The 55,979-nt window shown below is 52.5% G+C and carries 62 protein-coding genes and 1 riboswitch (2 of these 63 cut by a window edge); of the genes, 20 read left to right on the forward strand and 42 right to left on the reverse strand.

Annotation, left to right across the window (positions count from 1 at the left end):
• Both ACKGJP_RS20545 and ACKGJP_RS20550 read left to right on the forward strand, forming a co-directional pair.
• Positions 1–331: the final stretch of a Ger(x)C family spore germination protein gene (locus ACKGJP_RS20545; RefSeq protein ID WP_409340671.1), read on the forward strand. Its footprint begins 902 nt before the window's first position; 331 of the gene's 1,233 nt are visible here — the last part of the coding sequence; its start codon lies beyond the left edge, outside the window; it ends in the stop codon at positions 329–331.
• A gap of 5 nt (positions 332–336) precedes the next feature.
• The gene (locus tag ACKGJP_RS20550; RefSeq protein ID WP_409340672.1) at positions 337–480 is read left to right on the forward strand and encodes a hypothetical protein; all 144 of its coding nucleotides are present in this window, start codon (positions 337–339) and stop codon (positions 478–480) included.
• 88 nt (positions 481–568) lie between these two features.
• On the opposite strand, the gene ACKGJP_RS20555 is transcribed toward ACKGJP_RS20550, so the two are convergent.
• Entirely contained in the window at positions 569–1,309 is a 741-nt protein-coding gene (locus tag ACKGJP_RS20555; protein WP_409340673.1) for a WecB/TagA/CpsF family glycosyltransferase, read from the reverse strand.
• A 176-nt stretch (positions 1,310–1,485) separates the two neighbouring features.
• On the opposite strand from ACKGJP_RS20555, the gene ACKGJP_RS20560 reads away from it, so the two are divergent.
• Positions 1,486–2,109, forward strand: coding sequence for an NAD(P)-dependent oxidoreductase (locus tag ACKGJP_RS20560; protein WP_409340674.1), 624 nt, complete (start codon positions 1,486–1,488; stop codon positions 2,107–2,109).
• A gap of 145 nt (positions 2,110–2,254) precedes the next feature.
• On the opposite strand, the gene ACKGJP_RS20565 is transcribed toward ACKGJP_RS20560, so the two are convergent.
• The 4 genes from ACKGJP_RS20565 to ACKGJP_RS20580 all read right to left on the reverse strand — a co-directional run bounded on the left by ACKGJP_RS20565 (position 2,255) and on the right by ACKGJP_RS20580 (position 5,126).
• Positions 2,255–3,547 (reverse strand): DUF4179 domain-containing protein, encoded by a 1,293-nt coding sequence (locus tag ACKGJP_RS20565; protein ID WP_409340675.1) that lies wholly within the window; start codon positions 3,545–3,547, stop codon positions 2,255–2,257.
• Entirely contained in the window at positions 3,534–4,067 is a 534-nt protein-coding gene (locus ACKGJP_RS20570) for a sigma-70 family RNA polymerase sigma factor (protein ID WP_409340676.1), read from the reverse strand. Before ACKGJP_RS20570 ends, ACKGJP_RS20565 begins: the two co-directional genes overlap by 14 nt.
• Before the next feature lie 226 nt (positions 4,068–4,293).
• Positions 4,294–4,773, reverse strand: a complete 480-nt coding sequence (locus ACKGJP_RS20575) for an SRPBCC family protein (RefSeq protein ID WP_409340677.1) — start codon at positions 4,771–4,773, stop codon at positions 4,294–4,296.
• A 74-nt stretch (positions 4,774–4,847) separates the two neighbouring features.
• A complete protein-coding gene (locus ACKGJP_RS20580) occupies positions 4,848–5,126 on the reverse strand; it encodes a DUF2277 domain-containing protein (protein ID WP_409347214.1) in 279 nt (92 codons plus the stop codon).
• 221 nt (positions 5,127–5,347) lie between these two features.
• Here ACKGJP_RS20580 and ACKGJP_RS20585 point away from each other — a divergent pair, with 221 nt between their 5' ends.
• Complete coding sequence (locus ACKGJP_RS20585) at positions 5,348–6,568, forward strand: chromate transporter (RefSeq protein WP_409340678.1); 1,221 nt, start codon at positions 5,348–5,350, stop codon at positions 6,566–6,568.
• A gap of 68 nt (positions 6,569–6,636) precedes the next feature.
• On the opposite strand, the gene ACKGJP_RS20590 is transcribed toward ACKGJP_RS20585, so the two are convergent.
• The 5 genes from ACKGJP_RS20590 to ACKGJP_RS20610 form a co-directional block, all read right to left on the reverse strand.
• Positions 6,637–7,077, reverse strand: coding sequence for an acetyltransferase (locus ACKGJP_RS20590; protein WP_409340679.1), 441 nt, complete (start codon positions 7,075–7,077; stop codon positions 6,637–6,639).
• A 31-nt stretch (positions 7,078–7,108) separates the two neighbouring features.
• Complete coding sequence (locus ACKGJP_RS20595) at positions 7,109–8,329, reverse strand: anti-sigma factor (RefSeq protein WP_409340680.1); 1,221 nt, start codon at positions 8,327–8,329, stop codon at positions 7,109–7,111.
• A gap of 2 nt (positions 8,330–8,331) precedes the next feature.
• Entirely contained in the window at positions 8,332–8,823 is a 492-nt protein-coding gene (locus tag ACKGJP_RS20600; RefSeq protein ID WP_409340681.1) for a sigma-70 family RNA polymerase sigma factor, read from the reverse strand.
• Between the two features lie 215 nt (positions 8,824–9,038).
• Complete coding sequence (locus ACKGJP_RS20605) at positions 9,039–9,833, reverse strand: helix-turn-helix domain-containing protein (protein ID WP_409340682.1); 795 nt, start codon at positions 9,831–9,833, stop codon at positions 9,039–9,041.
• A 154-nt stretch (positions 9,834–9,987) separates the two neighbouring features.
• On the reverse strand, positions 9,988–10,632 hold the full coding sequence (locus ACKGJP_RS20610; protein ID WP_409340683.1) for an SGNH/GDSL hydrolase family protein: 645 nt from the start codon (positions 10,630–10,632) through the stop codon (positions 9,988–9,990).
• Between the two features lie 205 nt (positions 10,633–10,837).
• Between ACKGJP_RS20610 and ACKGJP_RS20615 the strand changes: the two genes are divergently transcribed.
• Positions 10,838–11,509, forward strand: coding sequence for a metallophosphoesterase family protein (locus ACKGJP_RS20615; protein WP_409340684.1), 672 nt, complete (start codon positions 10,838–10,840; stop codon positions 11,507–11,509).
• 84 nt (positions 11,510–11,593) lie between these two features.
• On the opposite strand, the gene ACKGJP_RS20620 is transcribed toward ACKGJP_RS20615, so the two are convergent.
• The 7 genes from ACKGJP_RS20620 to ACKGJP_RS20650 form a co-directional block, all read right to left on the reverse strand.
• On the reverse strand, positions 11,594–11,758 hold the full coding sequence (locus tag ACKGJP_RS20620; RefSeq protein WP_409340685.1) for a DUF1328 domain-containing protein: 165 nt from the start codon (positions 11,756–11,758) through the stop codon (positions 11,594–11,596).
• Between the two features lie 98 nt (positions 11,759–11,856).
• Positions 11,857–12,723 carry a CheR family methyltransferase gene (locus ACKGJP_RS20625; RefSeq protein WP_409347215.1) on the reverse strand — a complete coding sequence of 289 codons (867 nt, stop codon included), beginning with the start codon at positions 12,721–12,723 and terminating at the stop codon, positions 11,857–11,859.
• Positions 12,724–12,734: 11 nt separating this feature from the next.
• Positions 12,735–15,536, reverse strand: coding sequence for a CHASE3 domain-containing protein (locus ACKGJP_RS20630; protein ID WP_409340686.1), 2,802 nt, complete (start codon positions 15,534–15,536; stop codon positions 12,735–12,737).
• Between the two features lie 116 nt (positions 15,537–15,652).
• Positions 15,653–16,438 carry a sigma-70 family RNA polymerase sigma factor gene (locus ACKGJP_RS20635; protein ID WP_409340687.1) on the reverse strand — a complete coding sequence of 262 codons (786 nt, stop codon included), beginning with the start codon at positions 16,436–16,438 and terminating at the stop codon, positions 15,653–15,655.
• Entirely contained in the window at positions 16,435–16,887 is a 453-nt protein-coding gene (gene rsbW, locus ACKGJP_RS20640) for an anti-sigma B factor RsbW (RefSeq protein WP_409340688.1), read from the reverse strand. The genes ACKGJP_RS20635 and rsbW overlap by 4 nt, the downstream gene beginning before the upstream one ends.
• 23 nt (positions 16,888–16,910) lie before the next feature.
• Positions 16,911–17,237: an STAS domain-containing protein gene (locus ACKGJP_RS20645; RefSeq protein ID WP_409340689.1), complete on the reverse strand. Its 327-nt coding sequence runs from the start codon at positions 17,235–17,237 to the stop codon at positions 16,911–16,913.
• Between the two features lie 12 nt (positions 17,238–17,249).
• The gene (locus ACKGJP_RS20650) at positions 17,250–17,711 is read right to left on the reverse strand and encodes a DUF948 domain-containing protein (protein WP_409340690.1); all 462 of its coding nucleotides are present in this window, start codon (positions 17,709–17,711) and stop codon (positions 17,250–17,252) included.
• Between the two features lie 153 nt (positions 17,712–17,864).
• Here ACKGJP_RS20650 and ACKGJP_RS20655 point away from each other — a divergent pair, with 153 nt between their 5' ends.
• Positions 17,865–18,323: a Dps family protein gene (locus tag ACKGJP_RS20655; protein ID WP_409340691.1), complete on the forward strand. Its 459-nt coding sequence runs from the start codon at positions 17,865–17,867 to the stop codon at positions 18,321–18,323.
• 190 nt (positions 18,324–18,513) lie between these two features.
• Here the strand turns inward: ACKGJP_RS20655 and ACKGJP_RS20660 are convergent, their stop codons facing one another.
• Entirely contained in the window at positions 18,514–19,650 is a 1,137-nt protein-coding gene (locus ACKGJP_RS20660; RefSeq protein WP_409340692.1) for a PP2C family protein-serine/threonine phosphatase, read from the reverse strand.
• A 221-nt stretch (positions 19,651–19,871) separates the two neighbouring features.
• On the opposite strand from ACKGJP_RS20660, the gene ACKGJP_RS20665 reads away from it, so the two are divergent.
• Both ACKGJP_RS20665 and ACKGJP_RS20670 read left to right on the forward strand, forming a co-directional pair.
• Positions 19,872–20,198, forward strand: coding sequence for a YtxH domain-containing protein (locus ACKGJP_RS20665; RefSeq protein WP_409340693.1), 327 nt, complete (start codon positions 19,872–19,874; stop codon positions 20,196–20,198).
• A gap of 82 nt (positions 20,199–20,280) precedes the next feature.
• Entirely contained in the window at positions 20,281–20,694 is a 414-nt protein-coding gene (locus ACKGJP_RS20670; RefSeq protein WP_409340694.1) for a hypothetical protein, read from the forward strand.
• A gap of 432 nt (positions 20,695–21,126) precedes the next feature.
• Here ACKGJP_RS20670 and ACKGJP_RS20675 read toward each other — a convergent pair whose 3' ends face one another.
• The 8 genes from ACKGJP_RS20675 to ACKGJP_RS20710 form a co-directional block, all read right to left on the reverse strand.
• Positions 21,127–21,522: a general stress protein gene (locus tag ACKGJP_RS20675; protein ID WP_409340695.1), complete on the reverse strand. Its 396-nt coding sequence runs from the start codon at positions 21,520–21,522 to the stop codon at positions 21,127–21,129.
• Between the two features lie 215 nt (positions 21,523–21,737).
• Positions 21,738–22,058, reverse strand: coding sequence for a hypothetical protein (locus tag ACKGJP_RS20680; protein ID WP_409340696.1), 321 nt, complete (start codon positions 22,056–22,058; stop codon positions 21,738–21,740).
• Positions 22,059–22,352: 294 nt separating this feature from the next.
• Complete coding sequence (locus ACKGJP_RS20685) at positions 22,353–23,225, reverse strand: alpha/beta hydrolase (protein WP_409340697.1); 873 nt, start codon at positions 23,223–23,225, stop codon at positions 22,353–22,355.
• A gap of 63 nt (positions 23,226–23,288) precedes the next feature.
• On the reverse strand, positions 23,289–24,317 hold the full coding sequence (locus tag ACKGJP_RS20690) for a FecCD family ABC transporter permease (protein ID WP_409340698.1): 1,029 nt from the start codon (positions 24,315–24,317) through the stop codon (positions 23,289–23,291).
• Positions 24,310–25,317: a FecCD family ABC transporter permease gene (locus ACKGJP_RS20695; RefSeq protein ID WP_409340699.1), complete on the reverse strand. Its 1,008-nt coding sequence runs from the start codon at positions 25,315–25,317 to the stop codon at positions 24,310–24,312. The genes ACKGJP_RS20690 and ACKGJP_RS20695 overlap by 8 nt, the downstream gene beginning before the upstream one ends.
• A 10-nt stretch (positions 25,318–25,327) precedes the next feature.
• The gene (locus ACKGJP_RS20700; protein WP_409340700.1) at positions 25,328–26,356 is read right to left on the reverse strand and encodes an iron-hydroxamate ABC transporter substrate-binding protein; all 1,029 of its coding nucleotides are present in this window, start codon (positions 26,354–26,356) and stop codon (positions 25,328–25,330) included.
• Between the two features lie 98 nt (positions 26,357–26,454).
• Entirely contained in the window at positions 26,455–28,062 is a 1,608-nt protein-coding gene (locus ACKGJP_RS20705) for an AraC family transcriptional regulator (RefSeq protein WP_409340701.1), read from the reverse strand.
• Between the two features lie 161 nt (positions 28,063–28,223).
• Positions 28,224–29,336: a saccharopine dehydrogenase family protein gene (locus tag ACKGJP_RS20710; RefSeq protein ID WP_409340702.1), complete on the reverse strand. Its 1,113-nt coding sequence runs from the start codon at positions 29,334–29,336 to the stop codon at positions 28,224–28,226.
• A 119-nt stretch (positions 29,337–29,455) separates the two neighbouring features.
• Between ACKGJP_RS20710 and ACKGJP_RS20715 the strand changes: the two genes are divergently transcribed.
• Positions 29,456–30,544 (forward strand): helix-turn-helix transcriptional regulator, encoded by a 1,089-nt coding sequence (locus ACKGJP_RS20715; RefSeq protein ID WP_409340703.1) that lies wholly within the window; start codon positions 29,456–29,458, stop codon positions 30,542–30,544.
• 8 nt (positions 30,545–30,552) lie between these two features.
• Here ACKGJP_RS20715 and ACKGJP_RS20720 read toward each other — a convergent pair whose 3' ends face one another.
• From ACKGJP_RS20720 to ACKGJP_RS20730, 3 genes are all read right to left on the reverse strand, one after another.
• Complete coding sequence (locus tag ACKGJP_RS20720; protein WP_409340704.1) at positions 30,553–32,208, reverse strand: ankyrin repeat domain-containing protein; 1,656 nt, start codon at positions 32,206–32,208, stop codon at positions 30,553–30,555.
• Positions 32,209–32,472: 264 nt separating this feature from the next.
• Entirely contained in the window at positions 32,473–33,165 is a 693-nt protein-coding gene (locus ACKGJP_RS20725; RefSeq protein ID WP_409340705.1) for a DUF308 domain-containing protein, read from the reverse strand.
• A gap of 114 nt (positions 33,166–33,279) precedes the next feature.
• Complete coding sequence (locus tag ACKGJP_RS20730) at positions 33,280–33,657, reverse strand: VOC family protein (RefSeq protein WP_409340706.1); 378 nt, start codon at positions 33,655–33,657, stop codon at positions 33,280–33,282.
• 184 nt (positions 33,658–33,841) lie between these two features.
• Between ACKGJP_RS20730 and ACKGJP_RS20735 the strand changes: the two genes are divergently transcribed.
• On the forward strand, positions 33,842–34,249 hold the full coding sequence (locus ACKGJP_RS20735; protein WP_409340707.1) for a VOC family protein: 408 nt from the start codon (positions 33,842–33,844) through the stop codon (positions 34,247–34,249).
• Positions 34,250–34,358: 109 nt separating this feature from the next.
• Here the strand turns inward: ACKGJP_RS20735 and ACKGJP_RS20740 are convergent, their stop codons facing one another.
• A complete protein-coding gene (locus ACKGJP_RS20740) occupies positions 34,359–34,991 on the reverse strand; it encodes a class I SAM-dependent methyltransferase (protein WP_409340708.1) in 633 nt (210 codons plus the stop codon).
• A gap of 258 nt (positions 34,992–35,249) precedes the next feature.
• Here ACKGJP_RS20740 and ACKGJP_RS20745 point away from each other — a divergent pair, with 258 nt between their 5' ends.
• From ACKGJP_RS20745 to queF, 5 genes are all read left to right on the forward strand, one after another.
• A complete protein-coding gene (locus tag ACKGJP_RS20745) occupies positions 35,250–35,909 on the forward strand; it encodes a GntR family transcriptional regulator (protein ID WP_409340709.1) in 660 nt (219 codons plus the stop codon).
• A gap of 156 nt (positions 35,910–36,065) precedes the next feature.
• Positions 36,066–36,109: riboswitch (PreQ1 riboswitch) on the forward strand.
• Between the two features lie 136 nt (positions 36,110–36,245).
• Positions 36,246–36,914, forward strand: coding sequence for a 7-cyano-7-deazaguanine synthase QueC (gene queC, locus ACKGJP_RS20750; RefSeq protein WP_409340710.1), 669 nt, complete (start codon positions 36,246–36,248; stop codon positions 36,912–36,914).
• Complete coding sequence (queD, locus tag ACKGJP_RS20755) at positions 36,911–37,354, forward strand: 6-carboxytetrahydropterin synthase QueD (protein ID WP_409340711.1); 444 nt, start codon at positions 36,911–36,913, stop codon at positions 37,352–37,354. Before queC ends, queD begins: the two co-directional genes overlap by 4 nt.
• Positions 37,347–38,096 carry a 7-carboxy-7-deazaguanine synthase QueE gene (queE, locus tag ACKGJP_RS20760; RefSeq protein ID WP_409340712.1) on the forward strand — a complete coding sequence of 250 codons (750 nt, stop codon included), beginning with the start codon at positions 37,347–37,349 and terminating at the stop codon, positions 38,094–38,096. Before queD ends, queE begins: the two co-directional genes overlap by 8 nt.
• A gap of 71 nt (positions 38,097–38,167) precedes the next feature.
• Positions 38,168–38,665 carry a preQ(1) synthase gene (gene queF / locus ACKGJP_RS20765; RefSeq protein ID WP_409340713.1) on the forward strand — a complete coding sequence of 166 codons (498 nt, stop codon included), beginning with the start codon at positions 38,168–38,170 and terminating at the stop codon, positions 38,663–38,665.
• A gap of 78 nt (positions 38,666–38,743) precedes the next feature.
• Here queF and ACKGJP_RS20770 read toward each other — a convergent pair whose 3' ends face one another.
• From ACKGJP_RS20770 to ACKGJP_RS20795, 6 genes are all read right to left on the reverse strand, one after another.
• Complete coding sequence (locus tag ACKGJP_RS20770; RefSeq protein WP_409340714.1) at positions 38,744–39,556, reverse strand: response regulator; 813 nt, start codon at positions 39,554–39,556, stop codon at positions 38,744–38,746.
• A complete protein-coding gene (locus tag ACKGJP_RS20775) occupies positions 39,543–41,408 on the reverse strand; it encodes a sensor histidine kinase (protein ID WP_409340715.1) in 1,866 nt (621 codons plus the stop codon). The genes ACKGJP_RS20770 and ACKGJP_RS20775 overlap by 14 nt, the downstream gene beginning before the upstream one ends.
• Positions 41,409–41,699: 291 nt before the next feature.
• Entirely contained in the window at positions 41,700–43,145 is a 1,446-nt protein-coding gene (locus tag ACKGJP_RS20780; protein ID WP_409347216.1) for an extracellular solute-binding protein, read from the reverse strand.
• A gap of 15 nt (positions 43,146–43,160) precedes the next feature.
• Positions 43,161–43,337, reverse strand: coding sequence for a hypothetical protein (locus ACKGJP_RS20785; protein WP_409340716.1), 177 nt, complete (start codon positions 43,335–43,337; stop codon positions 43,161–43,163).
• Positions 43,338–43,408: 71 nt separating this feature from the next.
• Positions 43,409–44,284: a carbohydrate ABC transporter permease gene (locus ACKGJP_RS20790; protein ID WP_409340717.1), complete on the reverse strand. Its 876-nt coding sequence runs from the start codon at positions 44,282–44,284 to the stop codon at positions 43,409–43,411.
• Between the two features lie 19 nt (positions 44,285–44,303).
• Entirely contained in the window at positions 44,304–45,254 is a 951-nt protein-coding gene (locus ACKGJP_RS20795) for an ABC transporter permease (protein WP_409340718.1), read from the reverse strand.
• 317 nt (positions 45,255–45,571) lie between these two features.
• On the opposite strand from ACKGJP_RS20795, the gene ACKGJP_RS20800 reads away from it, so the two are divergent.
• Together ACKGJP_RS20800 and ACKGJP_RS20805 are read left to right on the forward strand one after the other, a co-directional pair.
• A complete protein-coding gene (locus ACKGJP_RS20800; protein WP_409340719.1) occupies positions 45,572–47,608 on the forward strand; it encodes a Na+/H+ antiporter in 2,037 nt (678 codons plus the stop codon).
• A 38-nt stretch (positions 47,609–47,646) separates the two neighbouring features.
• Positions 47,647–48,117: a MarR family winged helix-turn-helix transcriptional regulator gene (locus ACKGJP_RS20805; protein WP_409340720.1), complete on the forward strand. Its 471-nt coding sequence runs from the start codon at positions 47,647–47,649 to the stop codon at positions 48,115–48,117.
• A gap of 173 nt (positions 48,118–48,290) precedes the next feature.
• Here ACKGJP_RS20805 and ACKGJP_RS20810 read toward each other — a convergent pair whose 3' ends face one another.
• Positions 48,291–49,541, reverse strand: coding sequence for a mannosyltransferase family protein (locus ACKGJP_RS20810; RefSeq protein WP_409340721.1), 1,251 nt, complete (start codon positions 49,539–49,541; stop codon positions 48,291–48,293).
• Positions 49,542–49,770: 229 nt separating this feature from the next.
• On the opposite strand from ACKGJP_RS20810, the gene ACKGJP_RS20815 reads away from it, so the two are divergent.
• Positions 49,771–50,769, forward strand: coding sequence for a glycosyltransferase family 2 protein (locus ACKGJP_RS20815; RefSeq protein ID WP_409347217.1), 999 nt, complete (start codon positions 49,771–49,773; stop codon positions 50,767–50,769).
• 86 nt (positions 50,770–50,855) lie between these two features.
• On the opposite strand, the gene ACKGJP_RS20820 is transcribed toward ACKGJP_RS20815, so the two are convergent.
• Positions 50,856–51,266 (reverse strand): TerB family tellurite resistance protein, encoded by a 411-nt coding sequence (locus ACKGJP_RS20820; protein ID WP_409340722.1) that lies wholly within the window; start codon positions 51,264–51,266, stop codon positions 50,856–50,858.
• Between the two features lie 153 nt (positions 51,267–51,419).
• On the reverse strand, positions 51,420–51,953 hold the full coding sequence (locus tag ACKGJP_RS20825) for a DinB family protein (protein ID WP_409340723.1): 534 nt from the start codon (positions 51,951–51,953) through the stop codon (positions 51,420–51,422).
• 297 nt (positions 51,954–52,250) lie between these two features.
• Between ACKGJP_RS20825 and ACKGJP_RS20830 the strand changes: the two genes are divergently transcribed.
• Positions 52,251–52,757: a hypothetical protein gene (locus ACKGJP_RS20830; protein WP_409340724.1), complete on the forward strand. Its 507-nt coding sequence runs from the start codon at positions 52,251–52,253 to the stop codon at positions 52,755–52,757.
• A gap of 107 nt (positions 52,758–52,864) precedes the next feature.
• Here the strand turns inward: ACKGJP_RS20830 and ACKGJP_RS20835 are convergent, their stop codons facing one another.
• Positions 52,865–53,665 (reverse strand): squalene/phytoene synthase family protein, encoded by an 801-nt coding sequence (locus ACKGJP_RS20835; protein WP_409347218.1) that lies wholly within the window; start codon positions 53,663–53,665, stop codon positions 52,865–52,867.
• Positions 53,666–54,107: 442 nt separating this feature from the next.
• On the opposite strand from ACKGJP_RS20835, the gene ACKGJP_RS20840 reads away from it, so the two are divergent.
• The gene (locus tag ACKGJP_RS20840) at positions 54,108–54,419 is read left to right on the forward strand and encodes a hypothetical protein (protein WP_409340725.1); all 312 of its coding nucleotides are present in this window, start codon (positions 54,108–54,110) and stop codon (positions 54,417–54,419) included.
• Between the two features lie 21 nt (positions 54,420–54,440).
• Here the strand turns inward: ACKGJP_RS20840 and ACKGJP_RS20845 are convergent, their stop codons facing one another.
• Both ACKGJP_RS20845 and ACKGJP_RS20850 read right to left on the reverse strand, forming a co-directional pair.
• Positions 54,441–55,526 (reverse strand): glucosaminidase domain-containing protein, encoded by a 1,086-nt coding sequence (locus tag ACKGJP_RS20845; RefSeq protein WP_409340726.1) that lies wholly within the window; start codon positions 55,524–55,526, stop codon positions 54,441–54,443.
• A 310-nt stretch (positions 55,527–55,836) separates the two neighbouring features.
• Positions 55,837–55,979, reverse strand: the 3' portion of a protein-coding gene (locus ACKGJP_RS20850; protein WP_409340727.1) for an FTR1 family protein. Its footprint extends 1,660 nt past the window's final position; only the last 143 of its 1,803 coding nucleotides appear in the window; the start codon falls outside the window, past its right edge; its stop codon occupies positions 55,837–55,839.

The raw sequence follows: 55,979 nt of genomic DNA on the forward strand, positions 1-55,979 counted from the left end.
GATTCAATGCGAGGGAAACGTTGCCGAATCTTTCGAGAGGCTTGATTTCTCCGACAGCAAAATCGTCAAGGGGATTCAAGAGAAGCTTTCGAGGGAAATCGAACGGATGGCCTACGACTGTATCGAGAAGGTTCAGAAAGAAATGAATACGGATGTTCTCGAACTGGGCCGTTATTTGAACAAAAAGCACAAATCGTTCTGGGCGCAAGTGAAAAACGATTGGGAACACGGCCATCGGTACTTTGCCAAGAGCGAAATCCAAGTGCATGCCAACGTGTATATGAGAAACTTCGGCGAAGTCATCAAGTCCGAACAAATCGAGAGAAGGTAAGTCGCATGTGGGAACAATTTGTAGGTCTGCTCCCTCCTTGGCTGACGATTATGTGTGCGGCTCTTTCCGTTATTCTTCCGTATGCTTCCACGAAAATCAGCAGCAAGCTCCGACAATTCGGGGATCCCCCTTGGAAGAAGGAAGAGTAAAATTAGCCATAACAGGTGAGGAGCTCGGAACGATGCCAAAAAAGCGAGCTTTGCGTGTGGTCGCAAAGCCCGCCGGGGAATGGATTTCCTACCCTCGCTTATTTCGATAGAACAGCGCCCTTACGGCGAAGCGCGGTAAAATCAATTGTCTCCTCCATCTGGAGGGCTGATTGATTAGCCTGTAGAGCCATTCCAATTGCAGCCTTTGCCAGATCGCAGGCGCTCGCTTGACTTTACCTGCGACAATATCAAGACTGCCGCCGACGCCGATCGCTATTTTGGCATTCAGCTTCATTCTGTGCTTATGAATCCAGCGCTCCGCATAGGGTGCTCCGAGAGCGACAATCAAGAAATCGGGAGCTGCGGAATGGATCTCATCCACAATTCTCACTTCGTCATCCTCGTTGAAATAGCCGTGGTGCCTGCCGCGTATCGCAATGTTCGGGTATTTTTCATTGATCACTTCCGCCGCCCTGCGGCTTGTCGGTTCGTCTGCGCCTAGCAGATAGAAGGACCATTTCTCACGATTTCCCTTCTCCAGCAGCTTCATCAAAAGGTCGCATCCCGTGACCCGCTCCGGAAGGTTTCCTCCCCTAACACGAGATACCATTACGATTCCTATGCCATCGGCCGTTACGAGACCGGCCTCGTCAATAATAGTGCGCAGCTGCGCATCATGCTGACAAGACATCACGATTTCGGGGTTTCCCGTAACGACGTGGAAAAGCTCCGGTTTCTTCTGTTCCACGACATCGCCGAGCAATTGCAAGCTCTCGTCCATTGTGATCTTTGGAAACGGTATTCCCATTATGTTTGCTACTTTATCCATGGAAACCTCCCTTGCCTATTACCCCAATAGTAGCACGATTCGATTATCAGAGCTACTCCGCTAATCGGCTACAGGATACCTGCTTAAGTCTCCCTCTTCCTTACTATCAAAGATCGCTCGCTTAGGCATAGAGCCGTGAGGTACAATAGGTGTTAAAAAATAAGGGGGAATTTTCTATGAAACTGCTCATACTCGGCGCAACGGGCCGCGTTGGCAAAGCGATAACGGCGCAAGCCATGGCTGACGGACATCTCGTGACGGTTCTGGTACGTGACCCGGCTCGGTTGGAGGTGGTATCGTCTGCCAACTTAACGATCCGCCAAGGCAACTCCTGCGTAGAAAAGGATGTCTTTCAAGCCGTTCAGGGTACGGACGCCGTAATCAGCGCGTTAAGTACGGATGGGGGCAGCGTTTTGTCCGAAAGCACCCCGTTCTTAGTTGCAGCCTTGAAAGCCAATGCGGTAAGACGCATCGTCACGATCGGCACTTCGGGAATCCTTGAAAGTAAAGAGCATCCGGGCCTTCTTCGCTACGAAACGCCGGATTCCCGGAGGTCGTCCACCCGCGCCTCCGAAGAGCACAGGCAAGCTTGGGAACAGTTGTCCGGATCCGACTTAGATTGGACCGTCGTATGTCCTACTTATTTGCCGGCAGGCGAACGAACGGGTAGTTATCGCGTGGAGCGGAACTATCTGCCTTCCGGTGGGGCGTCCATATCGGTTGCGGATACGGCTGATTTTGCATACAACCAACTCTTCACCAAGGAGTATAGCCGTGTACGGGTTGGCATTGCTTATTGATCGGACTATCGATGAGCGAACGATTGACAAGCGGTTTGAATAACAAAAATCAAGCCGAAAGATTGCTTTCGACTTGCTTTCTAATTTTATTAGCGTCCGCCGCAGCCGAGGTGTTGCCCGCCTGCAGAGCTTTGACCCCCTTTTGTTATTGCAGCGGAACGGTCATCTCTAAATCCGGATAATACGTCGGGTGCGTGAACGCGAGCGTGACGAAATCCAGTTTTTCATCGGATTGGACAGCCGGCAGCTCAAGAACGAACCGGTTCGTATCCGAATCCTCCAGATTCGTGAACGATCTGTAATTCCTCACAGCGAGAATTTTACCGTTCTCCTTTGGTTGGTCGCCTTCCGCCGTATAGTGGACAAGCGTCTTATTGGGCAAATAATCGATCGCTGTGACGAACAGTCTTCCCGCTTCCCCTTGGCCTATGATAAAGGGCTTATCGGGAGTAGGCGCCTGTTCCATGACAGCGTTAATTTCTCCCTGATCCCACTGGGTATAGGGCCGGATGGTGAGGGAATGCGGTATGCTTAAAGGAGCTTCTGTCGTTATGGTCGAGACTCCTGTCAAGAAATTATCGTTATCGATACCGCCGGAACCGCATACGCAATCCGTTACCGCCAATCGGTTCCCCCTATCGTCCAAAACCTCATAGTTGATCGGCCCAAGCTCGTCCGGGTGCTTGACGTCCAATACGATTTGCGCAGAAGACGGCGTTATTTTGACACCGCTCGCGGTCATGGAAATACCGCGATACGCTTTGGTCACATTCGGAACAAAAGCCGCATACGGCTTAACCGTTTGATTAATGGGCACGTTGAATTCGAACGGTTCGTTATCCATGCCCGCTACTACCAGCTTTAAGCGGAGATCGAACGTTTCCGGCAGCTCCTTGCGGGTCAGATTGACTTGCATGATCCCAGGCACGATGGAGCCATCCCTCGTATCGATTGTTCGCGTTGCCGTCTCCGCCATTTCTCCGTTCATAAATGCGGCGGCGGACCAAATCGCCCGAACCGCCCCGTTTCCATCCAGCGTAAATCCGATCGCCAAACGCGCGCCGTCGTACAACACCTCCTTGAGCGTTATCGTAACTCCGCTTTTCGTTATCTTTTGACCGGCCAGCACATTCACATGCTTTTCATCTGCGGTTTTCAATCCCCAATCGCCCATTTTCTGAAAAACGGACTCGATAACAGGCAATTGTTTAAGCGCACTTGCCATGACAGGCGATAAATACCCGGATCCCAGCACGGTTATCGCGCATAAAGAAGCGGCCGCCGCACCGATCGTCCATCTTCGGGCCGCACGGCGATGAGTTCGTACGGGCAAATTTTCCAGCGTCCGGTCGATCCTGAATCGGACGGCAGCCGGAATTGTTTGCGGGCCGTTAGCCGAAAGCCGCTTTAACTCCTCATCTACATCAGTGGATACCATGTGCGTAGTCCCCTTTCACATCCGGATCTAGAAGTTCCAATAAGCAGTGGCGCGCGCGATGCAAGCGGGATTTGACCGTCCCCTCAGGCAGCTCCAATGCGGCGGCGACCTGTTTTACCGATAAATCTTCGAAATAATGAAGCGTAATGACGATCTTGAGCGAATCATCCAGTTTGTCGACCGCTTCCTTCAGTTCGATTCGTTCATACTCGTTCGAGGCTCCAGGCGGCTCCGGCACTTCTCCTGAAACGACGAAACCGTGTTGTTTGGCGATCACTTTCCGGCATTCGTTGATTAAAATTCGGATCATCCACGTTTTGACGAAACTTTCGTGCTTCAATTTTACAATCGCGTGATAAGCTTTCAAGATCGTTTCCTGAATGGCATCCGCACAATCCTCATCATTGTTCAGGATGGCACGCGCGACCCGGTATAAGCTTACTTCCAAGTTTTTGACCAAACGGATAAACGCTTCCTGGTCTCCTTTTTTCGCCTGCCGCGCATCTTGTTCCAAATTCAAATCATTCCCCCCTCTCCGACGTCCTGGAACGAAACGCAGCTTAGATATTCGGTTTTGGACTTTCTTATCTATTAGATACCGTAACCTGTCCAAAAGGTTCATCCCGAGTTGGAAAGTAATAGATATTCTTATGCCGCTTCCCCAATCGTTCAAAAAAAAAGAGCAGACTGCCGCGGCAGCTGCTCTTCATAAATGGCTATCGTTTTCCGGCAGTCGAACGAATCCGCTAACCGAGATTGGCTCCGACGGCTTCCACGTACCGCTCGTACCACTTTTTCCATTCCTCTTCTCGGGACTCTATGGTCCTGCCGTCCAGCAGCGCTTGGATGACATCCAAACAAACATGCCAGCCGGCGAGATCCTTCGGCGTATGATTGTTCATTTTGTTGATGTTCTCGATCATCGCCAGCCTGCAGCCTTCCGACTCGGGATGCAGTTCGAATCGTACGCGATCTTCGCCCCACGTGAATGCCAATACCGAATGGAGGTGGAGATCGGTAATCGTCATTTCCTCGAAAGTGCCGTCCTGCATGTCAAACATGATTTTCCCTCCTATCCGGAGGTCGTCGACACGGAGTTCCGAAAACCATTTTGCTAGTTGCTCGTTCTCCGTCAACATAGCCCATACTTGATCTACGGGATGTATAAGGATTCGTTCAAACCGAGCGGTATACCCGTGTTCTGCCTTTTGGATGACAGCTAGCATTCCTTATTCTCCTCCTTGCCGGAACCTCGATCGGAAATCGCGAATCGGACATAATGGAATGAGTGAACCGAACTTTAATCCTCTAGAACCCGAAACCTTTTCGCCGCTCTAGTGCGCGCGCGTTCTATCTCGACCTCGCGATTGCGGGGGTCGGCATTGGTTACCAGCGAGTTCAGCAATTGCCTTGAAACGGCGGCTACCTCTTCGATAGCGCGATGGAATGCCGCCTCATTCGCCTTGGATGGCGTATTGAAGCCCGAGAGCTTTCTCACGAATTGGAGCGATGCGGCGACAATCTCTTCCTCCGTAGCCGGAGGGTCGAAATTGAACAGGGTTTTAATGTTTCGGCACATGGCAATCTCCTTTAAAGGGAACGGTTTTGTATTCATCTTACTACACCCCTGTCCTCCATGCCAGCCAAGTGTAGGACGCCGACTCCCCAGTACTTCTGGCTTTTACAAACTCTTATCTTGAAAAAATAGCGCGGTCAGGGTAACATCATACTATTTCGATCGTTTAATAAACCGAAGTGTTTACAGAACCTTCCTATACACACGAAAGGAGTTCCTGCAAGATGGATTCCCTGCAAACTATCGGCCCCGGTAAACCGAGAAGCAAAATGACTGCATTACTCGAAGTTTTTGTCGTATCGGCCAAACTCGGTCTAACTTCATTTGGCGGTCCGATCGCTCATTTGGGCTACTTTCATGACGAATATATTCGGCGGCGCAAATGGCTGGATGAACGAAGCTACGCGGATCTCGTGGCCTTATGCCAGTTCCTGCCCGGTCCTGCGAGCAGTCAAGTAGGTATCGGCATCGGCGTTATTCGCGCTGGGCTGATCGGCGGATTCGTGGCTTGGCTGGGCTTCACGCTTCCCTCCGTCTTGGCTTTGATTCTATTCGCGCTTTTCGTACAGGGCTTGGGTAGCGGCGATACCGGGTGGATTCACGGCTTGAAACTTGTCGCGGTCGCAATCGTCGCTCACGCCATAACGGGGATGGGGCAGAAGCTGGCTCCCGATCGAAGCCGCGCTACGATCGCCGTACTTGCAGCAGCCGCGGCCGTACTATGGCAAACCGCGCTTACCCAAGTGGCCATCATCGCGATCGCAGGAGGGATCGGCGTTTGGTTGCACCGCAAAGCGTCCATTCCCGATCTACCCGACCTATCGGTCCCTATAAGCCGCAAATTTTCCATCGCCTGCTTAACCTTTTTTATCGGTTTATTGCTCCTTTTACCGATATTACGCGAAAGCGACGCAGCGGGCTGGTTGCCGTTATTCGACAGCTTCTACCGTGCAGGCTCTCTTGTATTCGGCGGAGGGCATGTCGTCCTGCCCCTGCTTGAACGGGAAGTGGTAACTGCCGGCTGGGTGAACCAAGAAGACTTTCTTTCCGGCTACGGTGCCGCTCAAGCCGTTCCGGGCCCCTTGTTTACTTTTGCCGCATACCTTGGCATGGTATCAAATGGCATTCCAGGCGCATTCCTAGCTACGGCAGCCATCTTTCTTCCGGCGTTTCTATTGATTATCGGCGCGCTGCCATTCTGGAGCTCGCTTCGCAAAAGCCGGCGTATTCAAGGCGCGCTTACTGGAATCAATGCCGCAGTAGTCGGGCTTTTGCTTGCCGCCTTATACAACCCGCTTTGGACTTCGGCGATCCTGAGTCCGGCCGACTTTGCGTTAGCGTCGATCCTGTTCCTCCTGCTGGTTTTCTGGAAGCTTCCGCCGTGGATCGTAGTTCTTGCAGGCGCCGCAGGGGGAATCGCGATTCGTTTCTTTGCCGAGTTATAACCAAAGAAGGGGATGGAGGCACTAACCCCGATCCCCTTCTGTGCCATCCGCTCCTTATTGCTAGGAACCTAAACATTCATTCGGAGATGAAGGATCGGATACGGCCTTCCTGCCGAATCATGTTCCGAGCGAGAAGCTTGCACAAATCCGTATTTTTGATAGAACGCTAGCGCGCCTTCGTTCTGCTCATTTACGTCGACGCTTAGCGCATTCCCCTTCAAGCCCTTGGCATGGTCAAGTAATTGGCGGCCGGCGCCCTTTCCGTGATGATCCGGATCGACGAATAACATTTCCACCTTCGTTCCGTCCAGCCCGATGAAGCCTATCGGTTTATGCCGATCGTCCAGGACCTCCCATACTTCTACGGCCGTCAAATACTCGTCGCGAACCATCCGATGATAGAACGCGATATCGTCCTCGCTTATAAAATGATGCGTCGCCCGGACCGCTCTCAGCCATATTTCCGCAAGCGTATCATGATCCTCTGCTCGATAAGAAGTTATTTTCATTTTTTCACCTCACTTGTGGAAATTGTACCATTTACGAATGCGGTCTGTCGCTCCACTTCCACAGCCTGACCTCGCCGACCCGCATATTTCGGATCCAGCTCTCCTGACGAAGCTTCAACAGCTCCTTGACCGGACCCGTAACGACGGCGCCATAAAGCTTGACGCCATGCTTCTCTATATAGTCTACCGACCCGTCGATATCGATGAAGGGAACCGTTCGATTCGCGATGGTTTTATACGATTGAAGTAAATGCAGCGACTGTACAAAATTTTCGTTACGCAGCTCCCCGTCGCCATAGGCGTTTACGGCCGGATAGGAACCGCCCTTCGACACGATTTTCCCGAACCACCCCGTTCTCCGCTCCTCGACACGATCGACTTTCAAATCTCCCACATGCCATACCGGCCAATACGGAAATCCGATCGGATAGGGTACGATACCGGTATCGTTACGCCAGGATGCCGGACCGGCGTCCGCCGCGAACCATAGCGGCTGCAAATTCAGATTTGCGAACCGGCCAAGCAAATCATCCGTCTCGAACAGCTTGTCGAACGACAGATAGGCTTCGGCTACGGTGCCCTCGGGAAGCTTCTCCAATGTCGCCCATTCTCCCCCGTCTATTCGCTCCGCTTCTTTCCTTTCTGCAGAAAGCTGCTTGACATCGGGATGGTAAAAGGTATAATTGCCGTCCGGGCTGTTATCCAGCCACGAAATTTGCGGCGACGATGCAAGCCCCAGCAGAAATCTCAGCGACAGATCTCCAACGATCACATCCTCGTCACCGACACGTTTACTCATTTTGCCCTTCAAATCCATGGTAAAAAAAGCGTTGCCCTGCCCGTGCAATTGAACGCTGATATTCGGACGCGATACCGCAATTCCGGAGGTTACGACATCATTGTAAACCGCCGTACGATTCGGCTCCCCCATCCCGAAATAAACGCCGGTAATGACCGAACTGATCACGGTTATGACCAGCAGCAACGCCAAAACGGTTACCGTATTGACAACCCGCGCTTTCCATTTGCCTCTGCGGATAATGCTTCGTTCTTTCCGGGCCGCGGACGGATTGTCCGTTTCCTTCTTACCAGCAGCTTGCGTTCCCGCTCGCTCGCTCCCGTCCATCAGCTCATCCAAATAGGTTTGGTAGGCCTCCATCTTCTCGATTTCCCGTTCCATTTCTTCCCGCTCGTCATCCGGCAGCGTTCCGTCCGCATATTGCTTCAATTTCCTTCTAAAATCCTCGCTCATGCTCATACATCCTTTCGTTCCGCTTCCCGAAGCCGGTTCCGCGCCCTGAACAGCAAAATTTTAAAGTGAGAGAGGCTGATCCCCATCATCTCCGACGCTTCCTGATAGGACAGCCTGCCAAAGTCATACAGCAGCAGCGCTTGGCGCTGCTTGTCCGAAAGCTCGGCGAGCACCCGGCCGAGCTCGTTCCAGCGTTCCTGCCTCAGCACCGCTTTTTCCGGCGTATCGGAATGACCAAGCCGCTGGAAAAATTCCGGATCCTGCACGGTACTGCGGCTTTCCTTACGTTTATAATCCACGAATGCGTTATACGCGACGCGAAACAACCAAGGCTTGATCTTATCTTCCTTGCAGTCCTCGAGGAACAGATAAGCGCGGTAAAACGTTTCCTGCACCAAATCTTCGGCAGCGTGATGATCATGGCAGAGGGAGAGCAAGTAGCGGTAAACATCTTTTACATATTGCTGGTATATTGAATCCAGTTTGTTTGCCATGGGCCCCTCCCTCTATAGTATCCACGATTGAGCATGCGAAAAGTTACAACATTCCCTTTATTATGCGTGGCAATCCGCGGGAGGCCATTATTCCGGCACAAAAAAAGCCGCGATTAACGCGGGCACTCCTTATCTGTCTCTAACGGGCGTTTACATGATGGTTAACTCCACGCATGTTCATCCCAAAAGGCCGTTCGCTTCATGGAGCGCCGTACTTATCGGCGGTTAGCCGGCACAACCCGATTGAGGAAATTATTCATCAGCAAGGGAAGAGAAATAAGGATTGGCGGATCGTCCTGGCGCGGCGGGTACAGCATCACTTGTTGATGAGGGACGGAAGCATGGGAGCCGACAATGATCGGTTCTCTAGAGCGGGTGCGCAGGGTGGTATGCGGCAACATGAAATCGATCGCTTTCGTTCCCCATGAAACGGAGGTCGCCATTAAATAATAGGTGCCCGGCTTGACTTCTGCAAAGCAAAAATCCCCTAATGAGGAGAGCAGTGTTCCGTAAAGGGGCATTCCCTCCGGTATAGGTCTGGCGAAGAGCCCGATCAGGATGACGCCCTCAAACGGGATCGATGCGTGGACGGTCCCGGCTATTGTTCCAGGCTGATTGGAACGGAGATACGCCGCGCGCCAACCGCTTAGCTTCTCCAAACTGCGAAGATGGTCGTCTGCGTGCGCGGTGGAATGCCGAAATTCGGACGGCGTCACGCCTACCCGTTCCGTAAACCTTGTGGTAAACGTCCCCAGACTCTGTTGTCCGATCTCAAGCCCGATATCCCTTATCGAATGATTCGTGCGGAGCAGCAAGTCTTTGGCCCTCTGCAGTCGGAGCGAGGACACGTAGTACAAGGGCGAAAGTCCGATTCTTTCTTTAAAAATACGCGTGAAATGATACGGACTATAGGCCACATGAGCGGCTAATCGGGCTAGCGGAATCGGTTCATATAGATGTTGTTGAATATAAGCAATCGCCTCATCGATTTCGGAATATCGGACAGTCACCGTTTCAACCCTTTCTTCTCATACCGTTATACGGAACACATGTTCGCTTATTTTTTATATTACCACATAGCGGATGACATGGAAACCACTTCATTCCATTCCTTGACAAAATGACAAAGGCTGCTCGGTTTCAAGACCGGCAGCCTCCGCGCACTCATTTCAACAGTAGATCGATTTGTTCCGATATGCATTCGGCATACCGCTTGTGGCCATCGGCATTAGGGTGAACGCCGTCGTCGCGATCGGAGTTGTCGAGGGTAATCAACAAATCCTGAAGCCTGCCTCCCGCCTTCAGATACCGATTCCATGTGCGCGTAATATCCGCCACCGGAATTTGGCATTCATGAGCCGCTTCCCGGATTCCTTCATTGTAGCGCTCTATCCAAGCTTGCGCGCCCAGCGGCTCCGCATACCATTCCTGCGGATGACGCGCATAGTAATAATGCGAAGCGTCTCCCTCGATAATCGGGTGAATCGTGCATAGCACGGGCTTGACGCCTTTCTGAATAAGCTGTTTACATATCGTTTGAAGGTTTTGTTTGAAGGCCGGAATCGTTACCTTCGGCATATTGCTGGAAGCGGCCACATGGTCGTTCATGCCGAATTCGACGATGCAAATATCCGCCTGAAGTTCAAGTACGGCTTGCAAACGCTCCATCGCCTTTGAAGACGTTTGTCCGGGCACCCCGGCATTGACCGTATCGCATCCGTACCGGCTTCCGAGATGAAACAAATAGGTTTCCTCTTCCTCTAAAAATACGCCCGCCGTAATACTATCGCCGTATCCGACAATAAGCACGCTCTCCACTCCTTTTTTTCTGTGAACTTCTCAACGGCGTCAACCTTCAAAATACCACATCCATCTTGCCAAATCCTATCATATCCGTGTCCGCAAGAATAGTAGTTATTTGAAAAGGCGGCAGGGTTGCCCTATAATAAATTACCTGTTAGAAGACCGATGGCGGCAACCAAATCTTTTACTCTTTCTAAAGGGGGCATGAAGCATGAATCTATTTATATTAGGCGATATTCATGGTTGCTATCATACTTTCCAAAGCATCATCAAACGCCACTGGGATATCGAGACGGAAATGCTCATCGGAGTAGGAGACCTGATCGACCGGGGGAACTACTCGCCTCAGACAGTTGAGATGGCCCGCAGTCTGATGACGGCTTATCCCGATAAAGTCGTATTTCTTAAAGGCAACCATGAATACGAGATGGTGCAGCACTTCCTGTCCGGCCCTAATGACAATTGGCTGAAACAGTGCGGCAAGGAGACGCTTCGCCAGTATAAGAAATATCGCCGAGCCGCGGTTGACGATGTCGCCTGGTTTCAGCAGTTGCCCTTGTTTTGGGAGAACGATGCCGTATTGATCAGTCATGCAGGCATCGCTGCCCAAGCCGCCGATCCGTTTAACGAAGACGACGAACTAGGCATTTTGTGGAATCGATCTCCGCTCCGCAATATGCAAAAGGTTCAAATCATGGGTCATACCCCTGGGAAACAGCCTATCTTCCATGCGGAAAGCAATGCTTGGAACATCGACACCGGCGCGGTATTCGGCCGCTGCTTAACGGGAGTAAAGCTTAAGGAAGATGGCGAGCTTATCGACTTCTTAAGAGAAGACACGGATTGGCGGGACATCGATGCCAAGCATCGCGTCAAGCGCTGATCCGATACGGCATACGTCCGCGACAACGAAAAACCATCGCCGTTTCGCGATGGTTTCTGAATAACGTTCAGGATCTTGAAATCTTCAATAGCCTCTTCTTCTGCCCAAAAAGAGAGAAACGACAAACATGACCAAAAAGATTACGAACAAAATTTTGGCTATGCCGACCGCCGCAGATACAATTCCAAAAAATCCGAAAATGCCGGCAACAATAGCAATGATCAGAAATAGAATCGCCCATCCTAACATGTGCAGCACCTGCTTTCTGGAATAGATTTAAGTTGCTGTCGATCTATCGTCTATTACCCGTTTGCCGGCAGATTGAAACATGTTAGCGCGATCGATGCTCATTTCCGCTTCCGGTAGATTCGTTCATGGGGCACACAGTCCGTATAGGGCAATCCTTCCGGTACAAACAGAATCGACTCCTTGCTCCCTAATCCCAGAAAGCCGCCGTCAGACAAGCTGTCGTAAATCAAGCGATGCACGCGCTGCTGCAGTTCATTGTCAAAATAAATCAGGACATTTCGGCAGAGCACCGCATGAAACTCGTTGAACGAACCGTCCGTAGCCAAATTATGCTGGGCGAACAGAAGGCTTTCGATCAAGTCGGGGCGAAAATAGGCATACTGATGATCCGCCGAATAGTATTCGGAGAAAGCCCTCGTCCCCCCCGCTTCCAAATAATTTTTCGTATACAATTGCATTTGCTTCAGGGGGAACGCTCCCTTTTGAGCGCTCGCCAGAGCCTTTTCATTCATGTCCGTGGCGTATATCTTCGTCTTCTCAGCTAGCCCTTCCTCCAGCATTAGGATAGCCATCGAGTAGACTTCTTCGCCCGTAGCGCAGCCGGCATGCCAAATTCGAATCTCGGGAAGCTCCCTGAGCACGGGAACGACTTGATTCCGGAAGGCGACGAAGAAGCCGGGATCTCTGAACATTTCGGTCATTCGAATCGACAGATCGTTCAATAACCTATCCAAATATCCCGGCTCGTGCAGCACTTTCTCCAAAAGAGCCGTAATCGTCGGAAGCCTTTCCGCTTTCATGCGAATCAAAATCCTTCTGCACAAAGAAGCCCTCACATAGCCGCGGAAATCATACCCGTACATCTGATACAAGCCTTCCAGAAGCAAATTGATTTCAATATCTTGCCTCTCGTCGCGAATGAGCGTCTCCGAATCGAATGGATCGTCTGCGTAAGGATGCTCGATTGGCGGTCGATTCAATGCGGATTCACCTGCTTTGTCAGCCACACCCGCATCAGCGAAAACAGCTGATCGATATTTAGCGGCTTCATTATATAATCGGAAGCTCCCGCCTCCATGCATGTCTCGCGTTCGTTTTTCATGGCTTTGGCCGTCAGCGCAATGATCGGAAGCTTGTGCATGCCGGGATGGCGGCGTATCGCCTTCATCGCCTCGTAGCCTCCCATAACCGGCATCATGATGTCCATAAGAACCAGATCGAATCCGTCTTGTTCCTGTAAAATCTCCACCGCCGCCTTGCCGTGCTCCGCCGCTAGAACCGTTACGCCTTTTCGCTCCAGTGCCGTTACGAGCGCGAAAACATTACGGGCATCGTCGTCAACGAGAAGCACCTTCTTCCCCTTAAACAACTGTTCATCGGAACAAACGGCTTCAGCCGCTTCGTTCCTACCGGATTCCCGTTCTCTCTCGGCGCTTTCCAATTCATTCGCGTTCGAGCTTGAACTCGCAATCGCTTTCGCGGATGCATTCTCGCTTGCGGCCGCCGCTTCCTCGTACTCCCCGCTCGCCGGCTCTGCTTGCTCCGGCTCCGGCTTGCTAGGCACATACAGAGTAAACGTGCTGCCCTTGTTCAGCTCGCTTCTGACGACGATGGAACCGCCGAGCAGCCGCGTAAACTCGCGGCATATCGATAAACCGAGCCCGGTTCCTCCATATTGCCGGTTAGTCGTACCGTCGACCTGCTGGAAGGCTTCGAAAATAATAGGCTGCTTATCGATCGGAATGCCGATCCCCGTATCCGTTACGGATATCGCCAGCACGGTTTCCTCTTTATTTAAGGGGAGCAGCTCCTTGATCCGCTCGGGATTGGCAGGATCGATACGTACGGTAACCGAACCCCGTTCGGTAAACTTGAAGGCATTCGATAACAGATTTTTCAAAATTTGCTGCAGCCTCTGACCGTCCGTTGAGATGACAGAAGGCGCTTCAGGATGCATCAGCACTTCGAACGCCAAATGTTTGGCGGCGGCAACCGGTCCGAACATGCCCTTCATCAGTTGCGGTATTTCCGTAACATTGACTTCATCCGTCATGATTTCGATTTTCCCCGCCTCGATCTTGGACAAATCCAGTATATCGTCGATGAGGCGCAGTAAATCTTGTCCGGCGGTATAGACGACACGCGAATAATCCTCGACCTCCGACATGTCCATATCCGCGTTATTTTCTGCAAGCATTTGCGACAGGATGAGAATACTGTTCAGCGGCGTGCGAAGCTCGTGAGACATATTCGCCAGAAAATCGGACTTGTACTGCGAGTTCGTCTCCAGCTCCCGCGAATACCGTTCCAGCTCGTCCTTCGCTTTCTTGAGCTCCAGCGCTCGCTGTTCGGCATAGAGGTTCTGCTCCTCCAGATGTTCATTGGAGATTCGCAGCTGTTCTTGCTGCATTTGCAATTCTTCGGATTGCGCTTGCAGCTCTTCCGATTGCGTCTGCAGCTCCTCGGTCAGCATTTGCGACTCGCCCAGCAGCCGTTCCACTTCCATGCGTCCGAGCACGCTCGTAATCGCGGAACCGAACTTTTCTTGCAGCAGATCCAGCAAGGTAAGATGCTGGGAGAGAAACGGCTGAAGCGCGGCGAATTCGACCACCGCTTCAACCCGGCCGTCAACCAGAATGGGAGCGACTAGTAAGTTGCGCGGCGAGGAAACGCCTAAGCCTGTCGTTACTTTGATATGCTCGTCCGGCAAGCTATCGATGAGGAACAGCCTTTTATCAAGCGCGCATTGACCGACCAGCCCTTCTCCCAAACGAAAGCTGGAGGCAGCATCTTCCTGCCCGGCAAGCGCATAGCCGGCAACCTTGAAGAAAGTGGTATCACCGCCTTGGTTCCTGCGAAGATAAACGACCCCGTATGCCGCTTGAAGCATAGGAGCCAGCTTCGTGACGAAGGCTTGCGCCAGTACCGTTATATCGGTAATGCCCTGGTACATCGTTGAAATTTCCGTCAAGCTTTTCTGTATCCAGCTTTGCTTCTCCAAACTGCCAAGCAGATTGTTGGTCGCCTCCGCGAGCTCCCGGATCTCGTCGCGGGATTTCACTTCGATTCGCGCAGTAAGGTCGACCTCGGCATCCGTAATGCTCTGAATCGTTCGCACCACCTGCCTGATCGTTCTGACTATGGATTTAGACAGAAGCAGGGCTACCGCCAGCGTAAGGAGAGAGACCAGACCGACGATCGTGTACAAAATGATTTTGACATTCGCGTTGCTTTGAGTGAGCTTATTGGTGCGATCCGCCGTTAGTTTCTTCTCTTCAGCAAGAAAGGAATCAAACTGCGTACGCAGCTGATCCATGATTTTCTTCCCTGTATTTTGCTCGAAATGCCGGTTTAGAGCGTCCGAGTTGTTTTCTTTTTTACGTGAAATGACGTATTCGCCGGTATTCGAAACCCAGTTTATAATCAGCGGTTTCATCTGCTCCAAATTGCGCTGCTGCTCTACGTTATCGGCTAACAGCGTATGCAGCTTGTTATAATTGTCCAGCCAGTTTCGGCTTCCCGCTTCATAGGGCTCGAGATACTGTTCGTCTCCGGTTATCGCGAACCCTCTCATACCGGTTTCCATGTCCAGTATGTTCTTCTGAACCTGATTCAACAGATCGTGCGCTTCGATATCGTGACCGGATAAGAACTCCACTTCCTTCTGCAGATCGGTCATCCGGTCTGTCACGATAAGCAGCGATACGCCCAAGCAGAGAATAATACAGAAATAGCCCGTAATGATTTTAGCGTGTATGTTGTAGCTCAAGGCTTTCATTGCGGCCGCCTCCCCGTATAGTTCGTATAGAGAATATAACCTCTATTCTACCACAGTCCCTATACAGCGATCCTAAGTGCCACTACGGGAACTCTAGCAACAAACAAGAGCATGCGTTACGAGGTGTTTTCGCTCGATGCGCTCTCGGATAGAACCTGCTTCAATTTGTCGATGGCCCTCTTCTGTATTCGGGACACGCTCATTTGCGAAACGCCCAGTTGCTCGGCTATTTGCCGCTGCGATTGTCCCTCGTCGTAAATCAGATAGAGCACTTGCTTTTCTTCCTGCTTCAGGCAATCCATCGCTTCGATTAAATCCATACGCGTCTCCAGCAGCCGATAGTCGTCCGAAGGAACGGCGATCAAATCCGCAATCGTAGCTGAGCCCTCTCCTTCATTCGAGAGCGGCGTATCGAGCGAAGTATAGTTATAATAGTCGCGGCCGGCCAATATTTCGATCGTTTCTTCCGGTGTGAGCTCCAAAACGGCGGCAATTTCTTCCACGTTCGGGGAACGCTCCAGCTTCACCGTAAGCTCGTCGATCGTACGCTGCACAAGCGAGCTCTTCTCCTTAATTTTTCGGGGCACCTGGATATACCAGGACTTATCGCGCAAATAATTTTTCAAATGCCCGATTAAGCTTTTCATGGCATAGGCTTCGAACGGGATATTTGTCGAGCTGTCATACTGCTTAAACAAACGAAGCATCGCCATTTGCCCGACTTGATACAAATCCTCGATCAAATCTGGCCGGTTGCGCGACATTTTGCCTGCAGCCGTTCGCACGATCGCTTCGTAATGGAGCAGAAGAACCGTTGCCGTTTCCTCGCATTCCGTTTCTTTATAAATTTTCATCTTGGAGTACATTTCGTACAAGGGCTTAGAGGATTCGTTTACATTCATGCCATCTCCTCTTTTCTGCTCAGCCGCTTCGTCAAGACAATCTCCGTTCCGCTGCCGTTATCCGCATGCACCTGTACGTCATCCATTAACGCCTCCATGAGAAAGAGCCCCAGTCCGCCTACCGACACCTCGCTAATTTCATTCTGGTGCGGAGGGATGGCTCGGCCAGCTTCTCCCGCATAGGAAAAGCTCTGACCATGATCTTTTACGGAAATGGTAACCCCGTCCCCGCTGTTCTCGAAGCGGATGTCAATCGTTCCCGGTTCCCCTTCCCCGTAAGCGTGCAAAATCGCGTTATTGCATGCCTCGGCAACAGCTACTTTCATATCTTCGATTTCCTCGAAGGAGAAGCCGGCTTTCGTAGCAAAACCGTACAAAGTCAATCTGATAATATCTAAATATTCCGCATTGGCGGGAACCGTTAGGCTTACGTATGGATTCATAGTCATTCTTCTTTCCTTTCCTGATTGTCCTAGTGCGGGTTGCCCGCGAAAAAACGCGAAACGCCTGTCAAATCGAGTAGCCGCTGGATCGGCGCGGGCGTATACGCCAACCGGAAGGAAGCGTTCATCGCCGTTCTGGCTTTAAGAATCGATACGAAAATGCCGATACCGGTACTGTCGATATACGTGACCTCGCTCAAATTCAGGATAAGCGTTCGGTCCCTCTCCTTCACTAGGGGATCAAGCTCCGTTGTCAAATAAGTCGCTGCGGATAGATCAAGCTCTCCGCTTAAGTGTACGACATTCTCATTTTCCGTCGATTGCTTGTGCAACCGGAACTTATGCATGGCGCTCATTCAAGATCCTCCTCAATCAGCATCACCGTTACGAGGTGTTTGGGTCTGCATTGGTCTAAGCTTATGCCAAAGGTCCAGCGCTGCGGCGATCCCGTCCAGGACGGCATGCCATCGGCCGGTTCGCGCCGAGCTCGTCTTGCCGCTTATTGTCTGCTTCAAGGATGCGGCAAGGCTTGCCGCGGACTGCTTTACCGACGACGTGATTTCATGAACGGCTTGTCCGACATCGTTCACGCTGCCGAAAACATGATTCAGCTTCGATAGCTTCATTCGCAAATCGAGCGCCATTTCATTCGTATTTCCGATCACGTCCTTGACTTCCTCGCTGATTTCCTTGACTTCATTCTTCATTTGCCCCATGGCAAGCGTAATTTCGTCCAAGGAGCCTTTAAGCGATTGCAGGGTTTGGATAAGAAAAAAAGTCAGAACGACGAATGCAATCGCGACCATGATCGCGCTGATCTGCAGCAGCATAGCGACCCCTCCTTTTTCCGCATGACTACCATTACCCGCTCGTGATCGGATTGAAACAGCCTATCGCATAAATAATTCGGACTGTTTCAACCGGGCGGCGGAAGGGTAACGATACTTATCACCACCTATTCCCTATACTTGGAGGTAAAGATCATGTCAAAAGCCGAAACGAAAGCCGTTCCCTTAACGGAAATCTTAAACAAACAAGTCGCTAATTTCTCCGTCTTATATATGAAGCTTCACCATTATCACTGGAATGTCAAAGGCGAGCACTTTTTCACGCTGCACGTTAAATTTGAGGAATTTTATACGGAAGCGGCCTTGCATCTGGATACCGTCGCCGAAAGAATGCTGTCGCTGCGCGCCGTTCCGACGGCAACGCTGAAACAGCAGCTCGCGATCGCCTCAATCAAGGAAGCAACAGGCGAGGAAAGCGCACCGCAGATGGTCAAGGTATTGGCAGGCGATTTCGACTGCATTTGCTCGGATCTCACGATGGGCATTTCTTTGGCCGAAGAGCATCGCGATCAGCCGACCGCCGACATGCTGATTGCCATCCGCTCGTCGCTCGAGAAACACAGATGGATGCTCGAAGCTTATTTAGGCAAGTAATAGCAGCAAAGCCACGGAAGGACGGGCTACCCGTCCTTCCGTGGTTTTGTTACGAATAATTTCATAGGTGCCTCGATCCAAACCGCCTTTCCCTCACTCACAATGAGAAATGTAGAGTTCCCTTAAGCTTCGACCGGTTTCAAATCGGCCTAACGTGCATTTCACCGCTTCCGTTAGCGCATACGCGCCCTTATTTTGCCGAAATCATAACCAAGCACATGTCGTCCTGAGGCGCTTCGAGCTTCGAGCCCGGCTGCAAACGGTCGAGCAAGGCGGCGGGATCATGACCGGCTTGCTCCCGCAAGCTGCGGATGAGCTTGGCAGGGCCATCTTCGCGCTCCTCCTCCAGCCACTCCGACAGCCCGTCCGTGTAGAGCAGAATGCGGGCTTCCTCGCTGTACGGAATCACACCTTTTGCCATGTCGATATGTTCAAAAAAACCGAGCGCGCAGCATCCTTCCGTCAGCAGCCTCACTTCCCCGTCTACATACGCAATCCCTGCCGGATGCCCGGCATTCACATATTCGATCGTCCGCTTTTCCGTATCCAGCACGAAATAGATCGCCGTAAAGTAGTAGTTGATCAAGCTATCCGGCTTATACAGCTGATTCATTCGCCGGTTTAACTCCTGCATCACGGCTATTGGATCACCCATTCCCGTAATCGTATCTTTTAAGGCGGAATAGATGTACATGCATGCAAGAGACGATGAGATCCCATGCCCCATCATATCGAGCAAAATGATGCCGTACCGGTTCGGTCCGATCGGATACCAGGCGTACAGATCGCCGGCTAGCTCGGATGAAGGCTCGTACACCGCGGAAATATACGCCCTCTCGTCCTGAACCGGACTGCTGAGCATGCTTCGCTGCACTTGCTTGGCGAGATCCAATTCATATTGGATCCGCTTGTCTCTTTCCTTATGCCAATCCTTCTCATGCTTCAAGCGAAGCGTCGAACGGATCCGGGCCAGCAGCTCCACCTTATTGATCGGCTTCATCACGTAATCAAGCGCGCCGGCATCCAGCGCCTCAGCCAATTTAAGGGAATCCCCCATCGCCGTGACGAAAATGATTGGAAGATCGCGGAATCGCTCTTGCCCCAGAATCGTTCGGCAGGCTTCCACTCCGTCAATCTCCGGCATCATCATATCCATCAGGATCAAATCTACCGGTACTTCCGCCGTACTGGAAGAATCCATGTCCAGAAAATGATAAAGCTCTCTGGCGGATGAAAGCAAAACCAATTTATCGTAGCCGGCTTTGAGCAGGATTTTCTCGATGACGATTAGATTCGTCGCATTGTCGTCTACAATAACAATATTCAATTAGCCAACCCCCTATAGGGCGAATCGTAATGGGTGCCCTAGTCTATTATCATAGCATGGAATTGCGTGACGCTCTCCTTTTTACTACCCGCCGAACGGCATTTTCAATCAGGTTTTCCATCGGTTGTTTAGCGGATTTTCCGTTCGCTGTTTCACATGCCGCCAATACGGGTACATGCTAAGTAGGAAACGATCTACTAACGACAAAGGAGAGATGTACGATGAGTGAAGCAGCGGAAACGAATAAAGGCGGACTTTGGTTAGGATTGTTGATCGGAGGGGCGTTAGGAGCTGCCGCTTCATTACTGTTGGCTCCGAAGTCAGGCTCGGCTTTACGCGAGGATTTGTCCAATACTTATAAATCTCTTCACGAGAAAAAAAGAAGACTGGCTTCGACCGTCAAGGAAAAAGCCCAAGACGTTGCGAACAGCATCGGCAATCACGCCTCCGAGCTTTCCGAGAAAGCCAAGGAAGGAAAGCAAATCGTGGCGGATACGGTGCAAGCCGTTAAAGAAGATATTCAAGGCAGGAACGGCTCGGGAGCTTGAGTCCTGTCGCGGAATAAGAGGACAGCCCGCGGCGCGCGATGAAGAGCACCCCCATTTTGCTAGACACTAGGAGGAGATGACTATGGATAAAGGAACGCTGCATGAGCAGTTTACCGACTTAGGACTGGAACGAATCGAGCATATCGAGCAATCAACGTACCGGTTAACGATTAGCAGCGATGTAACCGGCACCGACTACCCGCTGATCGTAACGACCGTCACATGCGAACAGGGTAATACGGTCGTTAACTTTGAGGAAGCCGACTTCGAAGGCGGTGAAGCGGTTCCGCTTCATGTCCGCAGAGCGGCGCTCGACAAGCTGATCGAGTTAGAGCTGCTGTTCCTCGATACGGCGGCCAAATCGCTTAAGGAAGCCAACAACAGCTCTATGGCGCAGGACATGGACGAGATGAAGAAGCTCGGCAATGAGATGAAACACATGAAAACCGGAAGCGAGCTTCTGGAAAACAATCAGATACCGGATCCGATGCAATAACAGGCAACGTGCGAGGCTGTCCCGTAAAGCCGTGAACCGGGCCGAGGGACGGCCTTTTTTGGCGAGCTCAGAAGGACTGAGGATGCAGCCGACAGGATAGTGAACCTCTGTTCACTAATAATGAATCTAAACTCAGTATTTAGGTTGATAAACGTGCTTCCGTGCGAAATAGTGAAGGAAAGTTCATAAATAGTGAACCTTACGGCCAAATAGTCCCTTTTGCTTCACTATCCGCTCGGAAATGGGGAAATGGGTGAAAATAGTGAATGTAGGTTCATAAATAGTGAAGCCAGGTTCACTCGGGACCAATGTCCCCCTTCTTCGCTAGCGAAAACCGAAGGATTGCCAATCGCATCACTGGGCAATAAGGAAAAAGGGGCTTGTCTCAGACTAGCTGAAACAAGCCCCTATCTTAACCGCCCGCTTGAACCCTTAATGCATCATCGGCGGATAATAATAGATCGCAGGATCGTAATCATCGCCTCCATATTGCGTTCCGCCCCATGCGATCACGACGATCTTGTCATTTTCCATTTCGGCTTCCAGTCGCTCCGCATCCGATTCGGTGAAGCCCATCGACCTCATTTTGGCACGCAGCTCGTCGCCCCGGGAGCGAAAAATATTGGCGATCGCAGTGCCGAGCCCCTCCTCGGGTACCCCGATCTGCCCAGCGCTCGCTCTTTCCGCTACGCGTTCTGTGCGGTCTTTATCGTAGGCCAGCACATAAATGTTGTCTTCCCTGTATCCTTCCGAACGAAACGTTCTAACTTGGACTTGTGCCGCATTCACATTGTCGACCGTCTTCACTTTCGTTTCCATGATTTTCATATAAATCCCTCCTAAATGAGAAATGATGAAGCTTGTATTCGTCTTGCTGATCATCATTACCCGCTACCTTACGTATTGAAACGGTTATGCCGGCTTATCCGTTACGATCTCTGCGGCACAACCTCATCCTTTCCCCGTAAAAAGCCCATAATCGCACGATTGGAACAGACCTACCCGTGACGCATAAACGCACCAATAAATGAGAAATCCCCGGTTTAATCCAACAAAGGGGTTATGACCATCAGGAGCAAGGAAATGCAAAGCAATGAAAAGGTTACCGGTTTCGACAGCTTTTGCATCCCTGCTCCCTTGTACCATCCCGAGAATTGCAACCGGTTCCGATAAAGCACATAAATCAGGACGAGAATCGCGACTCTCGCGAGCCATGCATACTCATTTCGGTCTATAGGAAAGCCGGCAATGGAATACGCAGCATTCTGCAATACGCTGAACAAGATACCTAATACCATCACCAGCACGAGGATGCGCAGCAGCTCTAACATATACCTCAGAATCGAAACCATCTCCCTCGACAATCGACAGTCGCCCTTGCACTATCGATATTTATCCCTATATCTCTATGACTCGTCCGCATTCCCGGGAATCCGAACGATCGTTTCCCAATGCAGTACTAGCTCGGTAAAGCTTTTACTCGATCCCAGCCATTCCCCTTGTGCACGGAATGATCGTTCTCATCGAACAGCATCGTGCTTTGTTGTGCAATGACCTGTATATCGAATCTCACCCCACTCCAACCGGCCTCAACCGCCACATAAAAAAAAGCCCGATTTCTCGGGCTTTCTCCGGTTACGATGCGAAATAAATCTTACCTACGCTTTCCCCCACGAAGGGCTTAAAGCAAACCGCACCGCGCGGTTGATCAAAACAGGAAGCACCGACACATGGCCTTCGTCCTCGAATTCGCGGAAGGCTACTCGCAAGCCCCTGCTTGTAAGAAGGGATAGACGCTCCGACATGTCCCTGGCGTTATCGTTCATCGGAATTCTAAGGTTCCCCTCGAATTCTCCTACCCCGATCAAAACACCTGCATCCAGTCTTTCCCGTTCGAGTCCCGCAGCAAATCGCCTTTCCGCCTCAAGCAGTACGCGCTGGTTCCAATGGATGGACGGACTGCCTGCGATATACGTTTGGAATGATCCGGGCTTGTTGAAAAGCGCATGCAGCACGAAGAGTCCTCCTAGCGAGTGGCCGAAAATCGTTTGTCTTTTCGGGTCGATGCTGAATTCGCGCTCGATTGCCGGCTTCAGCTCGTCTTCGATAAACGCCAGGAACGATTCCGCACCGCCTTGTTCGGGCCAGGCTTTCCCGTCGGGGCTTTGCGGCAGTTCGCTTTCGGGCACCGGCATCGTAAAATCGCGATGACGGGCGGGATCGAACGGCTCATCCGTCCGGTAGCCGATGCCGACGATTACGGCGGGAACGACCCCCGTCTTGTCCGGCCTCCTCCCTTGTACGCGAACCGCTTCCGTCATCGTCCCGAACACGGCATTCGCATCAAGCAAATAGATAACGGGATAACCGGTTGCAGGCGGTTCCTCCGCCGGCACGGCAATGAAGATCCGGTAGTGCCGGTTATTCGTGCGTGCCTGCATATCGCGCTGTATCGAACGGGGCATTTCAACCTTCTGCTCCTTCGCAGCCGCGGCACCCGTTGACATCCGTTCCGTTCCTCTGCTTTCCATCGTTCCTCCTCCGCCTCTCTGACGGCTCCGATTGGAGCCCTTCTCTGAAACTTCTTTATTTAGCTAAGCCCGCACTTGTTTACGGTAGAGTAATAAAATAAAATAGGGCACGCCTATAATCGCTACCACGATGCCGACCGGCAATTCCGCCGGGGCAAACAGCGATTTGCCGATATAGTCGGCAACCATAACGAGCAGCGCGCCGACGACGCCGCAAACCGGGATCATTCGCCTATGCGCGTTCCCGACAAGCCGCCTTGCGATATGCGGAGCCATCAAACCGATAAAGCCGATGCCTCCCGAAACGGACACGCAGGCGCTGACGATGCCGATACCGCTCAAGAGGAAGATCGCTTTCTCCTTCTCGGCGGCCACTCCTACGCTGACCACGCTGTCTCCGTCCATCTGGAACAAGTCCAGAATGTAGGACCGCCTAACGATGACCGGGATCAGCACGACAAGCCACGGCACGATCGAAGCGATATATTTCCAGTTCGCATTATAGATGCTGCCGGAAATCCATACCGCAGCCATCTCAAAATCCTTGGCGTTCATCTTCAGCGTAATATAAAGCGAAACGGCTCCCAAGCCCGAAGCTATCGCAATGCCGGTTAACAAAAGACGCTGCGGCTCCAGCCGGCCGTTCTTCCATGCAAACGAGTAAATAAGCAGCGCCGCCGCAAGCCCGCCTGCCAGCCCGAACAGCGGCATGGCCAGGATGGGCATCCAGCCGGTTCCTTTTATCTGGCCTTGATAAAAGAACAAAAAAATGACCATCGCCGCGCCCGCTCCGGCGTTAATGCCGAGAATGCCGGGATCGGCCAAACCGTTGCGCGTAATCCCCTGCAAAACGGCGCCGGCGATGCCGAGCCCCATTCCCACGAGAACCGCGATGACAATCCGGGGGAGGCGGAACTCGAAAATAACAAGATCCTGATCCCGCTGCGGATCGATCCGCAGCAGCGTACGCACGACGTCCTTCACGGAAATATCGAAGGCGCCGTTCGTCAGGCTCACGTACAACGTAATGAGCATAAGGCCTATGCCGATTGACATTACGGCGGCAAACCGGACTTTGGATGACTTAGCCACGCACAGCGCCTCCCTTCGTCCTTACTAAATACAGAAAGAACAGGACGCCGAGCAAAGCCGTAACGACGCCGATGGGCATCTCGTATGGATAGTTGAGAAATCTGCTAAGCACGTCGCATAACGCCAGGAAGATACCTCCCAGCACCGCTGAGCAAGGAATGACCCGGCGGTAATCGACTCCGGTCATAAACCGTGCGATATGCGGAACGATGAGTCCGACAAAACCGATCTTCCCGGCCAGCGCAACGGATATCCCGGTAAGCAGGATGACGCTCAAGGTCGCGATCAGCTTGATCATCCATGTTTTTTGTCCCAAGCTGACGGCAATGTCCTCCCCGAGGGACAGCACCGAGATCGATTTGGATATCCATACGGCCATGACGAGACCGATGATGGCAAACGGAATCGTCAGCTTGATAAGCGCCGGATCCAGCTGATGCAGCCTTGCATTATACCAGAAGCTAATATTTTGCGAGACTTGAAAATAGGTCGATAATGCCGCCGATATGCTGCTGAGAAACGTGCCGATGATCGTGCCCAGGATCGCCATCCGAACGGGCGAGAGCCCGCCGGGAAGCGCGCCAGCCAGCCCGAATACGATGATCACGCTAAAGGCCGAGCCCGCAAAGGAGTATACGATCATGTCCATGGAGGAGGCGTTCGGCATGAAAACCATGCAGAGGGTAACGGCAAATGCGGAGCCGTCCGAAACCCCCATGATCGAGGGCGAGGCCAAATAATTGCGCGTCATTCCTTGCATAAGCGCTCCGGATACGGCGAGAAAGGCGCCGATCAACAGCGCCCCAACGGCTCTCGGAATACGGGAATGCATAATGATTTGATGGTCTGCGTTGCCCGGATCAAAATGGAGCAGCGCCTCTCGTACCGTGCCGAACTCGATATGCTTAGGCCCGTACAGAACCGACAGCAGCATCGTGAATACGATGACGACCGGAGAACTCCATAGGATCAGGGCTGTAGCGGGATTTTTTACTCGCATGCCGTCCGTCTCACTTTGCTTGGTTGAATGTGATCTTTTTCAATGCGTCCAGGAACGCGATTTTGCTGTAAGCCGTCCCGCCTTGGGTAAGCGGGTCCACGAGGTTGACATACAAATTGCCGTTTTTCACCGCATTCACACTCTTGAAAATCGGATTGTTCTTCAAATCGTCCAGCGCTTTCGGCGTATCTTTATTCTCGTCCTCCGAGAATTGAATGAAGAGGTAATCCGGGTTGATTTCCGTCAGCTTTTCCATGGAAATCTGCTGCTGAGCCTTCGCCTGCTTCACTTCAGCGGGAACGGTTGCGCCGAGCTCCGCATACAGCGACGGATTGAAGAACACGTCCTCGGGATAGACGAACAGATTGCCCGTCCGGACCCGAACGGCCAGAACCTCTTTTTCCTTGATGACAGGAGCGATCTTCTCCTTTACCGCTTTGAGATCGTCCTTGTATGTTTGCAGCGCCTTCTTGGCCTGCTCCTGTTTCCCGGTCAGCTCCGCAAGCAGATTCAAGTTCGCCTCCCAGTCCGTCGAAATATGGGAAACCGGAATCGTAGTGGCGATCTTGGCAAACTTCTCCGCCGTCTCGGCAGGGAATTTGGTGCTGCTAAGAATGATATCGGGCTTCAGCTTCAAAATGGTTTCGAGGCTCGGCTGCGTCTTCTCTCCGACACCCGTTACGCCATCGGTTATTTTGTCAAACAGCGAAGGGAACTTCCCGCCGACGGTAATCGCTCCAAGCGGCTTGACACCTAGCACCAAGGCATCCTCCATCGATTCCAACGACCCGCTGATGACGATCTTGTCGGTTTGGCCCGGAACCGTATACGATTTGCCCAAATAACTGATCGAGCGAGGCGCCGTTGAAGCGGCTGACGGACTGACGGACGGACTCGCCGATGGACTCGGACTCGTACCGGCGCTCTTCGGGCTTGCCGAAGCGCCGCTTACCGGCTTCGCCTCCTCCTTCGCTCCGCATGCCGCCAATCCGAGCATCAGGATCGATGCTATACCAAGTGCCAAAACTCTTTTATTCATTACTATACGTTCCCCTCTCCACTGCCTTCGTTTAATTGATAACGATTCTCATTATAAACCGCCTATTCGGGAGCGAACATGGACAATAGCAAGAATCATTATGGACGATCTCCACATACCTGCAGAAGCAGATCTTCAATCATTCGTTCGCAAGCGTATGCGGAATATTCCCGCCAAGGATCCGATGAAATCAGGTATACCTGGTTTTGGCGCACCGCCTTCAGGTTCTTCCACATTGATGACGCTTGAAGCGTCTGCCAACGGCTCAAGGATTCCGGCTCCTGACAAACATTCAGCAAAATACGGTCCGCATCGTACGCGGTAAGCTGTTCCTCCGAGATCGGCTGCTTGTAGTGATCGGCATGAAAGCCGGGAAACGGCTTCATCCGCAAGTCACGGTAAAGCACGTCTCTCATCCCCCGGGTCGGACATACATAAAAGCTTTGCTTATGGAAGCTCACCGGGAGGACGAGCTCTTCCTTCAATTCCTTATTCACCCGTTCCCGGACATGATCCGCTCTCCGGTCGTAGCTGCGCAGCCAGCTTTCCGCTTCCTGGGATGCGCCTAGCACATCCGCCGTCAGCCGGAACTGCTCCCGCCAATCCGTTCCTCCGGAAGGGATATAATGAACCGGCGCGATTCTCTCAAGCCGCTCCCTCTCATCCGCTTCCATATCGTCCAGACTCAGGATCAAATCCGGTCTGTCTTGATCGAGCGCTCTAATATTCGCTTCCCAATCCTCGTTAAACCGGTAAGCGCTAAGGTGCAGCGGGATATCCGCGCGATATGTCCTATAATAGTAAGCCGTCCATTTGGGGTGAAGCGGAGCGGCGTAAGGGATCGTCTTCAGGGCAAGCAAATGGCCGAGTACGTGCGGCATGTAAGCGGCTATCTTGCGGCGGCGGTTTTTCAAATATGCCGTGGGCGACACCCCTACCGATTTCTTGAACATGCGGCTAAAATAAAACTCGTCGCCATACCCGATCTGATGGGCGATATCGCGCAAGCGGACATCCGAACTCACCATGAGCTGCTTAGCGGCATTTACCCTTATCTCCGTCACGTAATCGATCGCGCTGATCCCATACGTCTTTTTGAACAGATTCACGTAATATTTCGGGCTGATCTCCGCCATTCGAGCCAACTGCTCGATCGTCAGACTCTCGCTGTAGTGGTTCTCGATATAGGCTCTGGTACGGTCCAGTGCGGTGCGCGAATCCGACTCGGGCTCGTACCGGAATTGCTTGATTACCCAGTGCAGCAGTTCCTGAAAAGCGGCTTGCCCGCCAAAACGCTCCAATGGCCGCTCGCTGCGGAAATGGTCATAAACCTTATCGCATAGGACGAGCATCCGCGTATCGGCGTGAACCGGAATTTCCCCATGGTACGGGAAGACGAAGTCGGATTCCGAATCGCGTTTGACATCGAACGTAATCTTATAAAGATCCGGCTTTTCCCCTTTTCCGGCAGTTAGGCCGACGGTTTGTCCGGGAAGCGCGATATGTACGGTATCCTGGCTGAGCCGGTACTCCTGCAGATCGATCGTCAGCCGGCCTTCGCCTCCTTTGGCAACGAACAGGACATGCGATTCGATCAGCTGCTGTTCCTTGCCCATCGAACGAAGTCGATCGATGCCGCGAAGCTTGCACCACAGATCGTCTAACGAAGCGTGCACTTGCAAATCTTGATAACTGGACTTGGACAAGAGGAATCCCCCTCTAAATCATGCGAATGATAATCATTATCATGTAATAGGCTAGCATAGAGGCAGTAACAGGTCAAGAGGATAACGCTTTCTAGAAAACTCTAGTAACAATCAAGTAAACATAAAGACACACCGCAGAGAAATCGGCGGTGTGTTTTTTCTTATGGGGAATAGCTGGCGGTTCCGTCCATATCGACGGCTCTGCCGTTTATTTTAGCTTCGGCGAAGGTTGCTTGCCGAATGATCGCATAAATATCGCACAACCGAAACAGCTGTTCGATGTGATAAACGCCGAAAGGCAGTTCGGAGCGATAAACCGTATCCGATATATGTGCGGCAATCTTAGCCGTCATATCCGCTTCATGATGTCCGTGCACCGTAAGCTCCGCTTCGATCTCCTCGCTGCCTCTCCTCCCCTTTGCATCGACTTTAACGGCATACCTGTCGTCGCCGAAGCTGAGCAATCCGAAGCTGCGGATAACGGCTTGACGAAACCATGCGACGCTCAGCATACGGAACAGACCCGACGCTTTCAGAACGGCCAGGAAGGAAGTTGCCATACCGGAGTCCAAGCAAAGCCGCGTAGCTACACTCGGCACGTTAAGCGTCCTAGGAAGCGATTGCTGATCCGCAAAAGGAAAGAGGAAAGCTTTTTTGCGGGACAGATCCGAACCAAAATCCATACGCTTCCCCTTCGTAAAGCTGTAAGCGGTGACGCTCCGGTTATTTTGCATAATCGCATACCGCGCGTTCAGATTATCGACCGTCCATTCGATTGCCGCTCGGCCATGCTTGTCCCCAAGTCCCAGCATGATCCCGATCTCGATGGTCTTCGTTTCATCCATCCACCGAGATGCCTGCACAGCCAAAAGATTCGTAAGACCCGGAGCGAGCCCGACGCTAAGAACAGCCGTTGCCCGAGCATCCTCGGCCGCCTTATGCAAGCTTTCCGCTTGAGACAAAAAAGCGCCGTTCGCCGAAATGTCTACGTAATGCGTGCCGCTGCGTATGCAAGCCTTCACGAAAGAAGTGTCCGTTTGATCCAGGCACATGACGATCAGCCTCGCGCGTTCAAAAAAGGACAAGTCAACCGGCTTGCTAATGTCCGCTTGCAGCGGTTTGACTCTGCCGTTCGTCGTTTGGCAAAACGCCTCGGCGCGCTTCAAATTGCGTCCGGCCGCGTAAACTTTGCCCGGGTAGATTTCGCCCAGGGATTCGCATATCATTTGACCTACGTGGCCGTAACCGCCTATTACGATGATGTCTTCTTTCAATCCTTTTCAACTCCCCGCTTTTCCTATACACTAACTATCAAGAATCATTCTCAATTATAACGATGACATACAAAAGCACCATCCCATTTAAGTGGGATAGTGCCGATAGGAGATCCTTCATGCAGACTGCCATAGAAGTCTTTAAACGGAAGCTAGGTACCCTTGCCAAATCTTCCTCAACCCCACAGGAATACAGGACGGCTGTAATCCGCACGGTGCGCGGCATCGTCCCCTTCGACGCGGCCTGCTGCACGTCTGTGGATCCCCAAACGCTTTTATCCACCGGCGCCATCTCCGAAGAAGGCATCGAGTCGATTCATCATGGCTTGTTCGCTAATGAATACATGCATGAGGATTTCAACCGATACGAACGCCTGGCAAAGGAAACCGATCCCGTCGCAACCTTAAGCCAGGCGACCGGAGGCGACTTGGACCGGAGCGCCCGGTACCGGAACGTTTTGCTTCCCGCAGGCTTTCATGACGAGATGCGAGCGGCTCTTGTGCACAAGGGAGTCTGCTGGGGGTATGTAACGATGTTTCGCCGGCATGAAAGCCCGGCATTCAAGGAAGAAGAGCGCAAACTCCTCTCTTCCCTCGTCCCGACGATTGCTTATCATCTGCGCAGCATCACGCTTGCTATGCCCGGCAAGGGAGTCGTAGCTTCCGAAGAAGATCCCGGGATCATGGTTCTATCCGTCGAGCTAAAGATTATCTCGTCCAATGCGGCTGCGGACCGCAGGCTAACCGCTTTGCGCGAATGGGAATCCATCGGCAGCCATACGCTTCCAAGACCGATACGGGCGGTCTGCTCACGCGCGCTTGCGGAGAAGGAGCAATCGGCTCGCTCCGATGCGAAGGTTTGCATTCGAATGCCCGAAGGGACGTTTATGACGATTCGTGCCGGCCAATTGAGAAGCGCTGCCCATGACATCCAGCTTGCAGTATGGTTCGAGACGGCGAAACCGGCGGATATTTTACCCTTGATTACAGAAACATACGGGTTATCGGAGAGGGAAAAACAAATTCTCAATCAAATCGTCAGAGGGCAAGCGACGAAAGAAATCGCGCGTTCGCTGCACATCTCCGCTTATACGGTGCAGGACCACTTGAAATCGATTTTCGGCAAAACGGGAACAGCAAGCCGAAGGGAGCTTATTTGGCGGCTGTTCTCGCGTTATAATATACCGCCCGGAGATGGATCGAATTAACCGTTCTGCTACACCAGCTCCCCAATATCCGCAAATCCCCTTCGCTTCGCCCATGCGGCAGGCTGCGTCCACGGTTCGTCTGCCGGCAGGCTGGGATCGGCTCCCTTCTCCAGCAAAAACGCGGCCATTTCCCGCTTTCCGTATTTCGCTGCCCAGCCGAGCGGTGTCGTGCGGTATTCCTCATCGACGGCATGGAGATCGGCACCGAACGCAAGGAGCAGTCCGGCGAGCTCGACGCTGCCCGTCAAGGCTGCCTTGTGCAGGTATGTAACGCCCAGCCAGTTCGCGTGATTCGGATCGGCTCCGGACTCGAGCAGCAGCCTGACCATATCGGGTCCCGTATCCATTGCATAGCCCATGTAGTTATTGGCGTACCATGGCGCGTTCAAATCCGCTCCGCCGCGAATCAGCATGCGGACAATGTCCGTATGCCCATATCCGGCGGCCATGCAGAGAGGGCCGTAGTCGCCTCCTGCATGGATCAGCGACGGATTCGCTTTGATAATCTCGCCGGCCAAATCGATTCTCCCCAAGCAGCAGGCGGAGTCAAGATTCATCGTCGCGCCGGCGGCATACAGCATGTTTACAAGTCCGTCCCGCTTCTGCTTCGTTGCCATGAACAATGGATTACCCCCAGCCTCCACGGTGGCGTTCGGATCCGCCCCATGCTCCAGCAGCACGCCGGCGCATTCCTCGTGATTGCCGGCGACGGCAGCCCAAAGCGAGCTTCCGCGAGGAGCGTCCCGTTCCTCCGCATTCGGGTCGGCTCCGCGCTCGAGCAGCAGCTTAACCGTTTCGGCATGTCCGTACTTGGCGGCATAGCTGAGCGGTCTTCGGTCCACTGAATTTTTACGGTTCGCGAGGCCGGGATCCGTTTGCAGCATCGAAGCTACAAACTCGGTATCGCCGACGGCAGAGGCGGTCCACACGTCGTACTCCGCGCCGCGGGCGGCTAAATAACCTGCAAAAAACCACAGGTTTCGCATCGCTTGCTTCCGCAAATCCCGGTTGGCCCGAAACCAGTAATCGCCGTGAACGGCTAGCTGCAGCGGCGTCGCGCCATCCGCTCTCCTGGCATGAATATCGGCTCCGCGGCGAAGCAATTCGTCAACCAGCCATGGCTGCCTGGTGAGCGCAGCCCAGTGCATGGGGGTATTGCCTCGTTCGTCGCCGGCAAATGCGCTTTCGGGACATTCGTTCAGTTCGCGCAGCACGTTATCCTTCTGTCCTTCTTTGATCAAACCGGCGATTCGGCTTCCGGCAGCCGATGTACGGAAACGGGCTTCAAGATGCCGTTCCAGAAGCTCGGCAATCGCAACAAACCCTCTGTCCTTGGCTTTCGTCACCGGAGTATCCTGCCAGCTGAGCGTTCTCTCGGTCGCATCCGCGCCGTGGTCCAGCAGAAGCTGCACCCCTTCGAGCCGTCCCGATCTTACGGCAAAATGCAGCGGCGTAAAGTACCCCCAGCTACAGGCCGCCAGACTTCCGTCCTTTAGCAATAGCTTGAGCATCGCTTCGTTGTCCCCACGGAGGGAAGCGGTAATCATGTTCCAGATATCAGCGCCGCGTTCGTTGGTTAATCCTTCCGGGCGGCTGCCCGTTTCCATGGCTGCAAATACGGGTTCGGGATGGCTACCGGCCAAAGCGTTCAACCCTTTCTTCACTGATCTCTCGGCCTAACGGCTGCGAGGCGTTCGACAATCGATCTTATCCGTATATCGCCATTTTAGCATGTTCCTTGAGCGGATCGGATACGGATTTTAGCCCCATCCCGTTTATCGCCGGAAGCCAGGTTTAGGACCAAAGAAAAAGAAGCTTGATTGCCAAGCTTCTTCACGTATCATCCTATTCGAGATTCTCTCACACTAACCCTTTTCGCCCAAATCGTATCCGTCAATTTGTTGACTTTCGCTCCTCCGACCGAATAGTCAAATCGCCCGCTTATGTTCGCGCCAATATTGGCGCTTCCCCTCCTCGCGCACCGCGATACCAAGCTTGGCAAGCTCCCTTTTCAAATCGTTCACATCTTCCTTCTCATCCTTCTGCAGCGCCTTTTCTCTCGCCTTCAGCAAGGCGTTGGCACCCGGCGTAAGATCGGGCATGTCCGGAACCCATCTTCTGTATGCATCTTTGAACGGATCGGCTTGAGACCAATAGTAGCCATGCTGCCTAAACGCTTCCGCAACTTTGTCATTTTTGGATTCATGCTTCTCGCGATAGAGCTCCTGATCCGCTTGGCCTATCAAAACGAGCTGCTTGCCGTCCAAAAAAGCGACCGAAACTTCTTCTCTCCCGAACGATTGCTCGGCGCCGCTAATGTGCAGCCGAACGTCCTCATCCGACAGGTAAACGACCAGGCTTTCTCTAAATACATAATATGTTAAAGCGAGTCCGGCAAAAAAGCCGATACAGGTCGTTAAAAAGATTACCCAAACCCCTTGAAAAGAAACGATAAGTTCAAACAGACCTTTAAAAGGCACCCACGGCAAAGAAACCGCCCATTCGGCGATCGCCGGAATGAACCAACCGAGCACCAGTCCGACAACCGGCGGCACCACGCCGACCAGCAGCTTGTCGGTGGACGTTAATCCCAAGACAGTAGCGTTACGTTGTTCGTTCAATTCTTTTCCTCCATTCTTCGGACCGGCAAGGATGAACAAGGACCGCTCGCCTTCTCATTCGAAATCATAAAGAAGGACCGCCAGCTTTGCGCCGGCAGCCCTGTAACTTCGTCGCTATACCTGAAAAAGCTGGACTAGGTTTCCGCAAGTGTCCTCGAATACGGTCTCCGTTCCCGCTTGCGTCCGGGTAGGCTCTTTCCGGAATACGACGCCGAGGCCTTTTAGTCTTTCATACTCCGCATGAATATCGTTCACCCCGAACACGATTACTGGCAGTCCGGCGTTGTAAAGAGCCTCTTGGTAATTCTTCGCGATCGGATTGTTGTTGGGTTCAAGCAGGAGCCCGGTACCGTCAGGCGCTTCCGGCGAGACAACGATAGCCAAGAATGCTTCCGGGACGTAGAGCCTGCTGACGAAGCCCAGCTTCTCCGTGTAAAACGCATAAGCTTCAAGCGGGTTATGGACATATACACTCGTAAGGGCAATTTTCATCGTCATTCTCCTTTTGGTCGCTGTAACCTGCAATTTGCTTAACCGCTGAATTTAAATATAGACAAGGGTATAGCGAAAGTCAATTGGAACGGCGGCATACGATTCAACACTTTTCGTTAAAAAAAAATGGTCTCCTCTTCCGCTGATTTGGTATCATTATCCTGATAGCCAAGGAGGAATGATCATGAACGAGCAGCATTCTGCGGCCGGCTTGTCCGGCAAAAGCCCTGTCAAAAACAAAATCGGCAGCGTATTCATCCCCGTTCGCGATATCGAAAAAGCCCGAAGCTGGTACTGCCGGTTACTGGGCTTTCAAGAAGCCGATTGCCACATCATGAACGGACATTTATGCAGTCTTCCCATGCAGGGGGCCGGTATTCTTTTGGATACGATGCCGATGTGGGGAGGTCAAGACCCGGAGGGAGCGCCCGCCATCCAAACGCCGGCTTTCATGTTTCTTACCGATGACTTGCAATGCTCATTCGCCTATATGAAAGAAATAGGAGTTGAGCTGGTGACGGAAATCGAACACGACCACTGGTTCGTCGTGAAGGATCCGGACGGCAACAAATTGATGATTTGCCGGGAATAACGGTAAAAAGGCTGCATATGCAGCCTTTTTGCAATATCCGAGCATATAGGTTGCAGCCGATCGTGCCCTTGCCCGGCAAACGCACATAGCGGAAGACGCCTTTAACCGTTTATACTGGTTTATCGTTCTCCGCTTCGATCATCAGTAAAAGCCCTTTATACTTTCTCTCAGCGCGTCTCACCCGAAAACCGGCCCGTTTGACCGAATCCAGCGTATTCCGGTCCAGATGACAACCGCCGCAAAGCCTTTTCCATGCCGGCGTGAGCTTGCTTTGCAGCGCACCCCAAACGGGATGGTCTACCTTCACATGCTCCAGAAGCAAAACGGTTGCGCCGGGCCTGCACACTCTCCGGATTTCCGCCAGCGCGACTAGCGGGTCGGGAATCGTGCAGAGCACGAGCGTTCCGACGGCCGTATCGAAGGAATCGGCAGGAAACGGCAAGCTCTCCGCTCTTGCAAGCACCGTTTCGATCGGGATATCCGAAAGCCGGACTCGCTCTAGCGACCGTTCGAGCATGGAAGGCTCGGGCTCAACGGCGAAGACTTTGCCCGCGTTAGCATAATACCGGAAGTTGACGCCCGTTCCGGAACCGATTTCGATTACGTTGCCTGCCGCTTGCGCGAGCAGCTTCTGTCGGATCGGATGCAGCGCTCTCTGCTCCAAAGGCTTCATCAGCGCATCGTAGTATGTCGTAAACCACTTACTCATGTCTACCCGGCTTTCTTCATAAGATTCGGCCATGCGCCAACCGCTTGGCAGCGCGATGCCCGGTAAGAAGGTATAGGTTCACGCGGAATGCTCAGTAACTCCTTGTATCCTTTCGATGTCCCCCCGCTCGAATCCTCCCCTGCCATGCTTGAATGGGCAAATTACCGCATTCTTGTCGATTGTCAGCAATTTACTGTCTATTGACAGCTATTGTAATTTGTTCCGTACTTCGTTATCATGGAATGATGAGGACGATTCGATAACAAAAAGCTGCCTCCAAGGAGACTTTCAATGGCAAAATTTCAGTTTAAAAATCAGGAAGCGATGCCGCTTCGGCAAAAGGTTGCGACGGATATCCGCAATGCCATCATTCAAGGCGACCTAAAACCCGGAGAAAAGCTTAGGGAACAGGAAATTTCCGAACAAATGGGCATCAGCCGGGGCCCTGTAAGAGAAGCCCTTCGCGATTTGGCGGCGATGGGGCTTGTGATGAGCCTTCCCTATAAAGAAACCGTCGTCGCCGACGTGCAGAAAGAAGAAATCGTCGACCTGCTGCTGCCGATCCGGCTTCAATTGGAGCTGTACGCGATTAAATACAGCTTGAACCGGATCGACGAGGAAGAAATTGGCCAGCTGCGGGAATCGATCGACCGAATGAAGCGGTATGCGGACGACGATGATATCGCCGGGCTGGTGGACGAAGATATCCGCTTCCACGAACAGATCCTATGCTTATGCAGCGATTCCTCCTATACCCAGCAAATATGGACGGGAATCGTCAACCGGATGAGACTTCATTTTATGAAAAACACCCGCCATTATTCAGATCTGCGCCGGGTCGCGGAGGATCATGCGCTGCTTGTTGAGGCACTGGTCAGCAAAGACCTCGCCCGTATTTCGGAAGCTTGGGAGAAGCACATTCGCGACGAGGAATGCTTGTTATACCTATAAAGGCAGTCCGCCTATTCGGCGCGGATCGTGCAGAATGCAACGCACTGTTAAGCCAAAAGCCTCCTATTCCCTTCCCGCCGCATCTGTGTTATAGTACGTGAGACAAAACTAAAGAAGAAAATCCGGATTATGCCGCATCCCCGCGATGCGCTCGTGCCGGGAGAGGTTCGCGAACTCCCTCTATAAAAAACTAAGTCAAAGCGATGACCCGTTCCAGGTATCGTCGTTTTTGCGTTCGGCGCGAAGCGGGTCTCCCGTTTCGCGCCGATTCTTTAGTTTGAATAGGGAAACGCTTCATGGATCTCGTTCTTCTCTACATGAGAGGGAGATGGGAAAATGAACGATTCGAAAGCCGTCGTCGTCTTCAGCGGCGGACAAGATAGTACGACCTGCCTGTTCTGGGCGATGGAACGATACCGCGAGGTGGAAGCCGTCACCTTCAACTACGGGCAGCGTCATAAGCTGGAAATCGAGTGCGCCTCCGCGATCGCGAAGGAAGTAAACGTTAGGCACCATATACTGGACATGTCGCTGCTCGGTCAACTGACCCCGAATGCGCTGACCCGAAACGATATCGCCATCGAACAGCAAGACGGCTCGCTGCCGACTACATTCGTAGACGGACGCAACCTGCTGTTCCTGTCTTTCGCTGCCGTTCTAGCCAAACAAGTCGGAGCGAAGCATATCGTAACGGGCGTGTGCGAAACGGATTTCAGCGGGTATCCCGATTGCCGGGACGTCTTTATCAAATCCTTGAACGTGACGCTTAATTTGGCCATGGATTACCCGTTCGTCATCGAAACGCCGCTCATGTGGCTGAACAAAATGCAAACGTGGGAGCTGGCGGACCGGCTTGACGCCTTTGACTTTGTCAGGGAACGCACGCTTACTTGTTATAACGGCATCATAGCGGACGGCTGCGGGGAATGTCCGGCTTGCTTGCTGCGGCGCAAAGGATTGGAAGACTATCTGGCCCGCCAAGTCGGAGGTGCAGACGCCGTATGATGCAGCAAATTTATCCTTCGGTCCCGCATACGTATTGCTACGAGCTGAATAAAGACCTGCAATTTGCCGCGGCGCACTATGTTCCCGCCGAAGAAGCGGGCAAATGCCGGAAGCTGCACGGACACACGTATTTCGCCAATATTACGGTCGCCGGCGATTCGCTCGATTCGGCCGGATTTCTCGTGAACTTCTCCACCTTGAAGCGGCTCATTCACGACCGGTTCGATCATTCCGTGCTCAACGAACATACCGAATGGTTCAATGACAGCCAGCCGGAACGGTTTCCGACTACCGAAACCGTTGCCCGTACGATTTATGAGATCGTTCAGGAATACCTGGACAAGATGCCGAATCGTCCGCGCTGCCTGCAGGTTTATTTGCGCGAAACGCCGACAAGCTATTGCATCTATCGTCCGAAGGCTGGAATTTCCCATGAATGAGCGCAACCGTCAAGCGGAGACCCGGCGCATCCCCGTCATGGAAATTTTCGGTCCGACCGTGCAGGGAGAAGGCATGGTCATCGGAAGAAAGACGATGTTCGTCCGCACCGCCGGCTGCGATTACAGCTGCGCGTGGTGCGATTCCGCGTTCACATGGGACGGCAGCGGCAAAGCGGATATCCGTTTGCTAACGGCCGAGGAAATCTATAACCAATTGCTGAGCACGGGCGGCGATACGTTCGCGCACGTCACGATTTCCGGCGGCAATCCCGCCCTGCTTCCTCAGCTCGGCGAGCTGATCGAGCTCCTGCACGAGCATGGGATTCAAGCTGCGCTGGAGACGCAAGGCAGCCGCTGGCAGGATTGGTTTTGGGAAATCGACGATTTGACGTTGTCGCCCAAGCCGCCAAGCTCCGGCATGACAACGGACTGGTCCGTACTCGATTCGATCGTCCGGAAGCTGTCGGAACGTTCGCGGCCTTACAGTTTGAAGGTTGTCATATTCGACGATGCCGACCTTCAGTTCGCGGCAGACGTCCATGAACGGTATCCGTACGTTCCGTTCTATGCGCAGGCCGGCAACGACCGGCTTCAGGAAACCGAGCCGGAACGGCTGCTCCCTTATTTGCTGGAGCGGTACGAGTGGCTCATCGGCCGTGTTATGACCCATCACCGGCTTAAGCAGGTTCATGTGCTGCCTCAGCTGCACACTTGGGTTTGGGGCAATAAGAAAGGGGTTTAACGATAGAGCTTCGGCCGTACGCAAAGACGGCGCTCTATCGCCTCTACAAGGGAAAGGCGGAATGGATTAATATGGCAGGAAGAACGCAAGAAGAACTGAATGGCGTTACGCAGCTCGGCAATCAAGGAACCGACTACCGGTTCGGCTATTCGCCGGATATTTTGGAATCGTTCGAGAATAAGCACCCGGGTCGCGATTATTTCGTCAAATTCAATTGCCCGGAATTTACAAGCCTTTGTCCGATGACCGGACAGCCGGATTTCGCGACGATCTACATCTCGTACATGCCGGACCGCCGCATGGTGGAAAGCAAATCGCTCAAGCTCTATTTGTTCAGCTTTCGCAATCACGGCGACTTTCATGAGGATTGCATGAACATCATCATGAACGATCTGATCGCTTTGATGGAGCCGCGGTATATCGAAGTGTGGGGCAAGTTTACGCCGAGAGGCGGGATCTCGATCGATCCTTATTGCAATTGGGGCCGCCCCGGCACGAAATACGAGCAGATGGCGGAGCACCGTCTGCTCAATCATGATTTGTATCCCGAGAAAGTGGATAACCGCTAGTTGCAAGAGGAGTCCGGAGCATGGCATCACCTGCTCCGGACTCCTCTTTTATCTACTGCCTTCGGCAGCCTTGCAAGCCTACAAAAAGCTGTTGCGATACTCGGTCGGCGTCAAATCGAACTGTTTCTTGAAGCTCTCGCGGAAATGATCCTGATCGGCATATCCGATGCGATCACATATCGCGTAGATTTTGATCGCGGGATCCTTGAGCAGCCGGGCCGCTTCCTCCATCCGGCGCCTGATGATCCAATGATTGATCGTCATTCCCGTTACTTCCTTAAACAAAACGTTCATATATTTTTCACTCAATCCGACCGATGCCGCCACTTCCGAAAGCGTAAAATCTTTCCTATGAAATCCCGCTTCGATATGCCCGATGGCTTGCTCGACAAGCTTCTTTTTCTTCAGGCTTCCGTTCCATTCCGCGGGTGGAAGCGCTGCCGAGAGATGGGGCAGCTTCTCCTTGGCGGACTGTTCCGCGAAGGCAAGCGCTTGCCGTTCCTCCCGCTGTTTGCGCAGCTCCCGAACCGCACGCGCCATAATGTTCTCGATCTCTTCGGGATCGATCGGCTTTAGAATATAGTCAACCACTTGAAGCTTGATAGCCTGACGGGCGTGCTCGAATTCGTTCAAGCCGGATAGAATGATGCAGCGAATATCCGGGTTTCGGGCTTTCACGGCCTCGATCAGCTCCAAGCCGTTCATTTTGGGCATTCCGATATCGGTCAAGAGCAGGTCGGGTTCTTCGCGATCCAACCAGGCCAGCACCTCTTCCCCGTTCTCGACGGCACCCAGAAGCACGATGCCGAGCGATTGCCACGGAATGGATCGGACCAGCGTTTCGCGAACAATTCTGACATCCTCCGCTATCAGCAGCTTAAACATGGTCATCTCCTTCCCTTCTAGCCGGCTGACCAGGCAAACGGGGCAGGACGACTTCGACGCAGGTTCCTTCCGATGTCTTCCTGTAACGAAGCCCGTACGTTTCCCCGCAATGCAGCCGGATCCTACGGTGCACATTCGAGGTGCCGAAGCCGGACTTGCTCTCGCCTTCCCCCGCCGTCTCGCCCGGTTGGCTTTCGTCCCGCTGCCCAAGCATGCGGTTCATCCGTTCCGGATCGCAGCCTTTTCCGTTGTCCGCAACCTGAAGCACAAGCGCTTCTCCTTCCGTTCTCGCGGAAATCGCAATCCTGCAGCCGGAAGAGCGGTCTGCGAATCCATGAATAATGGCATTCTCCGCCAGCGGCTGCAAAGTCAGATGCACCAATCGTTCCGTCAGCAGAGCCTCCGGCACTTGAATGTCGACCTCCAGATCGTCGATCAGCATCTTTTGGATAAGGAGGTAGGCTTCGACGTGCTTGATCTCTCCCTCCAGAGTGATCAACGGCTGGCCCTCGTTAAGCCCATAGCGAAAAACATTCGCCAGCGAACGGACGATCCGGCTCGTTTCCCGATCCCCCGCCATTATCGCGCGGCAATTGATCAAATCCAAGGTGTTGTACAAAAAATGCGGGTTGATCTGCGCTTGCAAAAGCTCCAGCTGCAGCTGTCGGCGTTCGATCTCCTCGCTGAACGATTTCTCGATCAAGCCGCGGATCGTAACGAGCATGGAGTCGAACTTCTGATTCAATTCGTCCACTTCATAGATTCCCGTGTTCTGGTTCGGCAGCGGCTCTTTGAACTCCACGACCTCCGGTCTTTGAATAGCGGCTACCAGTCTGGTGATGGGGACCGTCACCCGCACGACGATTCTGCGCAGCCACAGCCCTGCCGCAAGCAGAGCGGCGGCGGCGGTAACCGCGCCGATCGCCGAAATAGCGAACGTGTACCGGCTGAAATGGCTCTCCGGCACGACGGCCAGCAGCTTCCAGCCGTTGTTGAGCGTCTCGAACATGACACGGTGCTTTTCGCCGTCAATTTTGGTTACATGGGATCCTCGGGCATCGGTCAGCTCGCGCACATAGGGCAGCGTTCCGGCATCTTGAAGGAAATCGTATTTTTCGCTGAACATCACGCGGTTGCTTTCATCGAGCAAGAGATGGTAGCCCATCTCGAGAGGAGCGTTGTCGAACACGGCTTTGATGCTCCGATTATTCGCTCCGACAATAACCGTGCCTATGCTTCGGCCGTCTTTGGTGCTCATCTTTTTTCTCGCCAGGTAGAGGATCGGCGCCTCCAGCCGTTCCGTCTTTTGGCCCCACCATACCGTCTGGCCTTTCCCTTCTTGCAGACTGAGAAACCATTCTTGATTTTGCAGATCGTCCTGCTTATAAATCCCTGTGGCGGGATAGAAATGGTCCGTCGCAAGCTCGTAAAGTCCGCTGCCCGGTTCCAGCGCAAGCGATACCACATACGATTGCTGCGCCACGCTGCGGGATCCGAAATCGCTCAGCAAGGACAGCAAGGACAGATTCTCGAGGTTGGTCTGCACCGCGTAAAAATCGCCTACGGCCTCGAAAGGCTTCTGGTACGTGCCTTCCAGCAAATTTTCAATCGATTGATTGGCCAAAATAAAAGCCGCCACATTATTCATCGTATCGAACTGGTACCCTACGTTCCGGTAAACGAACTTGATGGACTGCTCCGCGAGCTTGAGCGTATGGTCGTTCTGTACCCGGATCAGAAGATAACTGGCGGTTGTCGCGAACAGGGCGACGATGGTAACGATCAGCGCGAAAATCGGCAGACTGAGCCTTGCCAGCAGACCCGACTTTCGGATCCCCTTCCGCTTAAAAGCTACCATGCGCTTCACCCCCATTTCCCGCGTTATACAACGGCCAAACCGGCCGGCATTTACCGGCTAAGGGCTCCCGGCTCCCTTATGGATTTCTCTATGCCGGCCTTGCATACCTGCAAGCGCGATACACTTTAACCTCTGCGATACGCATTTTTGGCAACCATTAACGCCCCGAAATCCGTTATTCTAGCAAAAACGCTTCGTCACGTTCTATTGTTCGATCGTTGTTAACTCGAAGTAAAAGACGCCAAATAAGGCAGACCTTACTTGGCGTGTTGCGACAGCTGTTCATTTGTGCTACTTTCCCGTCTTTTTCTTGAACGATTCCTCCAGCTCCTTCAAGATTTGCGCACCGCCTTGCGCCTTCCATTTCTCGGCGAATTCGTCGAATTTCTTGATGTCGCCGCCCATGATAATTTGCGTAAAGACGGAATCGCGCATGGTATTTAGCTCGACCAGCTTGGCGATTTTCGTCGGAGATTCCAGGTAGTTGGACGCGTCCGTGATTTGAAACTTATTGTTGATCGCGATGTCGAGCGCTAGGGCGTTACGGAGCGGCATGGACTCCAGATATCTCGGCCAGCCCTTCAAGCCCGGCGCGAACAGGTAGCTCTGAATCCCGCGGAAATTGCCGTTCTTGTCCTGCATCGTTTTGGGATCGATCAGATCGGTAATCACCTTCATCTTGCCGTTGTCGATTTTATAATCTTCTCCTTCGATTCCCCACACCGTGAGCATCTGATTTTCAAGCGACAACGATTGCTCGATAATGGCCAAAACCTTTTTCGGATCCTTCGTCTTCGCGCTGATGGCATTCATCTGTGCGAATGGAGCGCCCTTGGGAGCGACAGCTTTGCCGTCCGGTCCGACAAGCGAGCCGGTGAGCGTCAAATATTTGAACGGCTGATCGACCTGGTTCGGAAGGCTTCCGTCTGCCGCCAGCTTGCCGCTCTTCTTGAGCTCGCTCGTCTCCACTTGGGTGTCGTAATCGTTCGGCGTGGACCACCAGCCCATCCAGGAAAACAGCTTGCCGCTGAACAGCTTCGCACGCAGCTGCTCTTCCTTGATCGTGGCGAACTCCTTGTCGACCAAGCCTTCCGCATACATTTTCTGCAGGAATTGAAGCGCTTCCCGCATGTTCGGATCGATGTCGTAATTGCTGAACTTGCCGTCCTTTTCCGTGAAATAGCCGGGCGTTACGCCGAATGCGCCGAAGACGTTATCGAAGGAATTGTTCGCGTATTTTTGCTGGCCGATCTGCGCCGTATACCCTCCGAGCGGAATGACGTCCGGCTTCTCCGCCTTCACCTTCTTGAGCAAGCGGTAATAGTCGTCAAGCGTTTGGGGAACCTGGGCGCCGAGTGCGTCCAAATAATCTTTCCGCATGACCAAATTCCAGCGGTAACCGGCGCCGGGTCCGCCCTGATACGGGATTCCGTAAATTTTGCCGTTGACCTTCGCCTGCTCGAATACGTCCTTCGGCACTTCTTTCAGAATATTAGGCGTATCCTTCTCGTTAATCAGATTCGTAAGATCGACGAAGGCGCCTTGCTGCGCGTACTTCTGGAAATCGTCCGCAAAATCGATTCTGACCACGTCAGGGTAATCGCCGCTAGACATTTTCAGATTCAGATTCGTCTTGTACTGCTGGACGTCGACCATCTCGGGTATGATCTTGACGTTCAGCTTCTTCTCGATCGCTTGCTTGACGGCGTCCTTCGAAGGGTCGTACGGCTTGGAAATATCCTGCGAACGGAGTCACTTGAGCTCGTACGGCTCAGCCGCTTTGGCGGCGGAAGGCGCAGCCGTCCCGCCTGACGGCGAAGGAGACGCGCTTCCCGCTCCGTTCTCTTTGCCGCATCCCGCTATGGTGACTGTTCCGGCCAATACGGCGGCTAGCATGCCGTACGACCATTTGGTTTTGGAATTGGACATGAACTGATGACCTCCTTGATTTATCCTATCATCTATGTTTACCCGGAGGGGTAAATCATGGGAAGAAACGATTATCCTTTGACCGAACCGATAAGCATCCCTTGCTCGAAATACTTCTGAATGAACGGGTAGATGATCAGCATCGGCAAGGCTACGATGACGATTGCGGCCATTTGGATGCCTATCGTCGGAGGGGGCGTCGAGCCGGCGGCTTCCAGAAGCTCCGGAGGCAAGCTCGAGTTCGCGATAATCGTCCGAAGCACCAGCTGCACGGGCGCTTTATGCCAGTTGGTCACGTACAGCATGGCGTTGAAGAAATCGTTCCAATAAACGACCAAATAGAGAAGACTGATGGTGGCGATGACAGGCAGCGACAAGGGAAGCACGATTTGCCACAAAATCCGGAGTTCGGAGGCGCCGTCGATCGAGGCGGATTCCTTCAGGCTTTCGGGAATGCCTTCGAAGAACGACTTCATGATGATCATATTGAAGGCGCTGAACGCCATCACCAGGATGAGCACGACGTTCGTATTCAGCAGCCCTAGCTCCTTGATATTGATATAGGTGGGAATCATGCCGCCCTTGAACAGCATGGTGAGCACAAAATACAGCATCAGCATTTTCCTGCCCGGCAGCCGTTTCTCCGCAAGCGCGTAAGCCGCCGTCGTCGTGAGGAGTAAGGCAAGAAGTACGCCGCCGGCCGTGTTGCGGATCGTGTTGCCGTAGGCGGCATAGATTAAGGAACCTTCCTTCAGCAGATATTCGTAGTATTGAAAACTGACGGTGCTTGGAAACAGGATCATCCCGTTCTTTTCGCTGAATATGTGATACGGCGTGACCGATACGGAGATGACATACCAGAACGGAACGACGATGACGATCGTCAGGATCGTGAGAACCGTATAGTTGACGGCGACGAAAGCGGTCTCGCCTTTGGTGAGCTTCATGGGGTTTTCTTCTCCCTTGTCAGAAAATGCCGGAATCGTTTATTCGCTTGGCGAGCTGATTGGCGGCCAGCACCAGGACGAGGCCGATGACGCCTTTGATCACGTCCGCGGCGGCGGCAAGACTGAGGCTGAACTGCTCGATGCCGACCCTGTAAATGTAGGTGTCCAGGATGTCCCCCACCTCGAACACCATCGGATTGTACAAGTTGATCACTTGATCCAAACCGGCGCTCATGATATAACCGACCCTTAGAATAAAGATGACGATAATCGTGCCCGTTATGCCCGGCAAGGTAATGCGTACGATGCGCTGAAACCGCGTGGCGCCGTCTACGATGGCCGCTTCGTACACCTCGGGATTAAGCCCGGCGATCGCGGCCATGTAAATGATGGCGGCCCAGCCCATTTCCTTCATCGCGTCGGTGACGACCAGGATCGTCCGGAAGTACGCAGGCTCGACAAGCAGATACGCCGGCTTTCCGCCGAAAAATTCGATGATTTTGTTGATGATGCCGGTTTCCGGCGAAAGCAGCAGCGCGATGATCCCTCCGTAGACCACCCAGGAGACGAACCTCGGCAAGTAGACGGCGGTTTGCAGCGTCTTCTTGAACCAGACCGTCCGGATTTCATTCAAAGCAAGCGCTAACAGGATCGGACACAGGAATCCGCTTATCATTTTGTACAAGCTGATCAACAGCGTGTTCTTGAAGGCATTGCGGAACATTTCGGATTCGAACAGCATCCGGAAATATTTCAGCCCCGCCCATTCGCTTCCGGAGAACCCTTGTATGACGTTATAGTCCGTGAAGGCAATGCTGATTCCGTAGAGAGGCATATAGTCAAAAATAAACACCCACGCGAATGCCGGAAGCAGCAGCATATACAGCAGCTTGTATTTCCATATTTTCCTTGCCAGCTTTCGTCTCGGCGTCTCTCTCGCCTCGGTGATCCTGGCGGTCGCCACGTTCATTTTCTTTCTCCTCCTATCCGATCTCCGGGAGCCTTCCGTAAAGAAAGTGCTTACATGCAATAGCATACCTGATATAAAACGTCGGGAAAACCGGAGCGAAGGACAATAAACCCGGGTAAAAGTCGCATCTCGGCCGATTAAACGGCGCTTTTATCCCGATAATGGTTGCATGAACCGCCGACAAGCTTTACACTTATAATTAGGTAGGCAACCTAATTAAATAATTGCCATCTATTGGGGCAACCTACTTCTTGGCCGCCCGATCGGGACCGGCTTTGCAATCCGCTATGATCCTACAGTGAAGGAGTAAACTAGACATGGAAGTTTTCATATCGATACTGGTTTTGCTAGCTCTTATCGGCGTTTCCAACGTCATTAACCGCTATGTTCCGTTCATACCGGTTCCGTTGATCCAGATCGCGCTAGGGGTCGTCATCGTCCTTCTGCCTTCCGGCATTCATCTTCATTTGGAGCCGGAGCTGTTCTTTCTGCTCTTTATCGCGCCGCTGCTCTATAACGACGGCAAACATACCCCGCGCAGCGAGCTTTGGCGGCTCCGCGCCCCGATCCTGTTGATGGCCGTAGGACTCGTGTTCGTTACGGTCTTTTTGATCGGCTATGCCATCCATTGGATGATTCCTTCCATCCCGCTGTCCGTCGCTTTCGGCTTGGCGGCCATCTTATCGCCAACGGATGCCGTAGCTGTCAGCGCGCTAGCCGGACGGATCCATCTGCCAAAAAGCCTGATGCATCTTCTCGAAGGCGAAGCGCTAATGAACGACGCTTCGGGACTCGTCGCTTTTAAATTCGCCGTCGCGGCCGCCGTTACCGGCGTATTCTCGCTGACGCAGGCCAGCATCAGCTTCCTTATTATCGCCGTCGGGGGCCTCGTCGTCGGCGCTATCCTCGCATCGCTCATCACCGCGCTTCGGCATCTTCTTCGACGTGCAGGGATGGAGGACGATACGATGCATATGCTTCTCCAGCTGCTGACCCCGTTCGTCTTATACTTGACGGCCGAGGAGCTAGGGCTATCGGGTATTTTGGCCGCGGTAGCCGGAGGCGTCGTCCATGCCGTCGAGCGCGATCGGACACATACCGTTACACCCAAGACGAATGCCGTTTCCGTTAACACTTGGTCGGTCATCCTCTATATTTTGAACGGACTCGTATTCGTCATTCTGGGACTGCAAATTCCCGACGTGTTCAGCATTATTCTGGAAAATCCGCATTACGACAATTTCCAGGCGTTCGGATACGCCTTGGTCATCTTCCTTATGCTGATCGTGCTTCGCTTCGTTTGGACGTTTGCTTTTACAAGGGGAGGCAGAGCGTTCGCCAAAAATAAAAGCGCCGAAACGCCGGGCTTCAAAATACTCGCGATGACTTCCCTGTCCGGCGTTCGCGGAGCCGTTACGCTTGCCGGCGCATTTTCCATCCCGTTAGTTATCGAGAGCGGGGCTCCTTTTCCCGAGCGAAATCTGGTTATCTTCCTCGCCACCGTCGTCATTTTGTTCTCGCTGCTTGCCGCCAGCATTCTGCTGCCGATGCTGGCAAGGAAAACCGATACGGGCGGGAACGTGCAGGAGGACATGGAGCGCGACGGCCAAGCGAAAACGATGCGTGCCGCCATACAAGCGGTCCATCAAGCTAGCACGGAGGAGAACGAAGCCGCTGCAGCCTCCGTCATTGCGGATTACAAGCGGTGGATGCAGCAGCTTCGGCAGAAGGATGCCAGCCGCAGGGGCAGAGCCCGTTCCCGCAAAACGGAAACCGAATGGCGTCTACGCGCCCTCGATCTGGAAAGGGATTATGTACGCAGCGCTAAAGAAGAAGGGCGAATGAGCGAGGAACACGCCGGGCATTATTTGACCTTGCTCGATAAAATCGAAGAAATTATAGCGAACCGCTCCCAAGTGTGGCTGATCATGGTGAAATCATTGCTCGGCTGGCTGAAATCGCCGTTTTCCGGTAAGATCGATAAACCGTGGGACAAGCTTTCCGAAGCCGACCGGGAACGGTTAAAAAACTACAAGATCGAAGCAAGCCGCTCGGTTATCGCCAAGCTGGAGCAAATGCGAACGGAACAGAACAAGGAAGACGTTCTGGATGTTCTCGCGCATTACCATAAAATCGTCGCAAGACTATCGGGAATGTCCCTCTCCTTGCGCCTCGAGGATCTCCCTCTTGACGAACGCAAACGGGAACTTCACTGGGTGGCCATCCAAGCCGAACGGGATGAGGTTCAAGCCTTATACGAGCACGGTGAAATCAACCGCGAAGCCGCAAACGAGCTTAGGAAAACGATAAGGGAACGGGAAGCCCTTATTTTCGAACAGGGAGAACTGGTGTAGCGGATTGGCCATGCGCGACCGGAAAAGAGGGGACATCATTGAACAAGAAGAACGACGAGCAGGTCAAGCAGCTGGCGGAAACATTCGAGCGCTTCGCGAAGGCCGACTGGCGAAACAAAAAGCTATGGGGCTTAAACGCCAGCGAAATCCGCGTCTTGCTTTGCATAAACGATCTATCCGGGCAAGGCTCGCATGGCGCGCACGTCTCGGATATTAGCAAAAAGCTGCATGTGACTTCCCCGACCGTGACGCAGATGATCAAAAGCCTGGCTGCAGGCGGCTATATCGAAAGAACGACCGATCCGTCGGACAGAAGAATCGCAGACATCCGATTGACGGAGAAAGGAGAAGCCGTCGCCCGTAAAGCCGGCGAAAGGTTTGCGGCGATTTTCTCCGGGCTTATCGCGTTTCTCGGCGAAGAACGAAGCGATACGCTAATCGGCTTGCTGACCCAAGTACACGCTTATTTTGACGCCAACGTCAAATTGCCGGAAAGCGAAAACAATTGAAAGGCGCAAGCCCGCTCCGGGCATCGCGGCAACAAGGATAAACGCCTAACGGCGTCTTTGGATGCCGTGCTTTTGCCGAGACGATGAACAATCTGCGGAGATATACTTTCTGAATCGTTAAGAAAAGCCGCGAAAATCGCGGCTTTTTCGGCGGATGGGCGCCGTACGCCCCACTAAATGACGAAATAGTAATCATTAAAGTAACCGATCGTTATGATTACATTAACAATCACGAACAGGAGCTGAAAAAATCGGAGCACGTTTTCCCTTTTGTCGGCCAAGCTGACAATATAGAAATACAGCGGGATACAAACCATCATATAGCGGACTACGCTGACCAGAAAGAGCGGCTGGCTGGAAAAGGGGATAACGATCAGCAGCGCGCCGTACACGTAAAACAATAGCTCCCTGAGGTCCTTAATCATGGTCTTGAAGCGGACGATGAAAAATGCGATATAAACGATGAAGATGGCCGACGACACGACGAAGGCGATCAGTCCGTTATCCCATCCGTCCGGCGTTGAAAAATAAGGATTTTTCAAATAGCCGATGAAGTTCTTAAAGGGAGTTGTGGTGTAACGGTACCAGTTGTTGCTCTGCTCGTGAAACGGCGCCAGCAAATCACCCGTAAGGCTCTTCATATGCAGGAGATACAGCCCCATCGGCACCAAAGATAAGACGGAATAGAGCCCCCATCTCCAATATCGCTTGTTGATCCGGAAGCCTTCGTCCAATACGATCGTACCCAGAACGAAAGCCAGGTTGATAAAACCGGGAACCCTCGTGACCGTCGATAGGCTTGCCGCCAGGAAAGCAAGAGCATACTGCTTGCTGCACGCATGATAGATCGCTGCCGCAGACAGCATCAGAAACAAGCTTTCCGTGTAAGGGACGGAGAAATAGAGCGACGACGGATACAGCAGGATCAGGAATAGAACCGACTTGGCTTGCCGATCGGACAGCCCTCTTTGCAAACCGATTAAATACAGGTAGACTAGTGAAACGAACAAGAACAAATTGGATAAAATAATGCCGACTAGCGCTGGATCGAACCAGAATATTTTCCCGAACAGAAAAATCAGGAGCGGATATAACGGGAAAAATACCCAATTTGCAGCCGTATGCGGTTCGTCCATCCTTACGTTGTCATAGCCCTGCGTAGCTATTTTCAGGTAGGAGAACGTATCGAATTTGACGAAATCGTATAGATTCATCACTTCCGTCTCATCGAGCGCTTCGGGGAGCTTCTGTCTCCATTTCGAATAGGTTTCGGACTCCGTAGCTTCATACGACGTTGGCGTAGTATATTTGCCGAACAGATTCATGCCTACGTATCCCGTAAATAACGTTAGCGCCCGGCTGATGATGATGAGCACCGCAATCGATAGTAGAATGCTTGGGATCAATCGTTTCTCTGCAATCAAAACCTGCCACCTCGTTTTCCCTGGATCTTTTTTTCTGTTACCATGTATGTAGGACGTCGCACAGCCGGCCCGCGTATAGCGGATGCAACTTTCCCTACCCCACTCCGTCTATATGTAAGACGCTGGATGCGGCAAAAATGTTTTTGAAGATTTTGTTAACTAATGAGTAGTCCTTAGCCTATGCGCTATACTATTGCTTATCGTGAATCCTCTGGAATGGAGTCGTGTAATCGTGTCAAATCCTGTACTTACGATAGTCGTGCCTTGCTACAACGAGGAAGAAGTGCTGCCCGAAACGGTGCAGCGTCTAAGTAAAATCATTCATGCACTAATGGAAGACAAACTGATTTCCGCCAAAAGCACGGTGCTCTTCGTCGACGACGGAAGCAAAGACAAGACATGGGAGCTGATCGAGCGCTTCCATCATTCTTTCCCATTTGTAACCGGTTTAAAGCTTGCCAAAAATGCCGGACATCAAAATGCCCTGCTGGCCGGTCTCATGACGGCGAAGGAAGCGGCCGATTGCGTCATCTCCATTGACGCCGATTTGCAGGATGATGTTGAAGCGATCCGAGAATTTATGATCAAATTCCATGAAGGCTTCGAGGTCGTTTACGGCATACGCAAAAGCCGCACCACCGATACGTGGTTCAAACGCACCACGGCGGAAGGCTTTTACAAGCTGATGACTAGCATGGGCGTTAAGATTCACGACAATCATGCCGACTATCGCCTAATGGGCAAACGGGCGCTGGACGAGCTGGCCAATTTTAAAGAGGTCAATTTGTTTTTGCGGGGAATCGTTCCGTTAATCGGTTTTCCTTCAACCGTCGTTTACTACGACCGGCACGAACGCTTCGCGGGAGAGTCCAAATATCCGCTCAAAAAAATGCTCTCCTTCGCCTTCGACGGCATTACATCCTTTAGCGTGACGCCGATCCGATTCGTCACGTTAACGGGCTTTGTCCTGTTTGCGATGAGCATCCTTGCCGCCATTTATGCAATCGTCGGCAAGCTGTGGGGAACGACCGTTTCCGGATGGACGTCCTTAATCCTCTCCGTATGGTTTATCGGAGGCGTTCAGCTGTTGGCGCTCGGGCTAATCGGGGAATATATAGGAAAAATCTACAAGGAAGTAAAAAAACGTCCGCTCTATGTAATAGAGAAGAAGGTGCTTGCTCCCGCGGAAGCGTTCGAGGAGGCGGGGAGCTTCGGCAGGAAATCGTGAAGCTCTATACGATAAGGCAAAACCCCCGCACATTGCTGCTGCGGGGGTTTTGCCTTTGTTAAAGAAGTCCTTATGTACGTACGTTTCTACGACGGATCCAAAATCAGCTTGATGCCTTCGATTTTCAGCTGATCCATACGGACTACCCAGCTTTTAAACGCTTCGTACGTTTCATCCGAGAATCCGAACAGCTGCTTAATATCCTTGATAATCTGCTTTTCTTCATCGTTATAATCGCCGTCAGCGAAAATGAGCAGTAAAATTTCGGCGAAAAAAATATTTTTCACTTGCTCGTCCTTCAGACCTCCGACAATATCCGCGAGCCGTCTCTCAGGCGCAAACTCGCGCTCCGGCTGCTGCATATTCATTTCGTCCATGTACGTTTGTAAATATCCCCGTTCTTTACGGTTGACGAACCCGTCGGCTTCGGCTACGAGGTGCGCCAATTCCAAAAACGCCTCTTTATGTTCCTTTGTCTGCAGAAAATGCAAAAACAATTCCGTTCACTCCCCTGCTTCCCCATGATGGCTGCCTATTCCAATGTTTGAACCTTCCTCAAGTATATCCGAAATAATCGGCCGTGTAAAAAATGTAGGCGACCCCCGCAACAAGAGCGGTATCTCCATTCGTCCAGCCGGCTCCCCCCCGTTTCAGTTATCGTTCGCAGCGCGAATTCGCTTGACCTGCAAGACATGCCCCGCTTCGTGAACGGCGGCAAAATGAAGCCACTGGCAAACGTTAAGCTCGACTCCGTACGGATGCATCGATACCAGCGAATTCGTTTCGCGGGAGGCAAGCTCGGGAAGGAAGCGTTTCAGTTCCGAACGGATGTCCGATAACCGCTCCAGAGCCTGCCCGTACTCCATCGCGCCTTTCGGCAGGGCCCATAGCGGCGATTCGTTCTTGCGTCCGATAATCCCTTTGGCTTTGAACAAGCCGATCATATCGGTTCGTTTCGATTCAGGCGATGAGTCCGGATTAGCAGGAGAGCTATCGAGAAGTGTGCTCACTTCCCGAATGACGCCTCGCTCGACCAAACCCAAATGCTCGACGATTTGCACGATCGTCCATCCGCCCTCCTGTTCCGTCGCCCCCCTCTCGTGCACGCCGAACGTTTGAAGCGCCTCGAGCAGATCGGCACGCTTACGATCCAAATAGGCTTCCAGCTCGTGAAACGCGATCATCCCATCATCCCCCTTGTATGCCTGCAGGTTATCGGCATGCTTCAAGTTATGATGACTTTCGCTCAAATAGTGATACATATCCACGGATCGCATGCGAACGAGGCATTTTGCATCCGTTAGGACTTTCGGCGTGCGGAGCAGCGTGAATCTCGCTTTCCGATGGCGCCTTCCGGCACCAAATAACGAAACCTTTTGACAGCGGCCTTCGACAGTATCCTTACCCATTCTCCTGTAGGATAAGAATATCGTTTCTCTCTCCTCTATCGACTCGCCATCATCATTCTAGGAGGCTTTGCCGTGGACCATCCGACGACTACTGCCGAAGATAAGCAGGCGCTGCTGCCGCCTTTGCCCGAATATGCCGACGCAGCGCTCAAGGAGACCAAAAAACCGAGGCTCACCTTGAAAATTCTGTTTGAACGTATGCAGGAGCTGCAAAAGGAGAACCTACTGCTCTCGCAGCGTTTGGACGAGCTGGAAAACCGCCTGAAGGAAGGACAGCCTTGGTGCGGCGAAGCGGCCGCCTCGGCGGAAACGGCGGCTACCGGAGCCGCGAATCTGCCTTTCGCGCCTGAAACTCCTTTCATCCAAAACGCCTTAACGGAGGCCCGATTACCGGAGATCGAAGTGCAGCCCTTTCTTCGCCGAAGCACGAATTCCGCGCTTATTGCCGAAGCGGAAGCCAAAACGATCCGATTCCGAAGCGATGCTCTTCCGTCCGTCGAAACCTCGCGTTCCGAACGGCATCCCGCTCGCAAGAAAACGTTTTGGCGGTTCTTTCGGCTGCTTGCCCGCATATGGTGAGCATTCCGCATCCAAGCGCAGTTTAGGCTGCCGGTGCAAAAGCACCGGCAGCCTTTGGCATAATAGAAAAAACGGCCAACTCCGATTAGGAGCAGCCGTTTGGGATTTTACTTTTGCGTGGTCGCTCTGCCCGTCACTCTTTTGACGATATCCAGAACGGAGGTTCTATTCAGCTTGGCCTTGCCTTCCGTCATCGCTTCCAGAGTTCCGTGCGCAAGCGCCAGCGGTATGCTGCAAAAATTATGAATAGGCCCGGGTTGAATGTCCGCGATATATGCATCGGCAAGCGCGAGATTGCGTTTGGTGTAGGCAACCATCTCTTCCTTCCCCCACCGCTCCGGAAAGAAATTCACGCCTCTCGAGGAATCGTCGGAAATGTTGCGAAGAATATTTACCGCTTGAAGTCCCCGACCGAAGCCTACGGCTTTGATCCGGTCCGTTTGCGTGCCGTCGTACCACAACCACAGGTCCGACAGCAGCTCGCCGACGGCTCCCGCTACGCAGTACGTATAATGATCCAAATCCTCTTCCGTTTTAATGACCCAGCTCTTTTCGACCCATTCGGCCATTTGCTCCGACATGACCGCCGTGCTCAGCATGACGCGAGGGGCGATCGAGGCCGGACAAAGATCCACCCAATCGGTTAGGCGCAGCGTAACGTCGGGCAGAACCTCCTTGTACGGATTGAAGAGCTCATCTAGCTTGTCCATTCTCTCCGGTTCCCGCAAAACGGCAGCGATGCCTTGCAGCAGCTTGATTTTATGTTCGGATGCCAGGTCTTCATGATCTTCCACCTCGTCGATGGCACGCATGCATAGATAGGCGGAAGCGACGGCTTCCTGTATCCCCTCCACCAAATAGCTGATCGGAATATAGAAGGTTCTGCTTGTATTCGCTAACATGTCCATGGCTTCACTAAATAATTGATTCCTGTTATTCACCGTCTGGCCTCCAAAATAATCGTCTGTCCATCCTATCGTATGCGGAACGCAATGTTCGAATCTATATAGTTGCGGCCTTCACGGCTAGTATTTGTTAACGGAACAGGCATGTCGTATGATTTTCGCTGTTCAACCGATCCAGTATGAATACCGACCTATCTAATTTACCAAAGAAATGAGTCCAATGCCAGCGCACGTTGCAGCCGGGCGGTTTGCGCGTCCGCCGCACTTTGACAAAAGACATGAAATTGTAACAAATCCGTTCCATTTCTTGGTCGTCTTTGCTTTACATTCGTACTTGTACGCAGTTTCTTTCTACTAAATTATCCGGTTTCCCGGACGATCAGGCAATGCTATTGCCTAGAGCATGCACGCTCCGCTGCGGCAATTTCAAGAAGGAGGAGTAACATTGGAGACGAAAGTAAAACTAGCATTAAAAACCGCCTTGGGCAACTGGAATGCCATGTCGAATCCGGAACAGGATGACGCCGAGTCGACCGCTAACGATTTCGAAGCTTCCTTTTACCGGTTTATCGATGCTTTCCGCGAATGGGTGTACGAATTGGAGCAGACGCCGGAAACGATTGACGACTTGTTCGATCTGCCGTTCGTTCAAGACATCATAAACAGGCTTCCCGCTCCGCTTTATTTGAATTTCGAGACCGAAGCCGAGCTCATCCTGGATAAAATAAGCAGAGTCGACGAGGACAAGTACGATTAGCGCCGGCTTCTTTCATTTCTGTTAAAGCTTTTTATAATCGCTTTTCATTATGGAGCTGACGAGATTGGCCCATTCCGAGTTGGCCGGACAATACTTCTTGGCGATCTTTTCCACCGTCGTGTAGCCGTTGCCCGTATAGTATTTGTTAAGGATTTGTCCAAATTCCCGGACGCTGTCTCCCTTCGTTTGGAAGCTAAACGCTTTATTATTGCTCCCGCCCGTAGCGTTCAGGCCGAACAAATTGTTTTTGTTTTTGGCCAGGCTGCTTTTGCCGTTGCCGCTTTCGAGCTTCATGACGGCGATCGTGAAATAGGCATTGATGCCGTATTCTTCTTCGATCTCGAGAATCGCTTCCTCCAGCTCGTTCCCGGCCAAATCCGTGCCTTCAAAAATTTGGGCGATATGCGATTTGGTCAAACCGGATTCGGATTTTACGGCGGATGTCGGCTTGCTTGGCTCCGATGCCGTATCTACCGTGAGGGGCCGGGCAGAAGCCGCAGCTATCGATGCCAAGGCGACCGCAGCTGGCGTAGGCGCTTCCATTTCCACCTTTTTCGCATAACCGCCGTGAACGTACCCTCCGTCCTTGACTTCCAGCCATCCTTCCTCGGTGATTTGGACGATCTCCAGCTTCTCGCCTTGCTTTACAACATTCATTATGGGAGACGACGCATTCGGTTTGGTCCGAACATTGAGATAGTAGGCAGTTACTTCATAGGCTGGCAGAGCGGGGGCTAATACCGGCGTTTCGTCAACCTGCGTTTGAGCAGGCTCGGCTGAAACGACTTCCGTTGTTGCGGGGGGTTCCTCAGCCAAAGGCGTCGGGGAGGCGGCTTGATAGGATTTAAAGGAATGAAAATTCCCATTCAGGAATGCCGTTATATGTAGGCTTCGGTTCATATGGATTGGACCCGGCGAAGCTTCCGCAATGTGTGCGGACGTTAGAAAGAATCGCAAACCGATTGTCAGGAGCAAGGCTAAACATAGTGCATAAACGAACAAACGCCGATTCCGTTCTCTACTCATGACTACACCTCTTCCTTCATCTGATGGTGGCTGTGCGGAACGATATAGGATAGATTGTACACATGAGCAACTAAAAAACATGTCAAACTGCCTGCGGAGAATGCTTGTTTATTTGTCGACCCGCCTATTTTCTTGTCCAATTAGAGAAAAAAGATCAATTCGGCCGTGTCGGCTTTTGCTTTTTTTGTATTTTCCTCCCTCTCCCCTGCCCGGTAAACACGAAAAAACCGCCCGATGAAAGGAGGTTCGCTTACCGATTCTCTATGTTCTTTTTCGAAATAGGGGGACGAGACTCCCCGATCGGACACAAGGAGAAACGTTTTCGCCGTCCTTCTGATAAATGAAAAAACCGAGCCGAAGCTTCCGGTTTTTTCGTATTCGTTCAACTGGCTCAGGCCGTTCTCGCACTCCCGCTGCCGTTTCTGTTTTTATAGGCGGTCCGCATGAAAAGAATCGCAATAAAGAGCAGCGCAAGCAGCTGCGGAGCGGATGTTTCCCAGGTCGGATATACGCCCAGCCATCCCATGGAAAGCA

Source organism: Paenibacillus litoralis (assembly GCF_046244365.1).
In the GTDB taxonomy this organism is placed as follows: Bacteria; Bacillota; Bacilli; order Paenibacillales; family NBRC-103111; genus Paenibacillus_V.

Bases quoted from the DNA above. Each gene is read 5' to 3' on its own strand.
- ACKGJP_RS20550 (WP_409340672.1), top strand. From the start codon at position 337: ATGTGGGAACAATTTGTAGGTCTGCTCCCTCCTTGGCTGACGATTATG.
- ACKGJP_RS20555 (WP_409340673.1), bottom strand. From the start codon at position 1,309: ATGGATAAAGTAGCAAACATAATGGGAATACCGTTTCCAAAGATCACA.
- ACKGJP_RS20560 (WP_409340674.1), top strand. From the start codon at position 1,486: ATGAAACTGCTCATACTCGGCGCAACGGGCCGCGTTGGCAAAGCGATA.
- ACKGJP_RS20565 (WP_409340675.1), bottom strand. From the start codon at position 3,547: ATGGTATCCACTGATGTAGATGAGGAGTTAAAGCGGCTTTCGGCTAAC.
- ACKGJP_RS20575 (WP_409340677.1), bottom strand. From the start codon at position 4,773: ATGCTAGCTGTCATCCAAAAGGCAGAACACGGGTATACCGCTCGGTTT.
- ACKGJP_RS20580 (WP_409347214.1), bottom strand. From the start codon at position 5,126: ATGTGCCGAAACATTAAAACCCTGTTCAATTTCGACCCTCCGGCTACG.
- ACKGJP_RS20585 (WP_409340678.1), top strand. From the start codon at position 5,348: ATGGATTCCCTGCAAACTATCGGCCCCGGTAAACCGAGAAGCAAAATG.
- ACKGJP_RS20590 (WP_409340679.1), bottom strand. From the start codon at position 7,077: ATGAAAATAACTTCTTATCGAGCAGAGGATCATGATACGCTTGCGGAA.
- ACKGJP_RS20595 (WP_409340680.1), bottom strand. From the start codon at position 8,329: ATGAGCGAGGATTTTAGAAGGAAATTGAAGCAATATGCGGACGGAACG.
- ACKGJP_RS20600 (WP_409340681.1), bottom strand. From the start codon at position 8,823: ATGGCAAACAAACTGGATTCAATATACCAGCAATATGTAAAAGATGTT.
- ACKGJP_RS20615 (WP_409340684.1), top strand. From the start codon at position 10,838: ATGAATCTATTTATATTAGGCGATATTCATGGTTGCTATCATACTTTC.
- ACKGJP_RS20620 (WP_409340685.1), bottom strand. From the start codon at position 11,758: ATGTTAGGATGGGCGATTCTATTTCTGATCATTGCTATTGTTGCCGGC.
- ACKGJP_RS20630 (WP_409340686.1), bottom strand. From the start codon at position 15,536: ATGAAAGCCTTGAGCTACAACATACACGCTAAAATCATTACGGGCTAT.
- ACKGJP_RS20635 (WP_409340687.1), bottom strand. From the start codon at position 16,438: ATGAATGTAAACGAATCCTCTAAGCCCTTGTACGAAATGTACTCCAAG.
- rsbW (WP_409340688.1), bottom strand. From the start codon at position 16,887: ATGACTATGAATCCATACGTAAGCCTAACGGTTCCCGCCAATGCGGAA.
- ACKGJP_RS20645 (WP_409340689.1), bottom strand. From the start codon at position 17,237: ATGAGCGCCATGCATAAGTTCCGGTTGCACAAGCAATCGACGGAAAAT.
- ACKGJP_RS20650 (WP_409340690.1), bottom strand. From the start codon at position 17,711: ATGCTGCTGCAGATCAGCGCGATCATGGTCGCGATTGCATTCGTCGTT.
- ACKGJP_RS20655 (WP_409340691.1), top strand. From the start codon at position 17,865: ATGTCAAAAGCCGAAACGAAAGCCGTTCCCTTAACGGAAATCTTAAAC.
- ACKGJP_RS20665 (WP_409340693.1), top strand. From the start codon at position 19,872: ATGAGTGAAGCAGCGGAAACGAATAAAGGCGGACTTTGGTTAGGATTG.
- ACKGJP_RS20670 (WP_409340694.1), top strand. From the start codon at position 20,281: ATGGATAAAGGAACGCTGCATGAGCAGTTTACCGACTTAGGACTGGAA.
- ACKGJP_RS20675 (WP_409340695.1), bottom strand. From the start codon at position 21,522: ATGAAAATCATGGAAACGAAAGTGAAGACGGTCGACAATGTGAATGCG.
- ACKGJP_RS20685 (WP_409340697.1), bottom strand. From the start codon at position 23,225: ATGGAAAGCAGAGGAACGGAACGGATGTCAACGGGTGCCGCGGCTGCG.
- ACKGJP_RS20695 (WP_409340699.1), bottom strand. From the start codon at position 25,317: ATGCGAGTAAAAAATCCCGCTACAGCCCTGATCCTATGGAGTTCTCCG.
- ACKGJP_RS20700 (WP_409340700.1), bottom strand. From the start codon at position 26,356: ATGAATAAAAGAGTTTTGGCACTTGGTATAGCATCGATCCTGATGCTC.
- ACKGJP_RS20715 (WP_409340703.1), top strand. From the start codon at position 29,456: ATGCAGACTGCCATAGAAGTCTTTAAACGGAAGCTAGGTACCCTTGCC.
- ACKGJP_RS20730 (WP_409340706.1), bottom strand. From the start codon at position 33,657: ATGAAAATTGCCCTTACGAGTGTATATGTCCATAACCCGCTTGAAGCT.
- ACKGJP_RS20735 (WP_409340707.1), top strand. From the start codon at position 33,842: ATGAACGAGCAGCATTCTGCGGCCGGCTTGTCCGGCAAAAGCCCTGTC.
- ACKGJP_RS20740 (WP_409340708.1), bottom strand. From the start codon at position 34,991: ATGGCCGAATCTTATGAAGAAAGCCGGGTAGACATGAGTAAGTGGTTT.
- ACKGJP_RS20745 (WP_409340709.1), top strand. From the start codon at position 35,250: ATGGCAAAATTTCAGTTTAAAAATCAGGAAGCGATGCCGCTTCGGCAA.
- queC (WP_409340710.1), top strand. From the start codon at position 36,246: ATGAACGATTCGAAAGCCGTCGTCGTCTTCAGCGGCGGACAAGATAGT.
- queD (WP_409340711.1), top strand. From the start codon at position 36,911: ATGATGCAGCAAATTTATCCTTCGGTCCCGCATACGTATTGCTACGAG.
- queE (WP_409340712.1), top strand. From the start codon at position 37,347: ATGAATGAGCGCAACCGTCAAGCGGAGACCCGGCGCATCCCCGTCATG.
- queF (WP_409340713.1), top strand. From the start codon at position 38,168: ATGGCAGGAAGAACGCAAGAAGAACTGAATGGCGTTACGCAGCTCGGC.
- ACKGJP_RS20770 (WP_409340714.1), bottom strand. From the start codon at position 39,556: ATGACCATGTTTAAGCTGCTGATAGCGGAGGATGTCAGAATTGTTCGC.
- ACKGJP_RS20775 (WP_409340715.1), bottom strand. From the start codon at position 41,408: ATGGTAGCTTTTAAGCGGAAGGGGATCCGAAAGTCGGGTCTGCTGGCA.
- ACKGJP_RS20785 (WP_409340716.1), bottom strand. From the start codon at position 43,337: ATGTCCAATTCCAAAACCAAATGGTCGTACGGCATGCTAGCCGCCGTA.
- ACKGJP_RS20790 (WP_409340717.1), bottom strand. From the start codon at position 44,284: ATGAAGCTCACCAAAGGCGAGACCGCTTTCGTCGCCGTCAACTATACG.
- ACKGJP_RS20795 (WP_409340718.1), bottom strand. From the start codon at position 45,254: ATGAACGTGGCGACCGCCAGGATCACCGAGGCGAGAGAGACGCCGAGA.
- ACKGJP_RS20800 (WP_409340719.1), top strand. From the start codon at position 45,572: ATGGAAGTTTTCATATCGATACTGGTTTTGCTAGCTCTTATCGGCGTT.
- ACKGJP_RS20825 (WP_409340723.1), bottom strand. From the start codon at position 51,953: ATGATCGCGTTTCACGAGCTGGAAGCCTATTTGGATCGTAAGCGTGCC.
- ACKGJP_RS20835 (WP_409347218.1), bottom strand. From the start codon at position 53,665: ATGGACATGTTAGCGAATACAAGCAGAACCTTCTATATTCCGATCAGC.
- ACKGJP_RS20845 (WP_409340726.1), bottom strand. From the start codon at position 55,526: ATGTTTTTTAGTTGCTCATGTGTACAATCTATCCTATATCGTTCCGCA.